Annotated in this window: 44 protein-coding genes, 4 tRNA genes and 1 pseudogene (1 of these 49 only partly in view); 19 read left to right on the forward strand and 30 right to left on the reverse strand. The window is 59.6% G+C overall.

Annotated features, from left to right (window positions below):
- On the reverse strand, positions 1 to 549 hold the 5' portion of the coding sequence (locus QP093_RS04475; protein WP_058237327.1) for an AAA family ATPase. Its footprint begins 450 nt before the window's first position; only the first 549 of its 999 coding nucleotides appear in the window; it begins with the start codon at positions 547 to 549; its stop codon lies off the left edge, out of view.
- A gap of 218 nt (positions 550 to 767) precedes the next feature.
- Positions 768 to 2,597 (reverse strand): phosphoenolpyruvate carboxykinase (GTP), encoded by a 1,830-nt coding sequence (locus QP093_RS04480; RefSeq protein WP_058237328.1) that lies wholly within the window; start codon positions 2,595 to 2,597, stop codon positions 768 to 770.
- 320 nt (positions 2,598 to 2,917) lie between these two features.
- Here QP093_RS04480 and QP093_RS04485 point away from each other — a divergent pair, with 320 nt between their 5' ends.
- The 3 genes from QP093_RS04485 (at position 2,918) to QP093_RS04495 (ending at position 5,342) form a co-directional block, all read left to right on the forward strand.
- The gene (locus QP093_RS04485; protein ID WP_058237329.1) at positions 2,918 to 3,547 is read left to right on the forward strand and encodes a DUF47 domain-containing protein; all 630 of its coding nucleotides are present in this window, start codon (positions 2,918 to 2,920) and stop codon (positions 3,545 to 3,547) included.
- Between the two features lie 4 nt (positions 3,548 to 3,551).
- Entirely contained in the window at positions 3,552 to 4,616 is a 1,065-nt protein-coding gene (locus QP093_RS04490) for an inorganic phosphate transporter (RefSeq protein ID WP_058237330.1), read from the forward strand.
- A gap of 237 nt (positions 4,617 to 4,853) precedes the next feature.
- Positions 4,854 to 5,342: a septum formation family protein gene (locus QP093_RS04495; RefSeq protein ID WP_058237331.1), complete on the forward strand. Its 489-nt coding sequence runs from the start codon at positions 4,854 to 4,856 to the stop codon at positions 5,340 to 5,342.
- Positions 5,343 to 5,530: 188 nt separating this feature from the next.
- Here the strand turns inward: QP093_RS04495 and pstB are convergent, their stop codons facing one another.
- The 7 genes from pstB to QP093_RS04530 all read right to left on the reverse strand — a co-directional run bounded on the left by pstB (position 5,531) and on the right by QP093_RS04530 (position 14,074).
- Positions 5,531 to 6,310 carry a phosphate ABC transporter ATP-binding protein PstB gene (gene pstB / locus QP093_RS04500; protein WP_058237898.1) on the reverse strand — a complete coding sequence of 260 codons (780 nt, stop codon included), beginning with the start codon at positions 6,308 to 6,310 and terminating at the stop codon, positions 5,531 to 5,533.
- A gap of 135 nt (positions 6,311 to 6,445) precedes the next feature.
- Entirely contained in the window at positions 6,446 to 7,432 is a 987-nt protein-coding gene (gene pstA, locus QP093_RS04505) for a phosphate ABC transporter permease PstA (RefSeq protein ID WP_083314548.1), read from the reverse strand.
- Positions 7,432 to 8,400, reverse strand: a complete 969-nt coding sequence (pstC, locus tag QP093_RS04510; protein WP_058237332.1) for a phosphate ABC transporter permease subunit PstC — start codon at positions 8,398 to 8,400, stop codon at positions 7,432 to 7,434. Before pstC ends, pstA begins: the two co-directional genes overlap by 1 nt.
- A 14-nt stretch (positions 8,401 to 8,414) precedes the next feature.
- Complete coding sequence (pstS, locus tag QP093_RS04515) at positions 8,415 to 9,557, reverse strand: phosphate ABC transporter substrate-binding protein PstS (RefSeq protein WP_285015004.1); 1,143 nt, start codon at positions 9,555 to 9,557, stop codon at positions 8,415 to 8,417.
- A 232-nt stretch (positions 9,558 to 9,789) separates the two neighbouring features.
- Complete coding sequence (locus QP093_RS04520; protein ID WP_285015007.1) at positions 9,790 to 10,833, reverse strand: NUDIX hydrolase; 1,044 nt, start codon at positions 10,831 to 10,833, stop codon at positions 9,790 to 9,792.
- A gap of 121 nt (positions 10,834 to 10,954) precedes the next feature.
- The gene (locus QP093_RS04525) at positions 10,955 to 13,417 is read right to left on the reverse strand and encodes an RNA degradosome polyphosphate kinase (protein ID WP_502929380.1); all 2,463 of its coding nucleotides are present in this window, start codon (positions 13,415 to 13,417) and stop codon (positions 10,955 to 10,957) included.
- A 21-nt stretch (positions 13,418 to 13,438) separates the two neighbouring features.
- The gene (locus QP093_RS04530; protein ID WP_285015013.1) at positions 13,439 to 14,074 is read right to left on the reverse strand and encodes a hypothetical protein; all 636 of its coding nucleotides are present in this window, start codon (positions 14,072 to 14,074) and stop codon (positions 13,439 to 13,441) included.
- Positions 14,075 to 14,247: 173 nt separating this feature from the next.
- On the opposite strand from QP093_RS04530, the gene QP093_RS04535 reads away from it, so the two are divergent.
- Positions 14,248 to 14,323 (forward strand) — tRNA-Lys (locus QP093_RS04535).
- Between the two features lie 867 nt (positions 14,324 to 15,190).
- On the opposite strand, the gene QP093_RS04540 is transcribed toward QP093_RS04535, so the two are convergent.
- The 4 genes from QP093_RS04540 to QP093_RS04555 all read right to left on the reverse strand — a co-directional run bounded on the left by QP093_RS04540 (position 15,191) and on the right by QP093_RS04555 (position 19,235).
- Positions 15,191 to 15,448 carry a GlsB/YeaQ/YmgE family stress response membrane protein gene (locus QP093_RS04540; RefSeq protein ID WP_285015015.1) on the reverse strand — a complete coding sequence of 86 codons (258 nt, stop codon included), beginning with the start codon at positions 15,446 to 15,448 and terminating at the stop codon, positions 15,191 to 15,193.
- A gap of 214 nt (positions 15,449 to 15,662) precedes the next feature.
- Positions 15,663 to 16,610 (reverse strand): EamA family transporter, encoded by a 948-nt coding sequence (locus tag QP093_RS04545; RefSeq protein ID WP_285015017.1) that lies wholly within the window; start codon positions 16,608 to 16,610, stop codon positions 15,663 to 15,665.
- Positions 16,610 to 17,002 (reverse strand): peptide-methionine (R)-S-oxide reductase MsrB, encoded by a 393-nt coding sequence (msrB, locus tag QP093_RS04550; protein WP_285015095.1) that lies wholly within the window; start codon positions 17,000 to 17,002, stop codon positions 16,610 to 16,612. The genes QP093_RS04545 and msrB overlap by 1 nt, the downstream gene beginning before the upstream one ends.
- Before the next feature lie 121 nt (positions 17,003 to 17,123).
- A complete protein-coding gene (locus QP093_RS04555; RefSeq protein ID WP_285015019.1) occupies positions 17,124 to 19,235 on the reverse strand; it encodes a mechanosensitive ion channel family protein in 2,112 nt (703 codons plus the stop codon).
- Positions 19,236 to 19,363: 128 nt separating this feature from the next.
- On the opposite strand from QP093_RS04555, the gene QP093_RS04560 reads away from it, so the two are divergent.
- The 3 genes from QP093_RS04560 (at position 19,364) to QP093_RS04570 (ending at position 19,684) form a co-directional block, all read left to right on the forward strand.
- A tRNA-Glu gene (locus tag QP093_RS04560) sits at positions 19,364 to 19,436 on the forward strand.
- 73 nt (positions 19,437 to 19,509) lie between these two features.
- A tRNA-Asp gene (locus QP093_RS04565) sits at positions 19,510 to 19,583 on the forward strand.
- A gap of 25 nt (positions 19,584 to 19,608) precedes the next feature.
- A tRNA-Phe gene (locus QP093_RS04570) sits at positions 19,609 to 19,684 on the forward strand.
- A gap of 63 nt (positions 19,685 to 19,747) precedes the next feature.
- Here the strand turns inward: QP093_RS04570 and QP093_RS04575 are convergent.
- The 3 genes from QP093_RS04575 to QP093_RS04585 all read right to left on the reverse strand — a co-directional run bounded on the left by QP093_RS04575 (position 19,748) and on the right by QP093_RS04585 (position 24,505).
- Positions 19,748 to 21,139 carry a DUF2254 domain-containing protein gene (locus QP093_RS04575; RefSeq protein ID WP_285015022.1) on the reverse strand — a complete coding sequence of 464 codons (1,392 nt, stop codon included), beginning with the start codon at positions 21,137 to 21,139 and terminating at the stop codon, positions 19,748 to 19,750.
- Positions 21,140 to 21,440: 301 nt separating this feature from the next.
- Entirely contained in the window at positions 21,441 to 23,201 is a 1,761-nt protein-coding gene (locus tag QP093_RS04580; RefSeq protein ID WP_285015024.1) for an ABC transporter permease/substrate binding protein, read from the reverse strand.
- Entirely contained in the window at positions 23,201 to 24,505 is a 1,305-nt protein-coding gene (locus QP093_RS04585) for a quaternary amine ABC transporter ATP-binding protein (RefSeq protein WP_285015026.1), read from the reverse strand. The genes QP093_RS04580 and QP093_RS04585 overlap by 1 nt, the downstream gene beginning before the upstream one ends.
- A gap of 524 nt (positions 24,506 to 25,029) precedes the next feature.
- On the opposite strand from QP093_RS04585, the gene QP093_RS04590 reads away from it, so the two are divergent.
- Positions 25,030 to 25,998, forward strand: a complete 969-nt coding sequence (locus QP093_RS04590; RefSeq protein WP_285015027.1) for a Sir2 family NAD-dependent protein deacetylase — start codon at positions 25,030 to 25,032, stop codon at positions 25,996 to 25,998.
- 44 nt (positions 25,999 to 26,042) lie between these two features.
- On the opposite strand, the pseudogene QP093_RS10015 reads toward QP093_RS04590, so the two are convergent.
- Positions 26,043 to 26,261 (reverse strand): annotated as a pseudogene (locus QP093_RS10015) (YdeI/OmpD-associated family protein); the annotation flags it as partial.
- Here QP093_RS10015 and QP093_RS04595 point away from each other — a divergent pair.
- The 4 genes from QP093_RS04595 to QP093_RS04610 all read left to right on the forward strand — a co-directional run bounded on the left by QP093_RS04595 (position 26,202) and on the right by QP093_RS04610 (position 28,111).
- The gene (locus QP093_RS04595) at positions 26,202 to 26,576 is read left to right on the forward strand and encodes a hypothetical protein (protein WP_285015028.1); all 375 of its coding nucleotides are present in this window, start codon (positions 26,202 to 26,204) and stop codon (positions 26,574 to 26,576) included. The pseudogene QP093_RS10015 and the gene QP093_RS04595 overlap by 60 nt on opposite strands.
- Before the next feature lie 289 nt (positions 26,577 to 26,865).
- A complete protein-coding gene (locus QP093_RS04600) occupies positions 26,866 to 27,354 on the forward strand; it encodes a phage holin family protein (protein ID WP_082628598.1) in 489 nt (162 codons plus the stop codon).
- Positions 27,351 to 27,659, forward strand: coding sequence for a DUF3618 domain-containing protein (locus QP093_RS04605; RefSeq protein ID WP_285015032.1), 309 nt, complete (start codon positions 27,351 to 27,353; stop codon positions 27,657 to 27,659). The genes QP093_RS04600 and QP093_RS04605 overlap by 4 nt, the downstream gene beginning before the upstream one ends.
- Positions 27,660 to 27,832: 173 nt before the next feature.
- Entirely contained in the window at positions 27,833 to 28,111 is a 279-nt protein-coding gene (locus QP093_RS04610) for a DUF3073 domain-containing protein (protein ID WP_285015096.1), read from the forward strand.
- Between the two features lie 536 nt (positions 28,112 to 28,647).
- Here QP093_RS04610 and purM read toward each other — a convergent pair.
- The 8 genes from purM to QP093_RS04650 form a co-directional block, all read right to left on the reverse strand.
- Positions 28,648 to 29,796, reverse strand: a complete 1,149-nt coding sequence (gene purM, locus QP093_RS04615; RefSeq protein WP_480289596.1) for a phosphoribosylformylglycinamidine cyclo-ligase — start codon at positions 29,794 to 29,796, stop codon at positions 28,648 to 28,650.
- Between the two features lie 96 nt (positions 29,797 to 29,892).
- Positions 29,893 to 31,638 carry an amidophosphoribosyltransferase gene (gene purF, locus QP093_RS04620; RefSeq protein WP_285015097.1) on the reverse strand — a complete coding sequence of 582 codons (1,746 nt, stop codon included), beginning with the start codon at positions 31,636 to 31,638 and terminating at the stop codon, positions 29,893 to 29,895.
- Between the two features lie 152 nt (positions 31,639 to 31,790).
- Positions 31,791 to 32,144 carry a monovalent cation/H(+) antiporter subunit G gene (mnhG, locus tag QP093_RS04625; RefSeq protein ID WP_285015037.1) on the reverse strand — a complete coding sequence of 118 codons (354 nt, stop codon included), beginning with the start codon at positions 32,142 to 32,144 and terminating at the stop codon, positions 31,791 to 31,793.
- Entirely contained in the window at positions 32,144 to 32,644 is a 501-nt protein-coding gene (locus tag QP093_RS04630) for an MrpF/PhaF family protein (protein WP_285015038.1), read from the reverse strand. The genes mnhG and QP093_RS04630 overlap by 1 nt, the downstream gene beginning before the upstream one ends.
- Complete coding sequence (locus tag QP093_RS04635; RefSeq protein WP_285015041.1) at positions 32,641 to 33,699, reverse strand: Na+/H+ antiporter subunit E; 1,059 nt, start codon at positions 33,697 to 33,699, stop codon at positions 32,641 to 32,643. Before QP093_RS04635 ends, QP093_RS04630 begins: the two co-directional genes overlap by 4 nt.
- Positions 33,696 to 35,609 carry a Na+/H+ antiporter subunit D gene (locus QP093_RS04640; protein ID WP_285015043.1) on the reverse strand — a complete coding sequence of 638 codons (1,914 nt, stop codon included), beginning with the start codon at positions 35,607 to 35,609 and terminating at the stop codon, positions 33,696 to 33,698. Before QP093_RS04640 ends, QP093_RS04635 begins: the two co-directional genes overlap by 4 nt.
- Positions 35,606 to 36,124, reverse strand: coding sequence for a Na(+)/H(+) antiporter subunit C (locus QP093_RS04645; RefSeq protein ID WP_285015044.1), 519 nt, complete (start codon positions 36,122 to 36,124; stop codon positions 35,606 to 35,608). The genes QP093_RS04640 and QP093_RS04645 overlap by 4 nt, the downstream gene beginning before the upstream one ends.
- Positions 36,124 to 39,087, reverse strand: coding sequence for a Na+/H+ antiporter subunit A (locus QP093_RS04650; protein ID WP_285015045.1), 2,964 nt, complete (start codon positions 39,085 to 39,087; stop codon positions 36,124 to 36,126). Before QP093_RS04650 ends, QP093_RS04645 begins: the two co-directional genes overlap by 1 nt.
- A gap of 254 nt (positions 39,088 to 39,341) precedes the next feature.
- Between QP093_RS04650 and QP093_RS04655 the strand changes: the two genes are divergently transcribed.
- A complete protein-coding gene (locus QP093_RS04655; protein WP_285015047.1) occupies positions 39,342 to 41,633 on the forward strand; it encodes a (Fe-S)-binding protein in 2,292 nt (763 codons plus the stop codon).
- Between the two features lie 27 nt (positions 41,634 to 41,660).
- On the opposite strand, the gene QP093_RS04660 is transcribed toward QP093_RS04655, so the two are convergent.
- Both QP093_RS04660 and dcd read right to left on the reverse strand, forming a co-directional pair.
- A complete protein-coding gene (locus QP093_RS04660) occupies positions 41,661 to 43,004 on the reverse strand; it encodes a PRTRC system protein E (protein ID WP_285015051.1) in 1,344 nt (447 codons plus the stop codon).
- Positions 42,997 to 43,590 (reverse strand): dCTP deaminase, encoded by a 594-nt coding sequence (gene dcd / locus QP093_RS04665; RefSeq protein WP_285015053.1) that lies wholly within the window; start codon positions 43,588 to 43,590, stop codon positions 42,997 to 42,999. Before dcd ends, QP093_RS04660 begins: the two co-directional genes overlap by 8 nt.
- Before the next feature lie 66 nt (positions 43,591 to 43,656).
- Between dcd and QP093_RS04670 the strand changes: the two genes are divergently transcribed.
- The gene (locus tag QP093_RS04670; protein WP_285015056.1) at positions 43,657 to 44,541 is read left to right on the forward strand and encodes an HhH-GPD family protein; all 885 of its coding nucleotides are present in this window, start codon (positions 43,657 to 43,659) and stop codon (positions 44,539 to 44,541) included.
- Between the two features lie 86 nt (positions 44,542 to 44,627).
- On the opposite strand, the gene QP093_RS04675 is transcribed toward QP093_RS04670, so the two are convergent.
- The 3 genes from QP093_RS04675 to QP093_RS04685 are packed head-to-tail and all read right to left on the reverse strand — an operon-like array spanning position 44,628 to position 47,993.
- Entirely contained in the window at positions 44,628 to 46,055 is a 1,428-nt protein-coding gene (locus QP093_RS04675; protein WP_285015058.1) for an ABC transporter permease, read from the reverse strand.
- Positions 46,052 to 46,960 carry an ABC transporter ATP-binding protein gene (locus tag QP093_RS04680; RefSeq protein ID WP_285015059.1) on the reverse strand — a complete coding sequence of 303 codons (909 nt, stop codon included), beginning with the start codon at positions 46,958 to 46,960 and terminating at the stop codon, positions 46,052 to 46,054. Before QP093_RS04680 ends, QP093_RS04675 begins: the two co-directional genes overlap by 4 nt.
- A gap of 1 nt (position 46,961) precedes the next feature.
- Complete coding sequence (locus tag QP093_RS04685) at positions 46,962 to 47,993, reverse strand: efflux RND transporter periplasmic adaptor subunit (RefSeq protein ID WP_070727836.1); 1,032 nt, start codon at positions 47,991 to 47,993, stop codon at positions 46,962 to 46,964.
- A gap of 454 nt (positions 47,994 to 48,447) precedes the next feature.
- Between QP093_RS04685 and QP093_RS04690 the strand changes: the two genes are divergently transcribed.
- The 5 genes from QP093_RS04690 (at position 48,448) to QP093_RS04710 (ending at position 53,324) form a co-directional block, all read left to right on the forward strand.
- Positions 48,448 to 49,209: a hypothetical protein gene (locus tag QP093_RS04690; RefSeq protein ID WP_141757418.1), complete on the forward strand. Its 762-nt coding sequence runs from the start codon at positions 48,448 to 48,450 to the stop codon at positions 49,207 to 49,209.
- Between the two features lie 12 nt (positions 49,210 to 49,221).
- Complete coding sequence (locus tag QP093_RS04695; protein WP_070727842.1) at positions 49,222 to 50,481, forward strand: aspartate aminotransferase family protein; 1,260 nt, start codon at positions 49,222 to 49,224, stop codon at positions 50,479 to 50,481.
- 176 nt (positions 50,482 to 50,657) lie between these two features.
- Positions 50,658 to 51,521 (forward strand): transketolase, encoded by an 864-nt coding sequence (locus tag QP093_RS04700; protein ID WP_058237357.1) that lies wholly within the window; start codon positions 50,658 to 50,660, stop codon positions 51,519 to 51,521.
- A gap of 1 nt (position 51,522) precedes the next feature.
- Positions 51,523 to 52,527: a transketolase family protein gene (locus QP093_RS04705; RefSeq protein ID WP_058237358.1), complete on the forward strand. Its 1,005-nt coding sequence runs from the start codon at positions 51,523 to 51,525 to the stop codon at positions 52,525 to 52,527.
- A gap of 11 nt (positions 52,528 to 52,538) precedes the next feature.
- Positions 52,539 to 53,324 (forward strand): hypothetical protein, encoded by a 786-nt coding sequence (locus QP093_RS04710; RefSeq protein ID WP_070727851.1) that lies wholly within the window; start codon positions 52,539 to 52,541, stop codon positions 53,322 to 53,324.
- Positions 53,325 to 53,647 lie beyond the last annotated feature (323 nt).

Below are 53,647 nucleotides of genomic sequence, written 5' to 3' on the forward strand. Positions count from 1 at the left end.
GATCTGCTTCATCAGGAAGCGGTCCATCTGAGCTTCGGGCAGAACGTAGGTGCCTTCCTCTTCGATGGGGTTTTGCGTAGCCATGACCATGAAGGGTTTGGGCAATGGGTAGTTCACGCCGCCGATCGTTGTCTGAGCTTCCTGCATGGCCTCGAGCATGGCTGACTGGGTTTTCGCTGAGGAACGGTTGATTTCGTCCAGGAGCACGAGGTTGGCGTGAACAGGTCCGAGCTGCGTGACCATTTCGCCTGTCGCCTGGTTATAGACCTGCGCGCCGATAATGTCATTGGGCATGAGGTCAGGTGTGCATTGGATACGCCTGAAGGAGCCGGATACTGCTGAAGCCAGGGTCTGGGCTGCTGTTGTCTTGGCCAGGCCAGGGACGGATTCAAGCAGGATGTGCCCGCGTGCCAGCAGTGACGCGATCAGTGCACGTCGCAGGTCATCCTGTCCCACCACACGGGAAGCGAAAATGCGTTCCACCCGAGACAGCAGGTCTCTGGCGTGGGAGAGTTCCTCGTCAGTCAGATAGTTCGGGCTCTGGCTCATGAACAGTATCTTTCTTCTTGAACTGTGCGATCGACGCACTCATTGTCTCACTTTGGTTGATGCGCCACTGAGGCTAGTCTACGTTCAGGAAGATCACGATGGCTAGATAAAGACGAAGGGGCCCGTCTGGTTTCCCAGACGAGCCCCTGAACGTTCAGGCTGCGAGCCTCACTGGGAGACTACGCACCACCGATCTGCGGGTTCTGCAGATCGCATCGTCACTTGGCAGCTGCAATGCGATCGCGGAACTTCTTGAGCTGCTCGGTAATTTCTGCCGGCAGATGATCACCGAACTGTTCGAAGTACTTCTCGGTATCATCCATTTCGGCTTCCCACGCCTCAGGATCGATGAAGAACAGCTTGTCCCAAGCCTCTTTGTCAAGATCGAGTCCTTCAAGGTTGAAGTCCTCGAACTTCGGGTACAGGCCGGTGACGCCTTCGATGGCTTCGACCTCGCCGGCTGCGCGGCGAACGATCCAGTCGAGAACGCGGGAGTTGTCGCCGTATCCCGGCCACATGAACTTGCCGTCCTCGTCCTTACGGAACCAGTTGACCTGGTAGACCTTCGGGAACCTGTCGCCCAGTTCCTTCTGCATCTCCAGCCAGTGGCCCCAGTAGTCAGCCATGTTGTATCCGCAGAAGGGCAGCATGGCGAATGGGTCGTGGCGCAGGGAGCCGACTGAACCTTCAGCAGCAGCGGTCTGCTCGGATGCAACGGATGCACCAATGAACACACCGTGTGCAGGCTCGTACTGCTCAGCAACCAACGGAACGTTGGAAGCGCGGCGGCCGCCGAACAGGATTGCGGTGACCGGCACGCCTTCTGGTGCTTCCCAGTCGGGGCAGATGATCGGGCACTGCGATGCTGGAACCGTGAAACGTGAGTTCGGGTGTGCTGCCGGTGCATCGGACTCCGGCGTCCAGTCCTTGCCGTGCCAGTCGATCAGGTGCTCAGGCACGTCGCCGTCGATGCCTTCCCACCACACGTCGCCATCGTCAGTCAGTGCAACGTTGGTGAAGATGGAGTTGGCCTTGGCGGTTTCCATTGCCATCGGGTTGGTCTTGTAGGACGTTCCGGGGGCAACACCGAAGAAGCCGGCTTCCGGGTTGATGGCGCGCAGGGTGCCATCGGGACCGGGGCGCATCCATGCGATATCGTCACCGACGGTCTCAACCTTGTAGCCGTCAATGGTCGGCTGCAGCATAGCGAGGTTGGTCTTGCCACATGCTGACGGGAAGGCAGCGGTGATGTGGTACTGCTCGCCGGTCTTCTCAGAGGTCAGGCGCAGGATGAGCATGTGCTCCGCCATCCAGCCGTCGCGGCGAGCCATCGTCGATGCAATACGCAGTGCGAAGCACTTCTTACCCAGCAGAGCGTTGCCGCCGTAACCGGAGCCGTAAGACCAGATCTCGTTGGTCTCGGGGAAGTGCGTGATGTACTTTTCGTCGTTGCACGGCCACTCGGTATCGGTCTCGCCCTCGGCAAGCGGCTTGCCGACGGAGTGAACTGCAGGAACCCACGGCTTGCCCTCGTTGATGAGGTCCATAGCCTTGGCACCCATGCGGGTCATGATGCGCATGTTGCACACAACGTACGGTGAGTCGGTGATCTCAATGCCGAGCTGAGAAATCGGGCCACCCAGCGGTCCCATGGAGAACGGCACCACGTACATGGTGCGTCCCTTCATCGCGCCGGTGAACTTCTCCTTCAGAGTTGCCTTCATCTCCTTGGGATCTGCCCAGTGATTCGTCGGGCCGGCGTCTTCTTCCTTCTCGCAGCAGATGAATGTGCGGGATTCGACACGGGCGACGTCAGACGGCAGAGAACGAGCCAGGAAGGAGTTGGGGCGCTTCTCTTCGTTCAGACGCGTGAACATGCCTGAGTCAACCATCTGCTCAGTCAGACGATCCCATTCTTCCTGGGAGCCATCAGAGAACTCGATGGCATCAGGTGTGGTCAGAGCAGCAATCTCGGCCACCCAACTCACGACGTCTTCGGGAGCATTTGATGGCGCTGCGGAGCGGACATCTTGTTCGGTCACGGACATACTTTTGCCTCCTGAGGCACTCGGTACTCCAGGGCGCGGTCACGCCCTCGATCTACGATCCCATCATCTCGCACCATAGGGGTTTTCGCTAGGGCGAATAGTCCCACCGCTGGTGTGTCCGACTCCACATTCACCGCCGGTTTGGCGCACGATTCCGCGCCAACCGTAGAATAAAAGCGTGCGAAAATCCTTATTTAGCTCGCCAGCACACCTGCACGTATGCGCGAGGATTGCGCGAAATTAACTGCTTGTGTGAAACTTGCAGCGATTTGCCCTAATGTTAACTATGTCTGACAGACATGTGAATACTGGGAGTCCGTATGCCTTTACGTAAGTCCGATGGGCCGTCGTTTTTCGATCTACTCACTAAGCAAGCAGCACTTTTAGTATCAGCTGTCGATCTTCTGGGATCCATGCTCGGCTCGCTGCCCCTGGAGCGAGTCGCCCTCCGCGACAAGCTTCACGAAATTGAACACGAGGCAGATGAGCTTAACCATGCGTTAACGAAAAAGCTCAATATGTCGTTCGTGACCCCGTTCGACCGTGAAGACCTCGGCTTCCTTGCCGGTCGGCTCGACGACTGCATGGACTACATGGACGAGGCTGGCGACCTGATCGTGCTGTACGGCCTCGACGACATTCCCGAGGACGTCGCCACGCTCCTCGCAGCACAGATCAACGTTCTGGTGCGCTGCGCAGATCAGACCGCGACCGCTCTGCCCGGCCTGAAGTCTCCACTTGACCTGCGTGACTACTGGGTGGAGATCAACCGCCTCGAAAACGAGGGTGACAAGGCCTACCGTCACACTCTGACAGCACTGTTCGACTCCTCTCTGGATCCAGTCACCATCATCAAACTCAAAGACGTCGTGCAGGTTCTTGAGCGAGGAACCGACGCATTTGAGGACCTCGCCAACGGTATTGAAGCCATTGCCGTGAAGGAGTCCTGAAGCGGTGGATCTCAATCTGATCCTTGTCGTAATGGTGATCGTCATCGCCCTGATTTTCGACTTCACCAACGGATTTCACGATGCTGCCAACGCAATCGCGACGTCCGTGTCGACCCGCGCGCTGACCCCCCGCGTCGCCTTGATCATGGCCGCCGTCATGAACATCTTCGGCGCGCTCATGGGCACGGAAGTAGCCAAGACTATCGGTGAAGGCATCATCGACATCTCTCACTACTCTCTGTCAACGGATACGGGTCTGCAGCGCGAGGGCCTCGTCATCGTTCTGGCGGCCTTGGTGGGAGCGTGCACCTGGAACCTGATTACGTGGTGGTTTGGGTTGCCGTCCTCGTCATCGCATGCGTTGATCGGCGGTCTGGTCGGTGCCGGGCTTGCGTCCGCGACTGCCGTGAAATGGACCGGCATCGTGCAGCACGTCATCGTCCCCATGTTTGCCTCCCCCGTCATTGGCTTCCTGCTGGGTTTCATCCTCATGAAGGTTGTGCTGTGGTTGTTCGCAAACTTCCCGTATCACCGCACGATGCGTAACTTCCGCCTGGCGCAGACACTGTCAGCTGCAGCAATGGCATTGGGCCACGGTCTGCAGGATGCTCAAAAGACGATGGGTGTCATCGTCATGGCCCTCATTGCAGGCGGCTACGGTGAAACCCACCAGGTGTTTGACCCTGCCACCGGCGACATGCAGATTCCTCTGTGGGTCAAGCTCGCCGCTGCAGGCGCGATCTCTCTTGGCACGTACTCGGGCGGCTGGCGCATCATGCGCACCCTGGGCCGCAAGATCATCGACCTGGATCCTGCCCGCGGTTTCGTCGCGGAGACCATTTCTGCCGCCGTGCTCTACCTGTCGGCGTTCGTCTTCCACGCACCGATTTCGACGACGCACACCATCACCTCGGCAATTCTGGGCGTGGGTTCAACCCGGCGATTCTCAGCGGTGCGCTGGGGCGTGGCTGGAAACATCGTGATCGCATGGTTCCTGACACTGCCCGCTGCGGCGGCAGTGGCGGCAGTGCTGTTCTTCGCCATCCACGGTCTGGTTGGCATCGTCTAGAAGCACGTACGATCCCCGTACAGGTCCGCCGAATCACACGTGCTCCCTCTGAGCGTCCGCACCGGACTTTTCGACGATTTCGCGCCGGTTTTCGTCGAAAATTCTCTATCTTTTTCATGCCCCGTTCGATACCATGAAAGTGTCCTGACAACTCAGCTGTCGCCTCCGTTGCAGGTGGCGTTTTCCTCTCATCCACTCATTTACGAGGGCGACTGCGCGACGCTAAGTGAGAACGATATGCTGAACTTTCAAGACCTTTCTTCTTCGCATCGCCCGACATCACGAACCGTGTGTGCAGCGTTGAGCGCATGCGGGTTCGCAGTGGCGGCATCCATGCTGGCCGGGTGTTCGTTCCTCGGATCGGGTAACGACACGTCAGCTTTTGACCTGAAGGTTGGCCAGTGTATCGAGGCCCCGCCTGAAGATGAGATCGTGGAATCCCTGCCCGTAGTTGAATGCTCGGAACCCCATGTCGGCGAAGTCATGTACGACTATGAGATTGACGCCCCGGAGTACTCTGAGTCGCTGTCGGATGAGGCCACCGTTGAGTGCGCGAAGCACTTCGAAGAATATGTCGGTGTCCCTTTGGAAGCCTCGCAGTTGGACGTGGCGCCGTTGAGCCCATCTGAAGATTCATGGAAAGAAGGCGACCGCGTGGTTTCCTGCCTCATTTTCCACGAGACTGGCCAGACACTGAATCAGTCAGTTAGGGATTCCAAGATGTAATGCTCCGCGTAAAGGTTGAAAACGCGATAATCGTGGGGCGCCCTCGCCAGTGATTGACGTGGGCGCCCCACGGCATACAAAACCCGGCGGGCAACCCCTCACCCTATGTCTGACAGTAGGCCGCGAGGCCTCATAAGTGGTGAGAAGCTGCCCGCCGGAAGCATTGCCGGGCCAGGAAGCCCGCGATCTTATCCGAAGCGTCCGGAGATGTAGTCCTCGGTCGCCTGCTTGGACGGATTCGAGAAGATCGTCTCGGTGTCGTCGAATTCGACGAGCTCGCCGGAGCCGCCCGTTTCCTTCAGGTTGAAGAAACCGGTCTTATCCGACACACGCGATGCCTGCTGCATGTTGTGCGTGACGATAACGATCGTGTACTCCGACTTCAGCTCGTTCATCAGGTCCTCAATGGCGAGCGTGGAGATTGGGTCGAGAGCCGAACACGGCTCATCCATCAGGAGCACCTCGGGGCGCACAGCGATGGCGCGTGCAATACACAGACGCTGCTGTTGACCGCCGGAAAGTGAGGATCCCGGAATGTCCAGCCTGTCCTTGACTTCGTTCCACAGGTTCGCACCGCGAAGTGACTTTTCAACGATCTCGTCCTGCATCGCCTTGTTCATACGTCGCGCGTTGAGTTTCATGCCAGCAAGCACGTTCTCACGAATCGACATCGTGGGGAACGGGTTGGCGCGCTGGAACACCATGCCGACATGGCGACGCACCTGGACGGGGTCGATCTTCTTGTCGTAGATGTCGACGCCTTCCAGCTCAACTTTGCCTTCCACATGCGCACCGGGGATCACCTCGTGCATGCGGTTCAGGGAACGCAGGAATGTCGACTTGCCACATCCTGACGGGCCAATCAACGCGGTGATCGCGTGGCGTGGAATTTCCACCGTCACATCTTTCACGGCAAGAAAATCGCCGTAGTAGATCTGTTCATCGGTGATATTGAAACACGTCGTCATCGTTTTAACTCCGTCTTTTTTCACTGTCAGATTTGAAGGCGACGCGTCACGTGGCTCATCGTAAGCGCGTTCCGTCTGCGTTGCCACGGCTGTCTGTGTGCCCTGCCCCGCGGGATTATCCATTGTGCTCATCGTTTAGCGTCCTCCCTTGGGAGCAAAAATCTTGGCGATCACTCGGGCAATCAGGTTCAGAACCATCACCAACAGGATGAGGACGAGGGCGGCCGCCCACGCCCGTTCATAGTTGATGGTGGGTACGCAGTTAGCCACACCTTCACGGCAGGTGGCCAGGCCCTGCGAGTACTGTCGGTAAATGTATACCGGCAGTGTCGCCATGCGGCCATCCATCACATTGGCGTTCATGCGTCCAATGAAGCCTGCGGTGATCAGCAGCGGGGCTGTTTCACCGATGACGCGGGCGATAGCCAGCATGACGGAGGTAGTCAGGCCTGCTGCAGCGGTACGCAGTACGACTTTCACCACGACACGCCACTTTGGCACGCCCAGAGCGTAGGCAGCTTCACGCAGTTCGTTAGGAACCAGGCGCAGCATTTCCTCACTGGAACGCACCACTGTCGGGATCATCAACACCGACAAGGCGATCGCGCCGATGATGCCTGCTCGATAGGAGGGGTCGTACAACATGAAGATCGAGGCGGCGAACAGACCAGCAACAATCGAGGGGATGCCGGTCATGACGTCGACGAAAAATGTCGTGGCCTTCGACAGGAGCCCGTTGTTACCGTATTCGACCAGGTAGATTGCCGTGAAGATACCGATCGGCGCAGAAATCAGTGTCGCCCACAGTGTCACGAGTGTGGTTCCGACCAGTGCGTGGGCGATACCGCCGCCCACTTTACCGCCGAACATGCCGACCATATCGCTGACGAGGAAGTCCCACGTGGTGCGCAGGTAGCCATTACTGATCACCGTGACCAACACCGTGACCAGCGGAATCATGGCAAGAGCGAATGCGACAGTCACCAGTACTGTCACGAAGCCATTGGTGAGTTTTCTTCCGATTGGCAGCGACTCATGGATCGGGCTCTGATGGCCGCGATTGTTGTCTGAATCGGAAACGTCCTTCGGCGAAGTGTTCGTACCAAGTGTTGCTGTGCTCATCAGTTCGCTCCTGAGAATGCGGCTCGACGCGAGACGATCCAGCGCGCAATCGAGTTGACGATGAGGGTGATCGCGAACAGAGCAAGACCCGTTGCGATCAGAGCCGACGAGTTGATGCCCGTTGATTCGGGGAACTGCAAGGCAATGTTGGCCGCAATCGTGGAGTGCTGACCTGCCTCGAGGATGTGCCATGAAATATTGCTGCCGACTGACAGCACCATGACGACAGCCATTGTTTCACCAAGAGCTCGGCCAAGGCCCAGCATGGACGCTGACACGATACCGGAGCGTCCGAACGGCAGAACGGCCATCTTGATCATTTCCCACTTCGTGGCACCAAGGGCCAAAGCAGCCTCTTCGTGCAGGCGCGGGGTCTGCAGGAAGACCTCTCGCGACACGGAAGTAATGATGGGCAAAATCATGACAGCAAGGATCACCACCGCGGAGGCGAGTACACGGCCCGTTGGGGACACTGTGCCGGCGAAGAGTGGGAACCAGTCGAAGTACTTACCCAGGAAGTCATAGAGCGGCATGAGGATCGGGATCAACCAGATCGCACCCCAGAGGCCGTAAATAACGGACGGAACTGCCGCAAGCAGGTCAACGAGGTATCCAAGAACCTGGCTGATACGCGGAGGTGCGTAATGGGAAATAAAGAGGGCGACACCGACTGCAACAGGAACGGACAGGAGCAGTGCCAGCACTGCTGCCAGGATCGTGCCGAATATCTGCGGCGCCGTGAACTTCCAAATCGTGACTTCCTCAGCCGACCCCATCATCTTGAAACGCAGGGAAGGGTCGGAAATCGCGGGCCACGCCCGCAGCAGTAGGAAGATCGCTACTGCTGCGAGCGTGCACAAGATTAACGAAGCAGCGGCGGTTGAGAGGCCAGCGAAAACCTTGTTACCGATTCTCCCTGGCGTTCTCTCCCAGCTCTTATTCTTCGTTGTTGTAGGTGTCGTAACCAACGCGAACCTGTACCTTACTTGATCTGGTCCAGAACGCCGTTGATTTCACTGCGCATTGCTTCGGAGATGGGAGCCGCACCAGCGTTGTCGGCTGCCATCTGCTGGCCTTCCTCGGAAGCCTGGTATCCGATGAATGCCTTGACCAGTTCGGCCTCGTTCGCATCCTCGTAGGTGGAGCACACGATTGAGTAGGAGATCAGAATCAGCGGGTAGGAGTCGTTCGTCTCGGGCACGCGGTTCACGGACAGTGCGATGTCGTTAGCATCGCGATCCGCAACGCGCTCAGCCGTTTCAGCGGCCTTGGCTGCTGTCTCAGCGGAGAAGGAGACGTAGGTTCCGTCGGCTGCTGCCAGTGCGACAGTTCCGAGGTTGCCGGCCTGAGAAGCATCGGCGTAGCCGATGGTGCCGTTACCGGCCTGGACGGCCTGGACAAGTCCAGAGGTCTTGTCACCGGATTCGCCACCGGAGACTGGCCATTCCTTGCCTGGATCCGTCGGCCATGCCTCGGGAGCAGCTGAGTGCAGGTAGTCGGTGAAGTTCTCGGTCGTACCTGACTTGTCGGAACGGTGAACAGGGGTGATGGCGAGATCTGGGAGCTGGGCATCCGGGTTTGCCTTGGCAATTGCCGGATCGTTCCAGTTGGTGATTTCGCCGGCGAAGATCTTGGCGATGGTTGCGGCATCCATGTTCAGGGAGTCGACACCCTCAAGGTTGAAGATAACGGCAACCGGGGAGATGTACACCGGAAGGTCCCATGCAGGTCCACCACAGCGTGCTTCGGCTGCTGCGATCTCGTCGCCTTCAAGCGGGGCGTCCGATCCGGCCCATGCGACCTGCTTGCTGGTGAACTGTGTGATACCGGTACCTGAGCCAACTGCCTCGTAGGAAACAGTCACATCAGGGTTAAGTTCGTTGAAGCCTGCCTTCCAAGCTTCCATCGCGGCTTCCTGGGAGGACGCACCCGAACCGGCAACCGAACCTGAGAGGTCAGTCGCAGGTGCAACTTCATCCTGAGCTGACTGAGAGTCGCCGGATGCTCCGTTGTCCGCGCCTGTGCTTTCCGCTTTGTCTCCGCCGCCGCAAGCAGCCAGAGCGAGCGTCATGGTGGTGGCACCTGCCAGAGTGGCGAGAAGCTTTGTACGAGCATGCACTGTCATTGATCATCTTCCGTTCTGCCGCCACTGTGGCGGCGCGTTGACGATAGACCCGGAATGTCCCGGATATTGCTCACGCTAAGAGGGGGAAGTGACAGCAAAGCCGGTTAAAGATGAACAAATGGTGAACTTGCACGTGAGGGTGCCCACACAGTTATAAAATTGTAACCTTTGCCCGGTTTTTAGGGCCTGAAATTCATTCAAACGTGACAATTCCGGACGCGATTTGCGCCCGTTAGAGCGTCGCCAGCTTGGTGAGAGGGCGATACGTTTCCACGGCAACAACGCACGGGCCGCCCTCGTGCATGACGATATGAGCCAGGAGCATCTGAGCAGTCTTGAGCCACGGCGACTCCGCTGGGAACGCGGCGTGCAACGATGAGAGCGAGTACGAGCGTATCGGCTCAAACAGGGCAGGCAGCGTGGGCCTGTGCGCGCAGATAATCGTCGGCGCGGACCCGGGGTTTTCAATTGCTTCATTGACGAGGGCGGCGCCTGCGGCCGGGTTGTCTGTCATCGCGCTTTCATCCAGCTCGTCGAACAGCTCCATGCCGATGCCGGTCAGTGACGCGTACGGTCCGACGGTGGACGCACAGCGTCGCCACGACGAGGACAGGACCTTCGTGATGCCAAATGCTGACATGAGATCGATCAAGTCGATGCTCTGGCGAACGCCGATACGCGCCAGGGGGCGATCCGCATCCGACCCTTCCCAACGCCCGCGCTTCACGGCCTTTGAGTGGCGCACAATGGCCAGCGTGGAGCTGACAAGTCCACCGCTTTCAGCCAGAGCTACGAGCTCATCCAGCAGACGACGATCGCCTCGGCGGGTCAACGTGCGGCGTGCAAGTGACGGGCTCACCCAGCGCGTATTGTCGATCTCGCGGCGGGAGGCCTGATGGACAGGCGGGCGGCTGAGCAGTGCCGGAGAATCGGGCTGGCAGGCCTGTCCGACCCAGTAGTGGACCTCCTTGATGTGGCCCGCGCCAAGTCGGTAGCGCTGAATGGTCAGTGGCGCTCCCAGCGTGACCGGCAGGCCGGTTTCTTCTTCCACTTCCCGCACGGCGGCCACCGGCAGCGGCTCGTTGAGTTCAGTCTTACCTTTGGGCCACGACCAATCGTTGTAGCGCGGCCGATGGACCAGCAGGACCTCTATGTCATCGGGATCAATGACGTCACCGAGGGTGGCGTCGCGGTCAGACTGCGTAAATCTCCACACCAATGCACCGGCGGCTCTGACTAGCCGGCTCGGTATCGGTGACGGATGGGAACGGGACACGTCATAAGCGTATCTGACCCAGTGCCATGATGCCGACGATGGGCAAAAATACGATCGACTCCACGCGGTGGGCGGGCCGCCGAGGCTTCCAGCTGTGGCGCAAACCCCGTCCGCGTGTCCCTTAGCTGCGGCCGACGACGCGGGCAGATGCCTCCGCCATCAGTGTTTCCTGCAGATCCTCCAGACGTTTGCCCTCGTCATCGCGGTTGTGCCGCTTCCACGTACCGTCATCTTGCAGATGCCATGAAGAGGTTGTCGGCGCCACGCCTCGACGCACCAGGTCAGCAAGATAACTAACCTGCGACGGATCCACGATACGCACCAGAGCCTCCACGCGGCGATCCAGATTGCGGTGCATCAGGTCAGCCGACCCGATCCATACTTCCTCTTCGCCTTCCGGGCCAAACGCGTAGATACGCGAATGCTCCAGGAAGCGACCCAGGATGGAGCGAACCCGAATATTCTCCGATAAGCCGGGCACTCCGGCCTGAATTGCGCAGATACCTCGAACCAGCACATCCACCTGAACACCGGCCTGGCTGGCGCGGTACAGAGCATCGATCACTGCCTCGTCAACAACCGAATTCACCTTGAAACCGATCCAGGCAGGTTGACCGTTCCGCGCGCGCTCAATCTGCTGGTAAATCCGCTCGATCAAACCGGGTCGGATTTCCAGCGGTGCGACCAGCAGGCGGTGGAACGTGGAGCGTGGCGCGTAGCCGGACAGTTGGTTGAACAGTCGCGTCAGATCCTGACCCACATCGCGGTTATAGGTCAGCAACCCCAGATCCTCGTAGCCGCGCGCCGTCTTCGGGTGGTAGTTACCGGTTCCCACGTGGCAATAGCGTCGCAGCTGATCGCCCTCCTGGCGCACCACCAGTGACAGTTTGCAGTGCGTCTTCAGACCCACCATGCCGTAGACGACGTGCACTCCGGCGCGTTCAAGCTTGCGCGCCCACTCGATGTTGGCTTCCTCGTCGAAACGGGCCTTGATCTCCACGATCGCGACCACCTGCTTGCCGTTCTCGGCCGCTTCGATCAGCGCAGACACAATCGGAGAATCGCCCGAGGTGCGGTACAGCGTCTGCTTCATGGCCAGCACATTGGGATCACGCGCAGCCTGCGTGATGAAGTTCTGGATGGAGGTGGCGAAAGAATCATACGGGTGGTGCAGCAGCACGTCGTGCGACCGGATCGCGCCGAAAATATCCGTCGGGCGCGCCGATTCAACCTCTGCCAGTCCGGCTGGAGTCACCGGCACATACGGTTCATACTTCAGGCGCGGAATATCGAGTGCCTGCAGCTCATTGCACAGCGTCAGGTCAAGCGGTGCCGGCACCATAATCACGTCAGCGGGCGTGATTTCCAGCTTGCTGATCAGAAAGTCCAGTACGAAGCGTGAGATCGTATCCTCAACTTCGAGGCGAACCACCGGCCCAAACTTTCGGCGCAGCAGTTCTTCTTCCATCGCGGTCAGCAGGTTTTCCGCATCATCCTCTTCTACTTCGAGGTCCTCGTTACGGGTCAGTCTGAACGAGTGTGCCTCGACAATCTCAACACCTGGGAACAGGTGGTCCAGGTGCGCGGCAATGACTGATTCGAGGGTGATGAACGTGGCGCCCTCATCAGTGTCGACATAACTTTCCGCGTTCCCCTCGCCCATTGCGGAGTCGATGTTGATCAGTCGCGGCATCGACGGCGGCACCTTGATGCGCGCGAAGTGCAGCTTCGAGGTAATCGGGTTGCGCACCACGACCGCGAGGTTCAGTGACAGCCCCGAAATGTATGGGAAGGGGTGCGACGGGTCCACGGCAAGTGGCGTGATGACGGGGAAAATCTGCCGACGGAAATAAGTCGTCATCCTGGAGCGCTGGTCATCTGTGAGCTGATCCCACCCGCGCAGATGAATCCCTTGCTCGTCCAGCCTGGGCAGGATGTCGTTCTGGAACTCACGGGCCTGACGCTCGCTGAGTTCGCGCGTGCGCATCTGGATACCGTCCAGGACCTGACGCGGCGACAGACCAGCGGCAGACGGTTTGGCAATGCCGGCGTTGATGCGGCGCTTCAGTCCGGCCACACGCACCATGTAAAACTCATCAAGGTTGGAGGAGAAAATCGCGGAGAACCATCCGCGTTCCAGCAGCGGCACATCCTCATCTTCACTTTGCTCCAGGACGCGCTCGTTGAACGCCATCCATGACAGTTCACGATCTGCGAAGCGTTTGTCCGGCAACTCGCCGAAATCTTCAACGGTCGAGGCTGGTGCGGCGCTGGCCTGGGCATCTTCAGCGCGCTCCTCATAGGAGTTCGCGTCGGCGCCCACCGTGATGTGCTCACCATCCTGGATGCCGCCGGTAGCTTCGTCTTCCTCGTCGTATTCGGAGTCTTCGTGTTCGACACCGACGAGCTGTTCATTGTCGGCAGGGATCACCAATTCGCTCGCCAGGGCAGCTTCAACCGCGCTGCCACTGGTGACGTGAGCGCTATGAGCGTCACCCTCGCCGTTGGTGTCGTCTGCTGGCCAGTGTTCATCTGGCGCCGAGAATGTTTGGTCCGAATTGCCTGCATGTTCCGGGTTCGTCATCATTCTTCCTCACACTGGCGACTAATTGAGCGCACCGATGTGCGCTTCTTCAGCTGATCGGTCAAGTTCATCTGCGGTCTGAATCAGCGCGCGGGCGCGCGTGGTGACGGGGTATGCCAACGGGTCCCGCGGGTCGACGATCCATTTGCCGCCCTCGGCGTCTCCAGCTGCAACGATCCGCATCGCCCGTGACGTTGCAGTAATGATGTCAGCCAGGTCGTCGTCGTGGCGGCGCCCTTCGAGCAATTGGTCAACCTCGTGTACCACGTGCTCCAGATCGGGAATGTCAACGGGATGTTCAAGGCCGGGGATGATGTCCGCATGGCTTCCGCGCACAAAACGGTCGCAAACCAACGCAGTGTCGCGGTGGTACCAGCGCGACCACAGGTAGACTCGCCACAAGGCTCCGGGCAATGTGAATTCCGGGCTGCGTGACCACATGTCGGCCAGCACGTCCACGCCTTCCGTGCGCACGGCGGTGCGCAGGCGTTCGATTTCGTCAGGTCCGAAGTCGTCGTCACTGACTCCCATCAAAGCCCATGCTGACGAGTGCGCAATCGCAGACATTTCCGCAGGGTCGGAGTCGCCGACGATTTGTTCGGCGTCGGCCGGGTCCAGCATTGCTGGCCGACGAGGGCGACGCTGTTGGCTGTTCATCTGTGACTCCTTCTCGGTGATATGACGAGCCTACCGCCTGAAGGTGAACGGCGTTGATCAAGTAGTTGAACGGAGTGGGCACCCTCGCCAATCCTGATCCGAGGGGGATCGTGGTTTTTCCCACGTCACGCCGATTAGTGCAACGTGGGACTGATGCATTACCATGCTCTCATGGGCCTATAGCTCAATTGGCAGAGCAACGGACTTTTAATCCGTGGGTTGGGGGTTCGATTCCCCCTGGGCCTACCATTGTGATGTGTCGGGGCATCGTTGACAATCAGTTAGCGGTGTCCCGGTCTTTCACTATATGGCCGACCTTGCCGCGTATGCCCTAACCGCAGATCACTCGGTGGAATGCGACTGCTGTCCGGCCACAACACACCAGAACGCGCACAATCCCCTAGATTTAAGCCCTCCGTGTGTATATACCCCTAGTTCTAACCTCGCCTCGTGCACATACCCCTAGTTCTAGCCCCGCCTCGTGCACATACCCGTAGATTTAAACCCTCCGCGTGCACATACCCCTAAAAAGTCTTGTAAAAATGCACAATCCCCTAGATTTAACGCGTGAGGCTCGAGGCCGCCGGAAGCTACTGACGGCTGACCTGCGGAAATAGGTTTTGTCCTTTTGGGGTGCCGACTTTAGCTAGGGGAATGTGCACCAAAGCAGGGAAGATCTAGGGGAATGTGCGCGGTCACGCCTAAGATCTAGGGGGATGTGCACAAATGCGCGTCTATTTGAGGGGATGTACACCGAGCCGTTTAAAGCGGAGAAAAGCGTACAACCTGCGCACAGTGCTCCAAGACGGAGACGGAATCAATCCGAGACAGAGCCAGGCATCAATCCGAGATGCGGCCGCACGGACGCAGACGCCAAGGCCACACGCAGGCGCAAAGCTTCGGAAGGTACGGCGGTGCAAACACTCATACAGAAGCTCGCCAAACGAGCTTAAACGTCAGGCGAGCTGAAGCGACATGCAGACGCCACGCGGGCTTAAGCATCGAACAGACGGCAAGCAGGCTTAACCGTCAAGCGACCTCAAGCGGCGAGCAGACATACAGAAAGGCCCGGCCATTTCTGACCGAGCCTTTCCACAGTCTGCGGATCCGCTGACGTTACTTCGTCAGGGAGTTCGACTTACCCTGAATTCCGAGGAATACGCCGATAAGCAGGAATGCCACGACTGCGCCGATGATCCAGCGAAGCACTGTGCCCACTCCAAGCGCACCAGCGATCCATCCCGCGATACCGTAACCGGCAGCACCCAGGATAATAGTCCAGATGATGCCCATACCCTCGTCGCCCTTCATGAAGACGCGAGCGATTGCGCCGATAACGGCGCCGGCAATAATCATCCACAAGATGTCCAACATGATCGTTCTCTCATTCTGTTGATCAGCAGAGACATCTTCATGATCTCATACGTTTTGCGTCAATGCGAGACCAAATACGGCCAGTTCTGGTCTAGCGGACATCTCGCCCGCATCTGCCCCGTCAAGTCGGCGTTGACGCAAGCTGCTCGCGCTGCAAGGTCACAGCAAGGCAGTCGACCTGGAACAGCTCAGGCAGGTAATAGCGGCGCTAGCGTCACCCTCGTCGATGATGCGGCTGAGGCGGGTAGGAGGCGAGTCCGACAGCAACTGAAATCAACACAAGACCCACCAGAGACCAGGCACTGGGCAGTTGCCGCAATGTCACCGCACCGATCAGCGCCGACGTTGCCGGCAACAGGGAGTTGAACAGGGCAAACATGGCGGCACTGAGGCGGCCCATGGCGAGCGCCTCCAACGAGTACGGGATCACCGTTGACAAGACTCCGACACCGACCGCCATGACGACCAGTTTCGGTGAATTCAACGCGCTAACCGCTCCGACCGAAAAGAACGGGGCGAACACAAGTGCGGCAGTGCCACAGCCCAGCGCCAGATTCGTGATGCCTGAGCGGCGCGACGCGATCGACTGCCCCATCACGATGTACCCCGCCCATAGGGCTGCAGCCCCGAGCACCCAGGCCGCACCAACGAGCTGCCTGGTGTCGCTCAGATCCAGTCCGAGGCCACCGATGCAGGCCACTCCGGCAAAAGCCAGCGCTCCTGCGATACGTCCGGACCAGCCCCCGGAGGTCACCACCGCAACCGTTACCGGGCCGAGGAACTCCAGGGAGACCGCCACGCCCAGCGGCAGAATGTGGATCGCCTCGTAAAAGCAGATATTCATGCCGCCCAGCACGATGCCGAACAGGGCCGACGCAGCCAGGTCACGCGGATTGAAGCGCCATATACGAGGGCGGCGCCACGCCAGCAGCACAACCGCACCCGTTGCGATGCGGACCCATGCTACTTCAGCGGGTGTCATAACGGCGAACAGGGTCACTGCCAGCGCTGCACCGAGGTACTGCGTGAGCCCCGATCCGACCAGAAAGAAAGGCGCAGGGATCGCGATTGACGCAGCTCGCAGAGCGGAGCCTTTACCTCGGGATGCAGGTCGGTGTACGGAAGCAGGTCGGTGTGCCGATAACGGTTCCGGTCCCGGCATCAGTGCTCTTCAAAGTCGAGGCTGACAGAATTCATGCAGTAACGCAGCCCTGTTGGCTGACGGGGAGCATCGTCAAAGACATGACCCAGGTGAGAATCGCAGCGAGCGCACCGCACCTCCGTGCGCACCATGCCGTGTGAACGGTCCTCACTGGTGGTCACAGCTGCATCTTCTGGCTGATAGAAGCTCGGCCAGCCGCACAGAGAATCGAACTTGGTGGTTGAGCGGAACAGTTCCGCGCCGCACGCTTTACAGCGGTAGATACCCTCGCGATCCTCGTGGAGCAGTGCACCGGTGTGCGCCATCTCAGTGCCGCCCTCGCGCAGGACGTGGTATTCCATGGGGTCGAGTATGCGGCGCCATTCTTCCTCGCTGCGCACTACCTTGCCGATAGTGTCGGTAACCGCTTTGCCGTTACTGTCAGCAACCGCTTCGTCGGCGTTGCCATTAACCGCCCCGCCGTCGTTGTCACCGCTCTCCCGCAGGTCGCGGGCTCCTTGATCATTCTGCGTTTCACTCACGGCTCGATCCTCCCAGTAGTCCTGAGCCCTTTTCCTGGCGGATCTGCGACTCACGTTTTCTTTCTTCCAGTACTTCCGGGTCAGGGCCCGAAAATGCGGCACTGCGCTCTTCCGCGTCGGGCGAGCCGGAAAAGACCCGCTCCCCCGTCGTGGTTGTCTCATCGTCCGAGTCTGCTCGACCAGTCGCGTCTGCCACTGCACCGTCGGGGTCGCTGCCGACCTGGTTCGCACTGGCCAGATCCACACTCGTATTGTCCGCACGTGCAGAGCTCGCATCGCCAGCCTGTGCACCGCTGGTGGGCGCACTACTGCCCGCTCCCGCGCCATCGTCATCGGCCTGCTTCTTGGGCTTGCCATCTGCTCCAATGGCCGGCATCACGGCAGTTTCCGCTACGCCTGACACAGAACGAGCTATCTGAGCCGCTCCCCCTGCAGACGCTGCTTCCGACGCCTGGTTAGCCTGACCAGGAGCCCCGCTGCCAGCATCGGACTTGACACGCAGATGCCCCTGCGCCTGCGCAATGATCGTGTCAACCTCTTCTGGCGTGAACACATGGGTCGTGCCCGTACCGTTCGCATGAGCAGCATCCCCAGCGGCGTCTGCTCCCCCGCGGCCAGTCCGTTTCGCCGCTGCGGCAGGACCGTCCTCCGCTCCAGATCCGGCGTTCTCTGCTCTTTCGAGGCGGTCGCGGTTGCGCTGCGACATGGCCCGTCGACGCGCCCTCTTCGCGCGTTGGCGCGCCGCCAGCATACGAGCAGCGTGCACAGGGTCGAACGGGTCTCGCTTGTCACCATCATGCGTCGCAGCATCGCCGTGGTCACCCTCGTCAGTCTTGTTGTCCGAGGGGGACCCACCGGATGTATCTGAACCTGCAATACCGGATAGTTCAGTGGCCAGGCGCGCGATCAGTTCCTGGGACTCATCCTTTGTCACCTCTTTGATCTCGCGCGGCTGAATGATGCGGGCGGGACGCGCCCACGGGTATTCCTTCGAGATCCACGCGATGAGCTGCTCGCGCATGAAACAGCGCAGATCCCACAAGTTACCCGAATTCGACGCTGACAGGGAGACCCTGACGGTGACTGTCTGATCAGTCGAATCAGTCACCTGCACGGCCCAGGAGCGGCGATCCCACAGATCCGTGCTGTTCAGGAGCTGCTCGACTTTTTGACGCACCACCGCCACCGGCACCGCCCAGTCGGTGTAGATCTCCACGGTGCCGAGGAGTTTGGTGGCCTTGCGGGTCCAGTTTTCAAAAGCAGACGACGTGAACTTCGAGGACGGCACGATCAGGCGGCGATCATCCCAGATATGCAGGACAACGTACGTCAACGTGATCTCCTCGACCACTCCCATCGTTTCCTTGTCCCCCACGACGACAACAATGTCGTCAACACGGATGGCGTCCGTGAAAGCCAGCTGCAGGCCGGCGAACACGTTGCCGAGCGTGGACTGGGCGGCAAGACCGGCGATCACGGAGACGATGCCGGCCGAAGCAAGCACCGTCGTCAACGCCTGCTGAGCCCCGGGGAATGTAAACAGGACTGCGGCAAAGCCGAGGATCCAGACCACGACCTGCAGGACGCGGCGCAGAACCTGAGCCTGAGTCTTGAATCTGCGCGAGCGTCCGTGATCGGAGCGGTTGCGCACGTGCGCGGCGTCTTCGATCACCCACACGGCGGCGGCGATGACCCATGTCGTTGCCAGGAGTGCGAGGATCAACAACCCGTGGTCGAGATATTTCACCCACGTGGGCTGATTGCTGACATCGGTGCTGCCCAGCGCAACAGCGCATCCGGCAAGCGCACCCCACGCCATAAGTGCCCAGTACGAAGGCGCGTGGATGCGGCGCTGCAAGGCTTTCAGCAATCGAAGTTTGCGGAGCGCAAATCGGCTGACGCGCGCAAGAATGAATGCGACCACAATTCCGACCAGGATGCCTACCACGATTCCGAGGAATACGCTAGCCACGTCGAATGCGGTTTCAACAGCTTCGGCAGGTGCAGAGGGGTCCCCGATCGGCATAATTGTGCCGAAAACGAGGCTTGACTGCGCGCGGCAGCCCGTGAGAACGGCGGAGAAATCAGGTCCGAAAACTGTCATACCCCTAGCCTAGAAGCTTCCAGGCTCATTTGCGTTCGGTGAGAGGCTTCACATGGATCCGTTTTGCACTCGGAGGTCATTCCTGCTTATTATTCTACTCGTCGCCGAACGACAAGTTCGTGGACAAGGCCCCCATCGTCTAGAGGCCTAGGACACCGCCCTTTCACGGCGGCGACACGGGTTCAAATCCCGTTGGGGGTACGATCCGTGTCAGCCCTGCTGGGACGGGTTCAACAAGTGAATAAGGTAGACTTTTCAGGTCTCACTTTTTCGAGGCCCCGTAGCGCAGTTGGTTAGCGCGCCGCCCTGTCACGGCGGAGGTCGCGGGTTCAAGTCCCGTCGGGGTCGCTGACCCACCTTTTGGTGGGGTTTTGGCTCTGTAGCTCAGTTGGTAGAGCGTTCGACTGAAAATCGAAAGGTCACCGGATCGACGCCGGTCGGAGCCACCACTGCTTCAGCTCGCAAAATTCACGCGAGTTTCTTTCGAAATCATTGTCGAGCGCCATTTCGCGTTAGTCTTCATCGTCTTGCGCTTCCTCGTCGTCAATGATTTCTTCACGAGGTCCCTCAACTCTGAGCATGGAACGCAAACTTTCGACGGAAGTCAGTTGCTGTGCGAGCTCCACATCGTGTTGATGAACGAATCCCTGCTCCGCCCCTTCGATCAGTCGCTGGCGTTCATCTTCGACAAATTCCTGCACCTCTGCAATATCAACACCTGAATCTTTCTCCAGCGCTTCTTCAATGATGATCAGCAGTCTCAGCAGTTCGAATGTGACATCCGGGCTGTGGGAACAGAACCTTCGGATGGGAACGACAAAATCTTTCAAGAAATCTCGCACAGTCGGGGTCGGCACAGATGCAACGGGCTGCCCCTTATCGTTCAGAATCACCTCATGATTCGGAGGTGAGACAACCAGGCCTCGCAGCACCGGTGTTGCTCTGGTGATCACGTGTCGCCCAGTTGACGGGTCGTTGGTTCCAGTGGACAACGCTCGCACGACGATGTCTGCCAACTGGTGAAAAGACAAGCGCAAATCCTGGTCGGACACGCGTTCAGCTTCAACAGACACCGCTGAGTCGGCCAGTTTGCGAAGCTCGTCGCCACTGAGCTCACTGTCTGAGGTGTCAGCAGCAGATGTCCCACGTCGTTCGGCCCACGCCCACGCGTAGGTATGTCCGGCACTTACTGCATCGCCGGGCGCGACGGTGAACACGACGCGCTGTCCGTGTTTGCGAGCCCACCTTGCCGCCGCTTCCACATCAATGGAACGCACATATCCCGAGAAGTGCCCACGAACGTCATGCGCGTGCGGTGGGATCTCGGGGATCTGGCAGGCGACGTCCCATTTCTCTCGGTGCGCATCCAGGAGACGTTCTGCACGCGTGGCTACCTGCTCAATAATTGCGTCCACTCGCACCATTCGCACCACCGCGCTGACATACCAGACGAAAGTCGCGATAGCCAGAAATACCAGCAGCATTGCGATCGCCATAGCGAGCTGCGGAGGGGTCTCGCGTGACTCGGCTGATACCGAGCGTTGCAACACAACAACGTAGACGAATACGCCGATGAATACGCCAAAGATTCCTTTCACAGCCCGGGACTGGATGTAGTCGCGCAGCAACTGGTGGGAAAACTGACCAGAAGCCACCTGCAACACGATCAGTGTCATGGAAACCGTGGTCGTCAGCACCGTCAGCATGGAGGAGGCGATGAAGCCCAACAGAGAGGATGCTGCCGAGATATCTCCGGGCCAGAAGATTCGAGAAATGAGCCATTGAGTGGGCCATGAGATCGGTGCCAGGACTCCCGCCGCTATCGTGGCAAGGAGGGCGGCTACGAGCGGTGGCACCCACAGCTGATTCGATACCAGATACTTGATGCGGCGAAAGAAGGTCATAGCGCAATAGTAGTTAGAGACCGGATTGCGCCGACTTACATTGACCGAGCTTCGCTCAGACCACTCTGGAGGACGGCACATGAGCGAATAACTGCATGCTCGATATCCTGATGACGTCGAGTAACAGCTGCAACGTCAACACACAGCGTAGGCGATCACGTTGCCACAGATAGTACTGCGGCGGCACAGCCCCGGCACAACGCCGTGAGCCATACCGCCGCAGCAAACAATTCCCACGTCCACAGTTCAGTGAGCCAGACTTCCACTGCCAAGTGGACCTAGACTGCTCATGGACAAATCGTTACTGCTCCACGCGGAACAGATCCATCACGTCCGGATTATCCTCAAGCCACGCCTGAGTATCCCCGACCAGGTTCTTGCCTTCTTTCTCGTTCAGGACATAGTTTTCCAGCGAGTACAGCTGTTCGTCCGTCAACGTCAGGTCACGGATCATATCCGCGATTTCGGGGAACTCGTCGGAGAATCCGTCACGGGAGAAGGAGTGAACCTCCTCTGCACCGCCCAGCGCCTCATTCGGGTCCTCAAGATCACGGATGTCGAACGCGTCGTATGCCCAGTGAGGCGACCACAAGGTGACGACAATATCGTCTCCGGAATCCATTGCCCCCTTAAGGGCACCGAGCATGGTGGCGGTCGAAGAAATCTTGAAGTCCATTCCCTCTAGGCCGTACTGTGGGATGACCTCATCCTCAGTGACCTGAGTCAGGCCGGCACCGGCATCAATTCCGATGATCTCATTGTTGAAGACATCAGCATTGTCAGCCAGCTCCTCAAGTGACTGGATCGGAGCATCTGAGTTGACCGCGATGGTGAGCTTGGCGTTGTCGTACCACACGCCCAGGTCTTCAATTCGGTCACCATACTTTTCGACATAGTCGGCGTGTGTGATTGGCAGCCAGCCATCCATCAGCAGATCGAAATCGCCCTCGGCCAGCCCCGTGAAGATGACGCCGACTTCCGCGTCCTGCAGCTCGACGTTATAGCCCTGTTCTTCGAGGGCGACCTTAGCGAGGTTCGACATGACGATTCCTTCATCCCAGCCGGACGGAACGCCGATGCGGATGGTGTCACGTGCCGTCGCCGATGAGCCACCGGCAACGGTACCAACGATTGTCCACCCGAATGCGAGGACGAGGGAGGCGATCAGCGCTATCGGCTTCACCAGACGATCAGTCAGGCTTCTGGGCGCCGCATCTGACTGTGCGTGCCGCCCGCTACGCGACCCCGTGACCCTGTCAAGGAACATGGCTAGAATGACGACCGACAGGCCTGCTTCAGCGCCGAGAGACATGTTCACTCGGTTCAGCGCGGTCACCACGTCAGCACCGAGGCCGCCCGCACCGACCATGCCGGCGATGACCACCATGGACAGTGACAACATGATGACCTGGTTGATGCCACCCATGATCGTTTGCTTAGCCAGGGGCAGTTGTACCTGGAACAGCACACGTCGTGGAGTCGCGCCAAAGGCGTAGGCCGACTCGACAACTTCCTTGTCGACCTGTTTGATGCCTAGTTCTGTGAAGCGGACTGCCGGCGCGATTGCAAACAGGATCGTCGCCACGATCGCTGGCACGACGCCCACCGAGAAGAGAACCACGAAAGGAATCAGGTACACGAACGCAGGCATTGTCTGCAGGAAGTCCAAGATGGGTCGCAGCGTATAGGAGGCCCGTTTCGATCGAGCCGCCCAAATACCCAGTGGAATGCCGATCAGAACGGCGATCGCTGATGCCAACAGCACCAGTGACAGCGATTGCATGGCATTGGTCCATTGATCAATACCCCACACAATGCTGAAGCCAATGAAAGTGCCAAGGGCCAGCTTCCAGCCTTTGGCCCACCATCCGAGCAGCGTGAAGACCAGGAGCCAGACCCAGAACGGCGGGGTGAGCAGAATCGTCTGGAGAAGTTCGTTAATCGACTGGAAGATCCACGAAACAACGCTGAAGAATGCACTCCAGTTCGCGATCATCCATTCAACGGCGTCAGCAACCCAGCGTCCAAGCGGGATGCGGATCGATTCGAAAAATTCCACCATCAGTGTTTACCTCCCTGCTCGCTTGCAGGTACAGCATGGGCCGCATCAGCCATTTCAGTTGCCTGAGTGGCTTGTCCCGTCCGGTTTGCATCACTGGTGATGGGCACGCTCGTGTCTTCTTTTCCAGCGCCCTGTCCTAGTGCGCGCAGCAGCGCGACACGTGAAATGACGCCAAGCAGCTGGCCGTCATCTGCCACCACGGGTACGGGTATGGGTCGCGTGGCGGACGGCATGATGATGTCCGACAGAGACGTGTCCGGCGAGATTCCAGGGTGCGTGGGGTGCACGAGGTCGCTGATAGTTCGCAGCTGCGGATCATGGGCGAGGGCCGCTGCAATTTCATCGGCTTCCACGTATCCATGCAGATGGCGGTCCCCTGAGGAAATCACCCAGCCGCCCTGCAGATCCACTTCTTCGAGCTTGTGCAGCACGACGCGTGGACCGTCGTCAAGGTAGATGCGTGCAACCGGTTTGTTCATAATGGCCGACGCGGTGATCACGCGCGAACGGTCCACGTCGCGCACGAAGCGCGCCACGTATTCGTTGGCTGGTTGCGTCAGAATCTCTTCAGCTGTGCCGACTTGGACGATTTCACCGTCACGCATCACGGCGATGCGGCTGCCCAGCAGCATGGCTTCGTTCAGGTCGTGAGTAATAAAGACGATGGTGCGCTGAGAACGTGCCTGAATTTCAAGAAGAAGTTCTTGCATATCACGGCGAATCAGCGGATCGAGGGCGGAGAAGGCCTCGTCCATGAGCAGGATGTCGCCGGGAGCGCACAGCGCGCGAGCCAGGCCCACTCGCTGCTGCATGCCGCCTGACAGTTCAGACGGATAGAAGTGTTCGCGGCCCTCCAGACCAGCGATCTTCAGCTCTTCCATAGCTTTTTCTTCGCGTTCCTGCTTGCCTACTCCGGCGATTTCAAGCGGGTAGGCAGCATTCTCCAGCACTGTGCGGTGCGGCAGCAGTGCGAAGTGCTGGAAGACCATGGACATGGATTCGCGGCGCACATCTCGAAGTCCTGCCGGTTTCAGTTTCGTGATGTCAGTGCCTTTGACTTTGACACTTCCCGCAGTGGCGGGTCCAAGGCCGTTTAGGGTTCTTAACAGTGTTGATTTTCCAGAACCGGATAGTCCCATGACGACGAAGATTTCGCCTTCTTCAATGTTCAGGGACACATTATTCACTGCGACAGTTGCATGTGTGATGGATGACGGATCTGCACCATTTCGTAGTTTGTCAACTACCTGCTGCTTATCTCGTCCGAATATCTTATAAACATGATCACATTCGAGGATACTCATAGTTCCCTTCGAGTAAGAGCCAGCTGCTCGAATACTGCTCGCACAGACGTGTCGGGGCTTCAGCCAGCTGATGGGCATTCAGTTTCCAGGCGCTAATGACCACCACCTTCCATTTCGTCAGGTACACAGATCCTTTCGAATATTTCAAAGAAATGTGCCTGCTTCAAACGCAAAACTGTCGCCACATACGCAGACGAATCGGACGGGTTCTCACGATCCAGGCGGCATGAAAGAGAACAAATTCGCTGCTCCTGGCCGGTAAACTCCTAGGAGCGCAGTCCTGCCACACGGCGCTTCAGTGACTGATATTCACCTCCTCAAATGTGACAGATGCAACAGATTCCGATTCGAAAAGACACGATATACTTTATCCTCATTGTGCTGATCAAACACGGTCCGTGTCCTTCGTGGGCAAACCGCCTCACACGCTAGGACCAGTCGTTGAACGGCTCCTGACGCATCCTGTTACGCCACGTAAACACTTCGAAATCACGCCTTCTGCTCACTCACGATAGTCTGACAGCGTGGCTCACCATTCGATTGAGGATTACTTCCCCGACGGCAACATCCCTAACCTGCGGATCAAGAACACGCCCGTGCCTCCGGCTGAAGATGCGCGACCCGATCCCACGGATGTGCCGGCCGCCCTCGAACCTGTTGTCGAACTGCTCGACGGTAAGCTCATCGCGGTGATCACCGGTGCGGGAATTTCCACGGACTCCGGCCTGCCGGATTACCGATCCCCCGGCGCAGTTGACCGACACCCCATGACACTGCAGCAGTTCATGTCTGACGAGTCGTACCGCCGTCATTACTGGGCGCGCAACCATTCCGGCTGGCTCGCGCCTCTGCGCGCACAACCCAACGCCGGCCACCTCGCCCTGGCGCAGATGGAACGTGACGGGATCATCGACGGCGTCATTACGCAAAACGTCGACATGCTGCACGCCCGAGCCGGCACCCACTCACTGGTCAACCTGCATGGCCGCTTTGACCGCGTCATGTGCACCAGTTGCCACAGAATTTTTCCGAGGGCGGCCCTGCACAAGCGCCTCGTTGAGCTCAACCCCACGTGGCAGATCAGCATTGACGAGGGGGACGTCGCGCCCGATGCCGATCTGGATGTGGGCGACACAAGTGGTTTCGTCATCGCCAACTGCCCGGCGTGCGGAGGCATTTTGCGAACTGACGTTGTTTTCTTCGGCGGCACCGTCCGTCCACATATTGTCCGCGCGGCGCGCACCCTGGTTGAGAAAGCTGATGCGCTGCTGGTGGCAGGCTCATCCCTTGCCGTAGGCTCAGCGATGCGTTTCGTGCGCCAGGCTCATCACGAGGACAAGCCCATCGCGATTATCAATCGCGGCGCGACGCGGGGGGATCGTTTCGCACAGGTGAGGGTCAACATAGGGACGTCCACGGCGCTGCCGTATCTGGCTGAACGGCTCCACGCTTCTGCCGCCCCGCGCCAGGCGCGGCCTGTTTTTTCGCGATGAGGGCACCCCGGCCAACAAGACAGGCGGCGTTTGCCTTCATCAAGCTCTTCAAGAGTGCGTCGGATGCGTCGCTGGCGCGTAGCTTCCTGCTTCGCACTGGTGACCCAGCAGATAAATTCGTTGCGCGCAAGGGTGGTGATGTCACGCCACGCGGTTTCAGCCGTAGCGAGAATTTTGCGACCCTTTCGGGGCACAATAGGTCTATGTCTGATTCGCGCGGCTTTCGGAAGCGGTGGTGGCGGCCCTGTTCGTGGTTCCGCCATTCATCAGTGGATCAGTCCGCAACCGACGATTCCGCGTCCGAGTCGTCGACGCTGGAGCTCGAGCCGGACGGGTCATCGAACACTGAAATGGACGAGTCAGTTACCCCTTCGGGCAAAGATGGCGACTCGCCCAGCCACCCTCGTCAATCTGACGATGCGGATAATGAAGCGGGCGGCGACGGTGGTGAGCTGTCTGCGGCCGATCGCAGCACCCACAATCATATGAGTGAGTTGCCTGAGGAAAGCCTGCGCGTCCTTGAGAAAGCGCAGGAAGTCTTCTCGCAGCTGCCAGGGCCTATCGCACCTGAACGCTGACGCAGCAACCGCTCTGGCTGCCGGCGCCTGGCCTGGCTCTCGGTCGCGGATCGCCGCCTGCGCACGAGCTGTCTCCCGGCCGCAGAGGACTCCCGCACAAGGCTTAGATCTCGCCTAAAACCCGCCGCCCGCGCACGACCTACCTCCCGTTGCGCGCATGGAGGAAATCCGGTCGGATTTTACTGTCCACTGCACCAAAAAGCTCCAAATCTGCAACACTTGGGTTTATACACTTCTAACAGGCGAGTTAGAAGGCCGAAATCACTGACGGCGCGAAGGAGAATCATCCATGTCGACGAACCGCTTCCGCTCGAACTCGAGCGCGCAGCCGGTCACTTCGACGTCCGATACGACTCGGACGTCCTATACAGCAACCGACGCGAATGCATCACGAAAATCAGGGCCGACCATCGGTGAGCTCTTTGCCACCCTGTCCGCTCAGCTCACTACGTTGGTGCGTGGTGAGATTGAACTGACGAAGACGAAGGCAACCGCATTCCTGGGAAAGATCGGCATGGGTGGCGGCCTGCTCGCTGGAGCAGCCGTTTTCGCACTGTTCATGCTGGGCTGGATTTTCCACACGATCGAGCTCGGCATTGCACAAGCTCTGCCTCGTTGGGCGGCATCGCTGATCGTTGTCGGAATTCTCCTCATCATCGTGTTGATTCTGGCGCTGGTTGGTGTCTCCGCCCTGAAGAAGGCAAAGGAAGACACGCCTGCTCCTCAGGAAGGCCTGAAAGATGACGTCGATGCGCTGAAGAAGGGATTGGGTAAATGAGCCAGTCAGAACCCCGCAAAGCTGAAGGTCGTTCCCCCGAGGAGATTGAGCGCGAACTGGAGCGCACCCGCGCACAGATGAGCGTCACCGTTGACGAACTGGTGAAAACCATCAGCCCGTCCAACCAGGCTCGCCTCGCGAAGGAAGCTGCACAGGAGAAGGCCAAGGATTACCAGGCCAAAGCACAGTTACTGGTCGACGATGCCCGTGCGGGTGATTCAGACGCCATCATGAAAGTTGCGGCGGCAGCGATGGGCGTGAGCGCCCTCGTGGGCCTCGTGATCTTCAGGATCGTCAAACGCTGAATCGCCACGTCATCCTCGTGTAGAGGTTCTCGGCCCGCAGGCGACACGATGTCTCATGTCACACGAATAGGTGACATGGCTTTGAACACGCTATGATGTGGACACGACAGAATTTTGACCAACATAGGACACCGCTTTACGCGGATCCGCACACCGTGGAGGGGGTCGACGCCATGGGGCGCGGCCGTCAGAAGGCCAAGCAGACGAAAGTCGCACGTAAGCTGAAGTATTTCAGTCCCGATACTGATCTGGAAGCCCTCCAGAGAGAGCTGGCTGCCGAGCGTAAGGGAGCCGATCCAGATGACCCATACGCAAAATACATCGACGATGACGATCAGCAGGATGATTCCTATGAGGATCTGTACGAAGACCGTTACGCCGACATGTTCGCGGATGAGGAAGACGAGGACGATGACTACGGCGCATACGAAAGCGACCAGAGTTCACGCTGAGTGACGTCCACTGTGACGTACGTTGTTTCACACGATTGACGAGGGCGGCGCGCTACGCACCGTCCTCGTTTTATGTTTGCGCGCGACGCGGCGCCCGGAGTCCGCGGATTGACGGCACATTTCCCTTGGATCTAACTGAGCTGTGTGCACAACCCCCTGGATCTAAGCCACCGGTGTGCACGAACCCCTGGTTCTAACCCGTTCGCGCGCACAATCCCCTAGATCTTCCGATTTGCGTGCACAACCCCCTAGATTTAACCGGAGTTCATTTCTCGCGTTTTACATATGCGCAGGTCAGGAGCCAGATGTACTGCCGCGCGCATCCGCAGGTGGGGTTTATCTAGGGGATCGTGCACAAATCACTTTAGATCTAGGGGATTGTGCGAGAAAACTGTTTAGATCTAGGGGGTTGTGCATAGGGTGCAGCGAACGCGGGGCCTGGTGTGCGACAACCGGTGGACGACAGCCTGCACGCGGCGCAGCGAACGCGGTGCACTCCACCATAGCCGCTGGCATCAGCCTGCTACCGAAGCCGCTCAGCTCACGCGATAACTGCCGGATAGCGCCACGGCCCCGGCATCGACTCCCTTGGCACCGCAGATCAGTCGCGGCTGGGACGTGCTCAAGGCGGCTCCCGTTGTGGCATGGCCCGCTGCAGCAGTGCGTTCTACGGAAGAGCCTTCAGCAGCAGTGCGTTCTGCAGCAGGACGTTCTGCAGCGGAACCCTCTGAGGCGATGACCTCGCCCAGCACCCACGCCTCTATCCCAGCGTCGGCAGCGAGCGACATGCACTGGTCAGCAGTGGACTGCCCGACTACAGCGACCATGCCAACACCCAGGTTCAGTGAATCCTCCAGAGCTTCCCATGTCACGTCACCGTTGCGGCGCACCCACTCGAACACGGCAGGCACAGTCCATGAACCACGATCCACAGTCGCGCACAAACCGCTGGGAATGACTCGGGACAAGTTGGCTCCCAATCCCCCGCCGGTGACGTGGCTCAGGGCGTGCAGGCCACCCTCGTCAACACCAAGAGAATCCAGCATGTCGAGGCACACACGGGTGTACAGACGTGTGGGTTCAAGCAGTTCCTCCCCCACTGTTCGACCGAAGTCGGCGCACTGCGATTCCAGAGAGGTTCCGGAGATGTCCAGAACGCGTCGCACCAGCGAATAACCGTTGGAATGCAGGCCAGATGATGCCAGAGCGATCACGGCGTCACCTTCGCGCACGCGGTCAGGGCCGATCATCTTGTCCGCGTCCACTACGCCGGTTGCAGCACCGGCGATGTCGTAATCGTCCGGATCCATCACTCCGGGATGCTCAGCAGTTTCGCCGCCCACCAGCGGGCAGTCGACTTGTTCGCACGCCTGGGCGATGCCGCGCACGATCGCCGCGATCTTTTCCGGCACAACCTTGCCGCACGCGATGTAATCAGTCATGAGCAACGGCCGCGCACCCACAACAACGATGTCATCAACGACCATGCCTACCAGGTCTTGGCCGATGGTGTCGTGAATATTCAGCGCCTGCGCCAACGCAATCTTCGTGCCCACACCGTCAGTAGAGGTGGCCAGCAGCGGGCGCGTCATTCCGAGCAGAGCGCTCGCATCGACCATGCCGGCGAACCCGCCGGTTGCTCCTACAACGGTGGAGTTATGCGTGCGGCTGATGGCGTTCTTCATCAGTTCCACCGCGCGGTCACCGGCCGCAGTGTCCACGCCTGCTGCCGCGTAATCAAGATGCTCGCTCACAAGATCCTCCGAGTTGTAGCTGTGTGACTAGACCGTTGCGCCCGGCGTGCCGGGGATGGGTGTGCCGCGTGTGACAGGTTCGGGGTACGCGCCGGTGAAACACCCTACGCACAGGTTATCGCCTTGCCCGGTTGCGCGGACCATGCCGGGAAGTGAGAGGTAGGCCAGCGAATCAGCACCAATGGAGCGACAGATTTCGTCCACATCCATCGACGAGGCAATCAGTTCCGCCCTCGTCGGAAAATCAATGCCGAAGAAGCAGGGCCACAGCACCGGCGGCGAGGAGATACGCACATGAACTTCCAGCGCGCCTGCTTCGCGCAGCATACGCACCAACGCGCGCTGAGTGTTCCCGCGCACGATCGAATCGTCGATGACGATGAGTCGTTTGCCGGCGATAACTTCCTTGAGCGGGTTGAGCTTGAGTCGGATACCCAGCTGACGCAGCGACTGCGTGGGCTGGATAAACGTGCGGCCCACATAGGAGTTCTTCACAAGTCCCTGCGCAAAAGGGATGCCTGATTCTTCGGCGTACCCGATCGCAGCGGGTGTTCCCGATTCGGGTGTCGGCATGACCAAGTCGGCCTCGGCCGGATTCTCCTTAGCCAGGATTGCTCCCATTTGCCGACGAGCCGCCACGATCTGACGATCCCCGATCACCGTGTCGGGGCGCGCAAGGTAGACGTATTCAAAGACACATGTTGCGCTGGCGGCCTGCGCAAACGTGTAGGAACGCACTCCAGAAGAGTCAATGACCACCAGTTCGCCCGGCTTGATTTCTCGCACGAACGAGGCGCCCACCAGATCCAGTGCAGACGTTTCCGAGGCGAGCACCCATCCGCGCGGCAGGCGTCCCAGCACGAGTGGACGGTATCCGTGCGGATCACGCGCACCATACATGGCGTGCTCGTCCATGAACACCAGTGAGAATGCGCCGCGCAGCAGTGGCAGAACCTTGAGCGCGGAGGGCACCAGTGAGCCATGATCCTCATCGTCGTCGGCTTCCCTGGCCTGGCGTATCGCCTCTGACAGGGCACCCTGATCGATTTCTCCGGATGCGCGGCGTGCGGCCTGGAATGCGGCTTTAGAAGGGCGGTCGGGCTGCGCATTGTCTGCTCCTGCGGGCGCGGTATCGGCTTGTGCGGTGGGCGTGGTGGGCTCGGAGTCGAGCACGGTCCGCGCGGCGGGCTTGGCAGATGCTGGTGCGGTAGTGGGTGCAGCGGACGTGGCTGCGTCGCCCTCGTCCACATCTTCGGCAGCCCCTTCTTCGCCGCGCCACGGGGCGGGCAACCGGTCAGCTTTACCCAGCAGGTCAGTAATGATCGAGGTGTCAGTGGTCGAATTTCGGTCTGCCCGGCGTTCGCCATGACTGATTTCATCGACGAGGGTGCTCAGCGCAGCCGTGTTGATCAGATTGCCGTTATGTCCTAGCGCGACTGTGCCCCACGGTGTCGGGCCGAGCGTGGGCTGGGCGTTGTGCCAGTTGTCTGCACCGGTGGTGGCGTAGCGGACATGTCCGAGGGCGATGTGTCCACGCAGACCTGTCAGGGTTTGCTCGTTGAACACTTGGTTGACCAGGCCCTGATCCTTGTACACGAGGATGTTGTTACCGTCAGAGGCGGCAATACCCGCCGACTGCTGGCCACGATGCTGCAGCGCGTACAGGCCAAAATATGTCAGGCGTGAAACATCTTCGCCTGGCGCCCACACGCCGAAAACGCCGCAATGGTCGTGTGGATGATCGTCAGTGTCGTCAGGAAGCGACATGCTCATAGTCACGCCTCTACTGTGTCATATCCACTGGTCGCAGAGCCAATCTTCAGACCATGAGATTGCACCCTTTTTAGGACTGTCGGGGCGTGGCTGAAGTTGGCGGGGCGTCATCCCATTCTGAGAGCAGGCCGAGGAAGCGCGACAGGAAACGATCAGGGCGCGTCAATCATCGACGAGGAGGACATGTCATCGGTCAGATCATCGACCAGAAGATTCTCTGAATCCCAATTCCCCGTGAGATAGGTCGCTCGACCCACGAGGTGCGACGACACGGGCGCGGTAATGACCTGCAGGACGAGGACTGCGACGGCGAGCACTGCCCAGCGCCAGTTATGTAATTCGAACGCCATGCCAACGCAGATGAACATCAGTCCGAGCAGCTGAGGTTTTGATGCCGCATGCATGCGCGTGAACAGATCCGGCATATTGATCAGGCCGATCGCTGCAATCAATGTAAAGGCCACGCCGATAAAGACCAGGATGGCGCCGATCCATTCCATCACCATCAGTGTTCCTCCTGCGTACCGTGTTCGGGGTCGTGCACCAGTTCCAGGTCGTGCGCTGCGTCAACGGCTCCCGTCTGGCGGGCATCGTGCACGCTGCGCTGAGCATCCTGGACGCTGCGCTGAGCGTCCTCAGTTTCTTCACGCTGAGCTTCTTCAGCCTGCCGCTCACGTTCAGCTACCTGCTCCTGGGCCTCTTCCTCACTCAGGATGCGCTGCTGGCTGCGGTCGATACGTGTGGCGAAGCGTGAGACCACGACGCCGGACATGAATGCGGTCAGCGCCAGAATGATGAGCAGGACGCTCAGGTCGTAGCGATGCCACCACACGATCATCACGGCGATCATCCCGATTCCCGCGGCCGTCAACACGTCGAATGCGACGGTTCGGTCCAGCAGACCGGGGCCTTTGGCAATGCGGATCGTGGCGAGTACTGCCGCGAGCACGGTCATAAGTCCTGTCAGGGCATGCAGGAGGTCAAGCGCTGAAAAGTCGCCGATCATTGATCCTCCTCACCACGCGCGCCAGGTTCACCGGCAGTGTCCGAGGGATGAGCATCACCGGGCTCTTCGGCATTGCCCGAGGCATGGGCATCGCCAGGTTCACCGGCAGTGTTCGAGGCAAAAGCATCACCCAAGCCTTGACCCTCCCCAGACTTCGTCGTCTCTGTTACGTCCAGCCCACGCTCTTCTTCCGGCACGACCTTTGTCAGATCCACCATTCCGGAAATGTCTCCCTGCGTGGCATCGCGCAAAGCCTTCGCGTGATCAACAGTGTCTCGAACATCGTCGCCGTGATTCCTCTGCGTCCCTTCGCCGGATGCGGGTTCCTCATGATGGTCCTCGCCGGTGGGCGTCACCTCACGCAGCGGCGGCTGAGCCTGAGTCGTCTCAACTGTGTCTTCGACGGGAACGCACCTCTCCGAGGCAGTCGGAGATTTCTTGTCCCACGACCAAATCGGCTTCACCGGCAGGTCAATCCCCCACTGCTCCAGGTGCTCGCTGGCTGCAATGGCACGCAGCATGCGTGCTTCCTGAGCGCGAATCGACTCTTTGACCCCGTCGATACCGCCTTGAGCCGGAACGTCAAGCACATGCAGGTACAGCCCGGCTGAAAGCCTGTCCACGCGCAGCACGACGGTCCCTGGCACCAGTGACGTCATTGCCGACTGAATCGTCAGGTGTACCGGGTTCGATGATCGCAGATCGACTCGCACGATCGCATTGTCCACGCGCTTATTGAGCAGCACGACTTTTGACACCTGCAGCCCGGCCACGATGACATCGCGCGTGAAGGTCAGCAGCACCCACAGCACGTACAGCGGACGGATATGCCACAGGCGAGTGATGTGCGGCAGTGGGAACGCCACCTGGACGGCGAGGGCGACCAGCACACCTGAAATAATCGTCAACCAGTCAAAATGTCCAAAGATCAGGCACCACATGATCGTCAGCCACAGCGTCATCGCGATGGAGAGGCGCTTACCCAGGGGGGTGTGGCGTCGTGACACGTGCGGTTCCGGCCCGGCCGGGTTCGACGAGGTTACTGAGGCTGTCATGATCGCCTCCCATCCTGCGATGTACCAACCTGCCCACGCGTTTCGCCACTTTGGTTACCGGCATCTGACTGGCCGCTTTGACCCGATTGTGCATCGCGCCCGGACTGGGCCGAATCCGACTGAGAATCGTGATCCGACTGAGGCGCGTCGCCCTCGCCCTCACTTTGCTGATCTTCAATGGGTGAAGCCGTGGGGTCAGGTGAGGGAACGACCGGCGTGGTGCCGCCCGATTCCGTATCTGACGTGCCGCTACCGCGCCCGTCGCCTCCCAGAACGGCGTTGATGTAGGGCGTGCGTGCCAGCTGGTCGCGCGCGCCTTCTTCCACATAATTCCAGATCGGTCCGGATAGTGCGGCCATCGCGATCTGCACGCCGACAAGGACGGCCACGGTTGCCGACATCAGTCGTGAGGTTCCTCCAGACTTCGCTTCCGCTTCAGTCAGCGCGGATCGAGCCACTTCCTGAGAGTGCTGGAGGGAGCTGCGCATAGTGCGCTGGGCTCGGTCAAACTGGCGTGACAGGCGCGACGAGCTATTCGATGACATACCCGGAATGGGCAGAGAGGAAGCCAATGCGAGCGGCGCATCATCTTCTGTTTGCCAAAACGCCTGATGCCACCATTTGATGACGACGTACAGCGTGAGGAACGAGGTGATGATGCCGCCTGCCAGCAGTGCCCATGCGCTGAACGTGCCCGCTTCGACAGATGCCTGCGCCAGGGCGAACTTCCCGATGAAACCGGTCAGGGGCGGAACACCCACCAGGTTGACACCGGCGATGAAGAACATGATCGACACGATGGGGGCGCTCCTGGCAAAACCGGACAGTTTGGCCAGCGATGTCGTTCCCGCTCGCCGTTCGATAAGACCAGCAATCAGGAACAGTGCCGTTTGCACCAGAATGTGGTGGGCCGCGTAATAAATGACTGCCGCGACACCCACACGCGAGGAGATCGCCAGGCCCCACACCATGAAACCGATGTGCGAGACCAGCGTGAAGGACAGCAGACGTTTAATGTCATCCTGGGCAACAGCCCCCAGGATGCCGCCGATCATGGTCGCAATGCCGACGACTGTCAGTATCGGGGCGAAGCGATCACCGGGGAAAAGCAGGACTTCAAGCCTGATCAGCGCGTACACGCCTACCTTCGTCATCAAGCCGGCGAACACTGCCGTCACGGGCGCCGGTGCCGTCGGGTAGGAGTCAGGAAGCCAGGCCTGCAGTGGGAACAACGCTGCCTTGATGCCGAAGGCCACCAGCAGCAGCATGTGGATCATCGTGGCCACGTTCTGGTCAATCTCCGGTAGGCGCAGCGCCAGTTGCGCCATGTTGACCGTGCCGGTGGCAGCGTAGGTCAATGCGATGCCGGCCAGGAAAATCGACGATGACAGCAGGGAGACGACCACGTACACAGCGCCCGCACGCACTCGCCCTCGCGTGCCGCCCAACATGGTCAGGACGAACGAGGCGGCCAGCAGGATCTCAAAACCCACGAACAGGTTGAACAGGTCACCGGTCAAAAATGCGTTAGCCACGCCTGCTGACAGAACCAGGAACGTCGGGAAGTAGATGGCGATCGGCATGTTCGGCTCGTCATCAGCCAGATTCTGAGCCAGGGAATAGACCAGAACGGCCAGCGTCACGATCTGAGAGACCACCAGGAACGCGCCGGAAACCCGGTCAACGACCAGCGTGATGCCGATGGGAGCGGCCCACGATCCCACGTCGAGGACGACGCGACCGGTGTGCGCCGCACCTGCCAGGACGACCGATGAAACGGTGGTCAGTGACAATGCGACCAGGGCGATGAGCTGTTGGATCTTCGGGTGCCGTGACAGCGCCAGCGCCAGTCCTGCGCTCAGCAATGGCAGTGCCACGGGAATGGGAACGAGCCAGTCCAGGGAGGTCATGGTCGGGCCTCCTTAGCGTCGTCAGCGTCATCAACGCCGTCAGCGTCGTCAGTGCCGTCCGCGTCATCTCCGTCAGATTGGGAATCCTCATCGTAGTTAATGTCTTCGTCCTCATCACCGGAGGAGGCCACATCCTGAGCCTCGGTAATTTCAGCTTCGGTGCGGCGCGCCAGCAGGCGGTCTTCCACGTCATCGACCACTTCATCGTGTCCGAGCAGTCGCCAGGAGCGGTACGCCAGTGCCAGGCCGAAAGCAGTGGTGCCCAACGAGAGCACGATGGAGGTGAGGATCATAGCCTGCGGCAGTGGATCAGCCATTGCCGTCGGGTCTTCACTGCCCAGCAGGGGTGGGCGTCCGGCTGCTCCACCGCCGGACAAAATCAAGACATTCACGCCGTGTGTGATCAGGCTCAGGCCGATGAAGATACGTGACAGGGTGCGCTCAAGCAGCAAGTACACGCCCGTGGCCACCAGAACTCCGGCGATCACCAGCATCGTCAGGGAAGCAACGCTCATCAGTGTTTCCTCCCTGTCTTTTGCTGTGAAATCGGGGTCGGAGCCTGCTGATCGATTTCAGCACCGGCCGAGGCCACCAGGTCCAGCACCAGGCCGACCACCAGGATGTACACGCCGACATCCAGGATCATGGCGGTGGTGAAATGAATGTCGCCCAGCACGCCGACGTCAATGGTCAGCGGCGTGGATTGGAGCACCGAGTTGCCATACAGCAATGGCATCAGCGCACCGCCGGCAGCCACGAACAGGCCCGTGCCCAGGACGCGACCCGCTGGAATCGGGATCGCTTCAGCCAACTCATAGCGCCCACCTGCCAGGTAGCGCAGGACAAAAGCCAGGCCTGCGACCACACCGCCAGAGAAGCCACCACCCGGATTGTTGTGACCGATCAGCAGCAGCCACAACGACACGACAATCATGGTCGGGAACAGCAGGCGGGTCACTACTTCCAGAACAGTTGAGCGGTCCTGGGAACGCAGGGCGGTTGCTGCAGGCAGGAAAGAGGTGGATTCCCTCGTCAAGTCACGCGGGGCACGCTCCACCCGTCCGACACGTGAGGACACGTAGATCAGCGAGGCGACACCTGTTGCCGTGACCAGCAGGACTGACAGCTCACCAACCGTGTCCCAGGCGCGGATATCCACCAGGATCACGTTGACGATGTTCTCGCCGTAGCCGAATTCGGAGGCCTCGTTAGGCATCAGCTCCGACACTGCGGAGTGGATACGCGCAGACGAGGCATACAGCCCGACAAACACAGTGCCGATCCCCATGAGCAGGGCGACGATGAAACGCCACCAGCGTGAACGTGCCAGCGGCCTGTCGGAGAAGAAGCGTGGGAGGCGGCGCAGCACGAGCACGAAAATCACCATCGACACCGATTCAACAACGATCTGCGTCAATGCCAGGTCAGGTGCGCCCTGCGATGCATACAGCACCGCCACACCTAGGCCCACACCACCGAGCGCGAAGACGGCGCGCATGCGTCGCCTGGAGCGGGCGGTGAGCAGAGCACAGATAATGATGACAATACCGATGCCGACCTGCAGTATGGAGTCCCACGGACGAATGACGTAGGTGCTGGGTCGGAAGATCAACACCGCAGAGCCCACACCGATCAGCATTGTCACGACGATTGTCGACAGGTCCCAGGGCAGCGAACCGCGCTGGATAAGTCGGGTGACGCGTGTTGCGATGATTTCCAGTTCACGCACCGACCAGGAGTAGATGTAAATGGCGGACAGCGGGGAGCGTGGCTTGGGTGAGATCAGCCCACTCGAATATCCAAACGCTGCCAGCAGCGCGCCACCTGCGAAAATGGCGAGTGTGATCAGTGCCGGTTCCCAGCCCGACCACCAGGCCACGTGTGCCGAGCCGTCCAGGTCGTACGCCCCGTGTAGTCTGAGCACGTCTTCCAGCCCGGTCGGCGCCAGCCCGATCAGTGCGCCGAGGGAAAGCAGGCAAATCGGGATCAGCATCAACAATGGGACGGGTTTGACGCGCACCAGCTGACCGTTTGCATCAACCTCAGGGGCTGATTTCTGGGTCACAGCAGCTGATCCTTCGGTGTTTTTCTTCTGCTCGGTCGGGGTCAGTGTGCGCGTCCCGAATGCGCCCCACCATGCGCGCCATGAGTATGCGACAGTCAGCATCGATCCGATTGCGATCACGGCAAGAACAATGAGGTCAAATAGGGTTGGCCCCGAGTATGCGGCCTGCGCCCCCGTCCACGGCGCTCCTGAACCTCCCAAAAGGGTGGAGATCATGGATTCTTTGCCGACATATCCCACTGTGATGGGAACACCCGCCATTGACAGGCATGCCAGCGCGGCAGCTACGGCAAGCACGGGAAGGCGTCGCGCCAGACCGGTCAGACGGCGAAGATCGCGCGTGCCGGTCGAGGATTCAACCGCACCGACTGTCAGGAACAGCGTGGATTTGAAGCACGAGTGTGCGATCAGCATGATCAGTCCTGCCACCATTGCGCCGTGACTGCCGAACCCGACTGTCGCTGTGATCAGCCCCAGTTGCGAGACGGTGCCGAATGCCAATACGAGTTTGAGGTCTGTTTGACGCAGTGCGCGCCACCCGCCCAGAACCATCGTGATCAGTCCAATAGTCACGATCAGCGGGGACCATAAAGCGATGTGGGTTGCACCGGGTGTCAGGCGGGCAACCAGGTACACACCTGCTTTGACCATTGCCGCCGCGTGCAGGTATGCGGACACAGGTGTGGGTGCAGCCATCGCGCCGGGCAGCCAGAAGTGAGCAGGGAAGAGCGCGCTCTTTGTGAATGCGCCGAGCAGGACGAGGACAGCCGCGGTCGCCACAAGCGGCGATCCGGCATCCATCGTGCCGTCGGCCAGGTTCGCGGCCAGCTCGGACAGGCGGAAGGAGCCGCCGGGAGCCAGGCCCCACATGACGAAGCCTGCGAACATGGCCAGTGAGCCTGATGTGGTGATCAGCAGTGCCTGCCGGGCTGCAGCTCGTGCGGGCCGGCGGTCAAAGTGGTGTCCGATCAGCAGGAATGACAAAAGCGATGTGGCTTCCCAGAAGGTGTACAGGCCCATCGTGTGGTCGACGGTGACCACGCCGAGCATGGCTCCGGCAAAGCCGACAAAGACTGCTGCGAATCGCCTGCTTCCAACCGCTGAGTGCCCAAAATACCGTGACGAGTACAGCAGGACGAGGGCACCCACGCCTCCCACGATCATCGTCATCAGCCACGACAGCATGTCCATGCGGAACCAGATGTCCAGATCCAGTCCCGGAACCCACATCACGTGTTCAGCTGGAATCGTGTCAGCATTGCCCGACAACACCTGGGAGGTATGGACCAGTGCCCACACGAACGCTGATCCTGGCACCAGGGCCAACAACATGAACGCAATGCGATGCAATCGCCCGACAAGCCACGGCGCTACAATTGCCGCGCATATATGCGCGGCAAGCAGCGTAATCATTCAGAACCTCCGCAGCGGTCGTCGTTCTCAGCGGGAAGATGGGCGCCGTGCGCGGGGCAAGCACACAGGTACGTCCCGCATTTACGAACGGTCACTTCTAGGATAATGCACCTGCTGATAATCTGCGTGCCCTGCCCAAAAGGCCTCAGCCACGGGCAGAGCTGATCGGTCGCATGCGCGAGGGGCTCTGCGTGAGAGGATAATGAGACACATCAGGATCAACAGACCGATCATTCCAGGAGGAAAAAACTCACATGGCCTCTCCCGTCATCGTCACGGTTTCATGGGTTTTCGCCTGGCTGGTCACTCTGATTGCCCTGGTGTCACTAGGCCGAGGCATCGCCCATCTGGTTCGCCAGTTCTCACAGGGCCAGCCCGATCATACGAGGATGCGCCCTGTCGGGAAACGCCTGTGGACGATGTTCTCCGCGATCATCACGCACCGCGAGTTCACACACAAACCAGTCGTGAAAGTCGCGCACTGGTTTGTCATGGTCTCCTTCCCCCTGCTTTTCCTGACTTTGCTCAGTGGCTATGCGCATCTGCGCAACCCTCGCTGGTCGCTGCCGCTGATCGGCACGTGGGCGCCGTGGCAATGGCTCGTCGATATTTTTGCATGGGCCGGGTTGCTGGCCATCATCGTGTTGATGGTGATCCGTTACCGGAGCGGACACCGCCCCAAGCCGCTTCCGGCCGACACACCATTGCGTAAGCGCACGTCCCGTTTCTTCGGTTCGACCCGCTGGCAGGCCCTCTTCGTTGAATGGGTCATTGTCATCGTGTGCGGGTGCGTGGTGGTGTTGCGCGGATTGGAGGCCGCCCACGTCGTTGCTGATGGAGGCGATGCGTCGTGGTGGCACTATCCGCTGACCGGTTGGATTGGATCGCTGGCATCCTCGGCGGCTCCTTCCACGCTCGCCACGGCAATTGTGCTGGTCAGTCTGCTGAAGATTCTTGTGTCGATGCTGTGGATGGTCGTAATCGGCGTGCAGACGTCAATGGGTGTGGCATGGCACCGCTTCCTCGCCATCGTCAACCTGTATGCGCGGCGCAACGCCGACGGCGCGAAGTCACTGGGGCCGGCAGCGCCGATGCTCGTTGATGGCGAGCCGCTGACTGACCTGGACCGCCTCGACGACCTGCCTGATGACGTGCCGCTCGGCGTGGGAACCGCGCAGGACCTGACGTGGAAGCAGCGCCTGGACCTGTATTCCTGTACCGAATGCGGCCGCTGTCAGGAATTGTGCCCGGCGTGGAACACGGAAAAACCGCTGTCTCCTAAACTGCTCGTCCTGGCGTTGCGCGACCATGTGGAATCTGTTTCGCGCGTGGAACTGACCGACATGGACGTACCTGAGGAGATTGACCCGGGTGAGGACAAGACCCTGATCGAAAAGGGCGTCCTTCCCTCCCCGCACACCAGCGACGTCCTGCACGCCTTGTCATCCTCTGGTGCGACCGGTCCGCTTGGGGTGCGCGACACCGACGGGCCACTCGTTCCCGACGTCATTGACGAGGGTGTCCTGTGGGACTGCACGATGTGTGGTGCGTGTGTGGATCAATGCCCGGTCGATATTGAACACGTTGACGACATCTTGAATCTGCGACGCCACCAGGTGTTGATGGAGTCTGCATTCCCGCGCGACCTGGCGCGCCCGTTCCGCGGGATGGAAAAGAAGGGAAATCCGTATAACCAGTCGGCTCGCAAGCGTCTGGAGTGGGCGAAGAACCTGGACTTCGAGGTACCGGTGATCGGAGAGGATATTGAGTCTGCCGATGACGTGGAGTACGTGCTGTGGGTCGGATGCGCAGGCGCGTACGATGATCGCGCGAAAAAGACCACTGCCGCGCTGGCCGAACTGCTGCACACCGCTGGCGTGACGTTCGGGGTGCTTGGATCCGCCGAGTCGTGTACTGGGGATCCGGCGCGTCGTGCCGGCAATGAGATCTTGTTCCAGATGCTGGCAAGCGCCGCCATTGACACGTTGAACGAGGCTCACGCGAGGAAGATCGTTGTGACGTGTGCTCACTGCTTCAACACGATTGCCGGAGAGTTCCCGCAGCTGGGCGGCACTTTCGAAGTAATCCACCATACGCAGTTGCTGAACCGTCTGGTGCGCGAGAACAGGCTTACTCCCCTGCCGCCCGCACCCGGTGAGCGCCACCAGACGATTACGTATCACGATCCCTGCTTCCTGGGCAGGCACAACCGTCTCTTTGAGGCACCGCGGGAGCTGCTGGGATCACTGCCGAGTGTGGACATGGTGGAGATGCCGCGCAACCGCGAGCGTGCAATGTGCTGTGGTGCAGGTGGCGCGCGGGCGTGGATGGAGGAAACACGTGGCACGCGCATTGCGGATAACCGCATGGATGAGGCGCGTGAATCCGGAGCACACGTCGTGGCAACTGCGTGCCCCTACTGCTCGCAGATGCTGGGATCGGCGCACGGTGAGAATATGCCTGAAGTCAAGGACGTTGCCGTGTTGCTGCTCGAGGGCGTCCACCGTCACCGCGATGCAGCCGGAGACGACGGCGCCATCACCTAGCACCAGTGGAACAGGTCTGCAGGTGTGTTAGTCGCCCTGGTCGCTCATTGCGACCAGGAAGTCATCCTCGTCAACCACGAAGCCACCCACTGCGGAGACGATCAATCCGGCGGCGCGCTCAATGTCGCGTGCGGAACGTGCCCGCTCAAGCCTGGCTGTCCGGGTGAGCATATTCGTCGGCGCATGCACTTTCAGATCCGCATGGTTCAACCAGTGCAGCCTGTAGCAGATCACCGACTGTGATTCCCATATTTCCCAGCGCAGGACTCGAGGAATGTCGCGCGTGACGGTGACTTCGCAGGAAAACTCAGACCGGTTACCAGCCGGCGCGACCAGGCAGTAACCGTCAAGCACCTGGTCGCGGGTTGCCGCCTCGGCTCGGTCGCGTTTGAGTCTCTGAGCGATGTCTTCTCTCAATGCCGGCGTTGAGCTCTGGATCGCGCGCGCAGCTTCAACTTCACGCTGTGTCAGGCGGCGCTGCTGCCTGACACCCAATTCCCGCGAGTCAACCACCGTTGGGAAATCCCTGTGCAGCAGCGCCATCAGTTCATCGGGGTCCAGCCAGCGCCTCGAATACAGGGTCAGCCCCACTGCCGAATCCGGGTCAGGCTGAATGACATCACCGGACGTGTCGGTCGCGATGCGCAGCGCACCACCCAGGCGTCGAGCCATGCGATACAGGACCAGCAAGACTTTGTACTCCAGTCCTATCGGCATGCCGTCTGGGAATGCGCGCGCCCACCTGTCACGCTCTTTCATGTCCTCATCTGGAGCTTTCCCACGTGACGCGGGACAATTCAGGATCCACGCACGCGTCAGGTCCGCGCCCGATCCAAGCTCGGCGCGAGTCGCCGCATCCACACTCCACGGGCCATTGAGCCGCGCGGACTGGCACAGCGTCAGGTTTCCTGCCCCGGCCCATCCGGCGTCATCCCACACAGAAATTGCCAGAGCTTCGAGTTCTTCGGGGTCGACCTCCGGGCTGAGCAACAGCACATGGTGCTCACGCGCACTGTCCACGTCGAGTGGGTGCGGGTCCTCCAGGCGTGTCAGCGGCGCACTGATCGGTGCTCCCGAGTCATCGCGGGCCGCGCGGCCCCCCTCGTCAATGCGGAACGAATCCGTCAAAACGTTCAGGCCGCTCAGCGCCGTCAATGACGTGTCAGCCAGAAGGCTGGGTGCCTCGCGCTGCGCGGCCCGTTCACTTTCGGTCGCGTCGGCAGCCTCCCCCTGCTGCTCTGCACGCTTTTCAACACGGCGGTCCGCCTGGGCGAAGCGGTCATGAATTGAAATGCGCGTGGGTCGGCCAGGCGCAGTGTTGTGCGACGAGGGTGCCTCTGCGCCACTGCCAGGTGATGACGTGTCAGTCATCAGCCCCACGCTCGATTCTGGTGCGGGTAAAGCGCACATGCGTGCGGGACGGAGTCGGCCCGCGTTGGCCCTGATAGTGGGAGCCGGCCGCAGCTGATCCGTACGGGTTCTTCGCGGGCGAGGACAGATCAAAGAAACACAGCTGTCCGACCTTCATGCCGGGGTGCAGCAGAATCGGCATCGTCGCCGTGTTCGACAGCTCCAGGGTCACATGGCCAGAAAATCCGGGGTCAATGAACCCTGCAGTCGAGTGCGTCAGCAATCCGAGCCGGCCCAGCGACGACTTGCCTTCCAGGCGCGCGGCGATGTCATCAGCCAGGGTGACCTGCTCGTAGGTGGCTCCCAACACAAACTCGCCGGGATGCAGCACGAACGGGTCATCCGGTCCCACATCAATCAGATGTGTCAGGTCTGACTGGTCGGCCGCCGGATCGATCACCGAATAGCGGTGGTTGTTGAACAGGCGGAAGAGCCGGTCGAGGCGTACGTCGATACTGGCGGGCTGAATCATCGAGCGGTCGAGCGGGTCGAGATTGATCCGCCCCGAATCCAGGCTGGCAGCAATGTCACGGTCACTCAGGAGCATGTGTTGATTGTCCCACGTCGGCGCCCCAGCTCCAACTGAACGACAACTTGCCCGTAGGCTGTAGTCATGTTTGACGCGGTAACGACCTGGTACAGGCACAATCGGCGTGACCTTCCGATGCGTTCTGACCATGTCAGCCCGTGGGCCACCCTGGTTTTTGAAGTGATGAGCCAGCAGACCCCGATCCCGCGTGTTCAGCCGATCTGGGAGCGGTGGATGGAACGCTGGCCCACGCCTGTTGATCTGGCCCGTGCCAGGCGCTCCGATGTTCTGGTGGCGTGGGACCACCTGGGCTACCCGTCGCGAGCCCTGCGTTTGCATGCATGCGCTCAGGTGATCGCCAACCGCCCCGGTTCGCGTGTACCGGCCGATATGGATGCTTTGCTGGAACTGCCGGGAATCGGTCCCTACACCGCTTCAGCTGTCGCATCCTTCTCGTTCCACCAACGTGTCCCTGTACTGGACACCAACATTCGTCGGGTCCTCACTCGCGTTTTTGACGGCCGCCAGTTCGCCCGAAAATCGGCCCCTTCACGAGCCGAACAGGATCGCGCATGGTCATTACTTCCTGACGAGGGCGACGCTTGCGCCTTGTGGAACGTGGCCATCATGGAGCTTGGCGCACTGGTGTGTACGCAGCGCGCACCGCTGTGCGATCAATGCCCGATCAGTGAGCGGTGCCGATGGCTTGCTGACGGTCAGCCTGCCGATGCGGTCAAACCGCGCGGCCAGGCGTGGGCGGGAACCGACCGTCAGGCTCGTGGCCGCGTCATGGCGCTGCTGCGTGATGCTCATGTTTCTTCAGCGGAGCGCGTCGGCCGCGATGCAGTCATTCAAGCGGCCACCTTGCCCGGCGCTCCAGCCGGCCAGGCAGTGCAAGTGGTGGATTCCCTCGTTAATGACGGGTTGATCGAAGTGGATCGACGCGGAACGTATGGCCTGCCTGACTAGAGCGCTGACCGCCCATTAGAGGGCCGCATAAAGCCCGCTCTTGCGGTCAGGACGGCCTGCACAGAAGGCAGTCCCTTGGTAGCTGATTAGTAGCGAATCGCGTCGATCGGGCGCACCCGGATGGCTGCCACTGCCGGAATAATGCCGCACAGAGCGCCAACTGCAGATGCGATCCCGACGCCGGCGGCGGCCGCGGAAGTGGGGAACGCCGGTCGGTCCTGCAATATGATGTCCATTGACTCGAGCGGAATGAACTGCAGGATCACGATCGCAATGCCTACCCCGATTATGCCTGCAACAAAGGTCGCGACCACTGATTCCATGAACACGGCGAAGAAGACTCTGCCGGCCGAGGCACCCATTGCGCGTCGGATGCCGATTTCCCGGATACGTTGACGCACCGTCACGATCGCCACGTTCAGCAAGCCCAATGCGCCCAGGGAGATGACGATCGCGCCGATGATCATGACTATCAGGCGCAGCGTCTGAGTCTGGTCCTGCACACTTTCGAACTGCTCGCCGCCACTCACATCCACGCGCCAGCCCTGACCCAGAATCGCACTCAGAGCCGCGGGCAGCTCGGTGCGTGCCTGGTCGACCTGGTCTTCACCGCTCCACACCAGCATCGTCGGAAAACCTCCGATGCCTCGTGCCATTGTCGGGTCGGCCGTGTCCTGTGGTTTGGTCAGCTGCCAGGCGTCGTAGTGCATGTAGATGATGGGCTGATCCCAGGCGGATTTCGCCCTGACCACTCCGACTACACGCAGCTGCTGTGTCTGCTTGCCGGTCACGTTCAGCACAATCGGGTCAGCAATGTTGGGCTTGCCCAGGTATTCCCACAAAATACTGTTGATAACAACAGGGCTGACCCGCTGGTTGATGTCACTGTCCTGCAGCCAGCGTCCCTGCACAGGCTTCAGGCGGAACAGCACCTGATAATTCGGATCCACCGCCTGCAGTGCCAATCCTCCAAATCCGTATTTAGGCTCCACAACCGGAACCCCGCGGAACGACCCGGTTTGCTGGGCTCGATCGACTTCTTCGATCTGAATGGGGGAATCTTCCAGTCGTGACCAGTACGGAATTGAGAAGCGGTCCGCCAGCGTTTTCATGGCGGTAGACACCGGGTCGGCCACGATACCGGTCGCCTGATCGGACCAGCCCATCTGGTCCTGGTCTTCCGGCTCAGTTGAATCCGGTATCGCGTCTTCGGCATACGCCACGGCGCCACCGCTTCCCACGACCATGCCGCCACCAGGTGGCGCGCCCGCAGTGTCGCCACCGCCGTCTCCGGTTTTTTGCGGCATGAGCCGCAGCGTAATATCCCGGCCGTTGAACGCTTCATTCATTTCCTTGTCCGCCTGCCCGACCATGTCACCCAACGCAATTACCGTTGACATGGCGGCAACAGCTGCCACGACACCCACCAGGGAGAGGATCACGCGCGCTTTCTGCACGCGCACCTCACCCCACGCTTCGACGAGTGCGCCTACAATCTGGCTCAGGATCCTCATGGCGTCACCTCATTTTCATGCGGTTCCCCGTCCTCCGTGACGGTCACTTCCTCAATGGTGGCTGTGTCTGTTTCTTCGTCGCACAGTTCAGGCGCGGCCGAAGCCTCACCCTCGTTGCTCATTGGCATGTTCGAGGGCGACTGGGGTATTTGACTGCGCTCAGCATCCTGCGACATGACGGGCACCCCGTCTGAAACGGCGGCAACGGTGTGCTCAGACAAATCGTCAACATTGTGCAGGATGCCGTCGTAGAGGGAATACGCGCGGCTCGCTCGCGCCGCCACATTCATGTCGTGCGTAATGACGATCAGGGCGGCATTGTTTTCCGCAGCCACGTCTTCGAGCAGTTCCATAATGATGCGGCCGGTGTGCGGGTCCAGTGCGCCCGTCGGCTCGTCGGCCAGAATGACGCGCGGCGTGCGCACCAAAGCGCGCGCAATGGCGATACGTTGCTGCTCACCGCCCGACATCTGCGTGGGATAGGAGTCAAGGCGGTCGCCCAAGCCAACCCGCTCGAGCATGTCAGCCGCCAGGTTGCGACGGTTCCAGAACTGGCGGCCTGCCGCATACAGCAACGGGACTTCCACGTTCTGCAGCGCTGTTCGAGCACTGAAAATGTTGAACTGCTGAAAGACAAAGCCGAAGGACGATCCTCGAAGTGCTGATCGTTTCCCCTCGCCCAGGCCCGATGTATCAACACCGTCAATGCTGTAGGTCCCACTGGTCGGCTTGTCCAACAGTCCAATAATGTTGAGCAGCGTGGATTTGCCGGTTCCTGATCGCCCCACGATGGAGACGTGGTCGCCAGGCTCCACAGTCAGATTGACACCCCTGAGGATGTGGAGATCATCCCCATCGGGCAGCGTAACTGTCCGTGTGACGTCACGAATGTCGAGCAGTGCCACGTCAGCACCCTTCACCTGTCATCGGGTCACACATGTCCTGTTCCTGCTGCTGGCCTGGGATGAATTCGAGAACTTCCTGATCCTCGGTCAGGCCCTCGACGATCTGCACGCGTTTGCCGTCAGTGATTCCCAGCTTGACTTCCACCTTCGTCGGGTTCGCCGGATCATCTGTCGGCATGTAGACGTAGCCGTTCTGGAAGCGTCCCTCAACTGCGGTTGCCGGCAGCGTCATCACGTCAGCTGCTTCACCGGCAACCACATCCATCGTCACCTGCAGGCCGGCAAACACCTTCTGGTCACCGGGAATGGTGCACGTGGCGCGAATGCCTGACTGAGTTGAACCTGAATTGCCATCCATCTTGGGGACAGACCCGGAATCCTGTCCCGACGCCTTGGGCGTATCGATACGAAGCCCCGTGCATTCGAACGGTGCCGGACCGTTCTTGATCGTGATCGTCGCCTTTTCAGGTGTTTGCTGCATCCGGTACATCTGGTCGGGTGTGAGGCTCGCGCTGGCAACAAAGGTAGGCGGCTGAATGGAGCCGATCGGATCCCCCACGTTGAACTGCTGTTCAACCAGCGCATTCAAGGCGAGCGCACCGTCTGCCGGCGCATAGACCACTTCGCTCTTCCAATACTTTTCACCCGGGATGACGGTCGGATTGCCTTCTTCATCGACGCCCTGCTGGTCTTCACCCGTTTCTTCGCGTTGAATCAGCAGAATCGGATCGCCTTTGGCAACGTTTTGGCCATCTTGCACGTACACCTCAGTCACTTCGCCCATCATGGTGGCTTTCACCGACGTGGCGGCGACCGGTTCGATCGTGCCTTCCAGCGACAGCGTGTTCGTGATCGTGCCCTTTTCGGGCAGAACTGTCATCTGTCCGTATTGCGCGCCAGGATCCAGCGCGTCACCCTCGGGCTTGTTGGCCGAGGGGAAGAATGCGAACTTCACGAATGCGACGGCGATTACCACCCACGCCAGGACTTTGATGATTGAAAGCACCAACGCGCCTTTGGACCGGCCTGCCATATATCCTCCTTGAGACTTGGCACGTCAGCCTCGGCTCAAGATCCCCGTGGCGTTGGTGCGCATCATGACGAAACTGAGTGTAGAACGCGCGGAGGATCACCCTCGAACATTCTGCGACCCCCCGCCCAAAATCAGGGTTTTTTCAGGGACGGCTCAGGGATAAGGTGACGCCACGGTCACACACAGCGTCCGTGAGCGGTCGCGCCCGGCGACCTCGTACCCACCAGCACCCGCGCGCACCCGTCGCGGAAAACTCGTCAACTTTTTATTTTCAACTTGCCGTGCCGAGGGCGCCCGGCAGTGTAATCTGAAACGAAGCGGCATTGAGTTCCCACTCATTCCACGGTGGGGGCTTGCCGGAGACGCCCTCGAACATGCGACAACTGGATACAAGACCTCCTGTGCTAGGAAGTCGTCAGGAATGGGCCTGAGTGATTTCAACGATGAGGTGACTATGACTAATCAGCAGAAAGTGAAGGCGGCGGTTTATCTTCACGCTGTCTTGCGAAATATTGAGCAGCTGTGCGAGCTCGACTCGCGCGCACGCTCCATCGTGGCGAACTCTGATACGAGTGTCGATTTCCACATCCCCGGTATTCAACCACTGACTTTGATCTTCGACCACGGATCCTGCACCGCAACGACCGAGCCAAAAACAAAGCCGACGATTTCACTGGTGTTTGCATCATCCAAGCACTTCAACGGCATGATTGACGGGAAAGCGAACCCGATCCCAATCAAGGGCTTCACTCATATCAAGTTCCTGACGGACGAGTTCACGCAGATCACCGATCGGCTCACGGAGTTCTTGCGCCCCACACCCGAAGCTCTCAAGGACCCGGAATTCTCACGAATTTCAACGATCCTGACGGCCAACGTCGCCTTTTCCGCGCTCGGCCCGATCGCCCGCTATGACGATCACGGTAAGAAGAACGCGGGGCGCATCCCCGATGGCAACATTCTGGTCCACGTTGAGGACGGCCCCGAACTGACGATCCATGCCGAGGGCGGCGCGCTGAGCTTGAGCCAGGGCCGGATCCGCCCCATCAGCGCACTGATGTCGTTCGATTCGATTGAGACAGCTCAGGGCATTTTGAGCGGTGAGCTCGACTCATTTGCGTGCCTGGGGAAGAGTCGCCTGAAGATTCGAGGGCGAATCGCCATGATCGACAATCTCAACAAGCTGCTGGGCCAAGTCCAGACATATCTGGCGTAGGAGGAGCACCCGATGAACACATATGAATACCCCAAGAGCCACGAGCTGTTCGACCGCGCCACGAAGGTGATTCCCGCCGGCATCTACGGACACCTCGGCCCCTCCGAAGGTTGCTTCATTCCGATCGAGGACTACCCGTTCTACGCTGATCACGCCCAGGATTCCTACATCTGGGACGTGGACGGGAACCGCTTCATTGACTACATGTGTGCGTACGGCCCCAACGTACTGGGCTACAACCATCCAAAAGTCAACGAAGCCTTCATCAAGCAGCTTGAGCAGGGCAACTGCACAACGCTTCCGACCACCCGCATGATCGAACTTGCTGAACTGCTGGTCGATGAGGTCGCCAGCGCCGACTGGGCGTTCTTCGCCAAGAACGGTGGCGACGTGACGAATATGGCGGTCCTGACCGCGCGCGCCGCAACCGGGCGTGACAAGATCATCCGCTTCTTCGGTGGCTACCACGGCGTGGCGCAGTGGATGCAGTACGTTGGGTACGCCGGCATCACCGACGCTGACCTCGCCAACGTCATTGACCTGCCGTTCAACGATATCGACGCCCTCGAAAAGACGATCGCGAAGTATCCGAACCAGATCGCCGGCATCATTTCCACGCCGTACTACCACCCCACGTTCGTGGACAATGAGCTTCCGGCACCGGGATACTGGCAGAAAGTTCGCGAGCTGTGCGACAAGCACGGCATCGTGCTGATTATCGACGACGTGCGATGCGGTTTCCGCCTGGACGAACGAGGCAGCGACTACCACTACGGTTTCAAGGCTGATCTGATTTGCTTCTGCAAGGCTCTGGCCAATGGGTTCAACATTTCCGCGCTGTGCGGATCTGACGAGCTTAAAGCCGCAGCTTCCTCCGTGTTCTACACAGGCAGCTACTGGTTGTCGGCAGCACCGATGGCTGCCGCGATCGAATGCCTGACAATCATGAAGGAAATCGACGGTGCCACGGTCATGAAAGATAAAGGTCGCAAGTTGACCGAAGGCTTAAAGAAGGTCGCTGAGGAAGAAGGCTACAAACTGGTCGTGACCGGTGAGCCGTCCATGTGGTTCATGCGCCTGGATAATGACCCATCGTCAATGCTGCACCAGGCGTTCGTCGGCAACTGCGTCAAACGCGGAGTCTTCTTCACCAACCACCACAACCACTTCATCAACTGCTCACTGACCGATGAGGACATTGAGTTCACGTGGGACGTTGCAAGAGAAGCATTCAAGGAACTGCATACCCAGGAAGATGAGTTGATCCTGTAGGCAAGCCCATCGGCGCGGACAGGCGCGGCCCGCCTGGCCATGCAGCCAGCACCCGCCCACCTGTCCGCACCGGCGGCCTGTCTTCAGAAACACCTGATCTTCACCCGTTTACCTGCACGTCTGAGGCAGGCGTGCAGACTGACAGCACATATGAGAAAAGTAGTAAAGGAGCTACGATGCCCGTATCACTAGACGAGCTCAAGCGACTCGAGGATAAAGCAAATTTCCTGCGTCACGATATCGTCGATACCGTTTACCACGCGCACTCCGGCCACCTCGGCGGCGCACTCTCCATGATCGATGCAGTCACAGTGTTGTATTACCACGTGATGAACATTGATCCGAAGAATGCCAAGTGGGAGGATCGTGACCGTTTCGTCATGTCGAAGGGGCACGCAGGAATCGGATTCGTCACGGTTCTGGCCGACCTGGGATTCGTTGACCACGACGAGCTGAAGACCTTCAACCTGACAGGATCAAAACTCGGCATCCACCTGGACTGCAACAAGGTCAACGGCCTGGATGCCTCCACCGGATCGCTCGGCCACGGCCTGTCGATCGCGCTGGGTATGGGTCTGGCGGCAACGCAGCTCAAGAAAGATTTCATGACCTACTGCATGCTCGGTGACGGCGAATGCAACGAGGGGTCGATCTGGGAAGCCGCAATGGCGATCGCCAACTACAACGCGCACAACGTTGTCGTGATGGTGGACCGCAACAAGGCCATGATTGACGGCCCGACCGAGGACGTCATGAAGCTCGAGCCCTTTGCCGACAAGTGGACAGCCTTCGGTTTCAACACACTGAGCATTGATGGTCACGATCACGCAGCCATCATCGACGCCCTCGAAACGGCGAAGAACACAACAGACAAGCCCACCTGCATCGTGCTGAACACGGTGAAAGGCCAGGGTGTTGATTTCGCTGCCGGTGACTACAAGTGGCACTACGGCGCAATCAACGACGAGCTGCGCGATCAGGCGTTCGCCAGCCTCGACAAGTATCACGCCGAACGTCTAGCCAAGTTGGAGGAGAAGTAAGATGGCAGGCCTTGTTTACACCAGTATTGACACCACGAAACTGTCAACCGCTGAAGTTTACGGCGCGATGCTGTCCAAACTTGGCGAAGACGATCCCAGGATTGTTGTTCTGACCGCTGATCTGGCCAAATCCACCAAGATCGGCACGTTCATGGAATCATTCCCAGATCGCTTCTACAACCTGGGCATCGCTGAGCAGAACATGTACGGCGTGGCGGCCGGCATGGCGAGCTGCGGACTGATTCCGTTCACATCCTCGTTCGCGATCTTCAACTCGTGCCGCGCCCTTGACCAGGTGCACACCGATATCTGCTATCAGAACCTCAACGTCAAGATGATTGGCTCCCACGCGGGCACCTCGTTCGGCCAGGCCGGTTCCACGCACCACTCGATCGAGGACATCGCGATCATGAGGTCGCTGGCGAACCTGACCGTGCTGGTACCTGCTGACGGTATGGAGACTGCGAACGCAGTCAAGGCCGCTTACGAGATGGAAGGCCCGGTCTACATCCGCATCAACCGCGGATTCGACCAGATCGTGTACCGCGAGGCAGACTACGGCTACGAGATCGGCAAGGCTGTTCAGCTTGCCGACGGCTCCGACGCGACGATCATTGCGTGTGGCTGCACAGTCTTCTCTGCGGTTCAAGCAGCCCGCGAACTGGCCGCTGACGGCGTGAAGGTGCGCGTGTTGGACATGCACACGATCAAGCCGCTGGACGAGGAAGCGGTACGCAAGGCCGTTCACGACACTCGACGCATCATCACCGTGGAAGATCACTCGATCATCGGCGGTCTGGGCGGCGCGGTCTCGGAAGTCATCGCATCTGCCGGTATGGGCTGCGCGTTCAAGCGTCTGGGAATTCCAGACCAGTTCTCCCCCATTGGCCTGCAGGAAGACCTGATGGCCTACCACGGTATCGATACTGCCGGCGTCGTCACGGCGGTCCATGAACTGCTCAAGATGGACTTCGAAGAAGACGACGACTGGGCGGATGAGATTTAGGGCGACACTCCATGGATAAAGAAGCTATTTACACTGCGAAGATCTTCCTGAACAGTGCGATCCCCTTGCTGAAAGTCATCATCGAGGAGACCTCGCTGCACAAGATGTTCGCCAAAAAGACCGGTATCGTCCAGTTTTCCTTCCCGCACGAGGGCGACAAGTGGGCCACTCACCTCGTTTTCGACGAGGGTGACATCTCGGTGAAGCTTGGACCCAGTGAAGACGAACCGACTGTGGAGTTGGCGTTCAACGATATCGATCACTTCAACGCCTTCTTCAAAGGCACGTCGATGAAGTTACCGCAGTTCCGTCACGTGCATCACCTGAACTGGGTTGTTCCCGTAGTCATGGGGTTGCTCAAGATGCAGAAACTGCTCAGCGCTTCGGAGCCGCCGGCTGATGAGGAAACCAAGGCACTGATGGTCAAGCTCATGTTCTACCTGCTGCCGTCGGGTATCAGCCAGCTCAATAAGGCTGGACACCCGGAGGTGGCGAAATGGGCGAAGATGTCACCTGACCGTGTCTACGCCCTGGTGGTAGATGGCCGCGATGATCTGGCTGGCTACATCCGTGTCAAGGCGGGCAAGACCCGTTCTGCGCGCGGCGCATACAAGCGGTCGCAGCCCTTCTTCACGATGCGCTTCACCGACCTGGATGCGGCGCTCGGCGTGTTGTTGCAGACAGCGGACATGTTGGCGTTGACTGCACAGAAGCGTCTGATCATGGAAGGTGCGCCGGAGTTCGGTGCTCAGATCGGTGATTTCATGATGCTGGTCGGGCAGTACGCCCAAAAGTAGCCGCACGCTCAGGCTCGGCTGAGCAGCTGCTCTGTCCAGTCGAGACGGGCCCGTCAATAAGCTGTAGCCCGGCCGGGCTGCTCCCAACGCCTGAGTTGCACGAGGTGCCGGTGTTCGGATCATTCCGAACGCCGGCACCACTGCGTTGAGACCGCTTATCTGTTCATGTGACGCGCACGAGGCTCGAGATCGAAGCCGTTTTATGCACGAAGCCTTAGATTTAAGCCCTCGTAGTGCACATTCCCCTAGATTTAAGCCCTCGTAGTGCACATTCCCCTAGATTTAAGCCCTCGTAGTGCACATTCCCCTAGATTTAAGCCCTC

This window comes from Pauljensenia sp. UMB10120, from assembly GCF_030212035.1.
Taxonomy (GTDB): domain Bacteria; phylum Actinomycetota; class Actinomycetes; order Actinomycetales; family Actinomycetaceae; genus Pauljensenia; species Pauljensenia radingae_A.

Excerpts from the sequence above, each read along its gene's own strand:
- purM (WP_480289596.1), bottom strand. The coding sequence starts at position 29,796 with ATGAAGAACGCCATCAGCCGCACGCATAACTCCACCGTTGTAGGAGCA.
- QP093_RS04700 (WP_058237357.1), top strand. The coding sequence starts at position 50,658 with ATGCCCGTATCACTAGACGAGCTCAAGCGACTCGAGGATAAAGCAAAT.
- QP093_RS04675 (WP_285015058.1), bottom strand. The coding sequence starts at position 46,055 with ATGAGGATCCTGAGCCAGATTGTAGGCGCACTCGTCGAAGCGTGGGGT.
- QP093_RS04595 (WP_285015028.1), top strand. The coding sequence starts at position 26,202 with ATGTCTGATTCGCGCGGCTTTCGGAAGCGGTGGTGGCGGCCCTGTTCG.
- QP093_RS04525 (WP_502929380.1), bottom strand. The coding sequence starts at position 13,417 with ATGACGAACCCGGAACATGCAGGCAATTCGGACCAAACATTCTCGGCG.
- purF (WP_285015097.1), bottom strand. The coding sequence starts at position 31,638 with ATGAGCATGTCGCTTCCTGACGACACTGACGATCATCCACACGACCAT.
- QP093_RS04655 (WP_285015047.1), top strand. The coding sequence starts at position 39,342 with ATGGCCTCTCCCGTCATCGTCACGGTTTCATGGGTTTTCGCCTGGCTG.
- QP093_RS04670 (WP_285015056.1), top strand. The coding sequence starts at position 43,657 with ATGTTTGACGCGGTAACGACCTGGTACAGGCACAATCGGCGTGACCTT.
- QP093_RS04555 (WP_285015019.1), bottom strand. The coding sequence starts at position 19,235 with ATGACAGTTTTCGGACCTGATTTCTCCGCCGTTCTCACGGGCTGCCGC.
- QP093_RS04690 (WP_141757418.1), top strand. The coding sequence starts at position 48,448 with ATGACTAATCAGCAGAAAGTGAAGGCGGCGGTTTATCTTCACGCTGTC.
- QP093_RS04630 (WP_285015038.1), bottom strand. The coding sequence starts at position 32,644 with ATGATCGGCGACTTTTCAGCGCTTGACCTCCTGCATGCCCTGACAGGA.
- QP093_RS04480 (WP_058237328.1), bottom strand. The coding sequence starts at position 2,597 with ATGTCCGTGACCGAACAAGATGTCCGCTCCGCAGCGCCATCAAATGCT.
- QP093_RS04685 (WP_070727836.1), bottom strand. The coding sequence starts at position 47,993 with ATGGCAGGCCGGTCCAAAGGCGCGTTGGTGCTTTCAATCATCAAAGTC.
- QP093_RS04605 (WP_285015032.1), top strand. The coding sequence starts at position 27,351 with ATGAGCCAGTCAGAACCCCGCAAAGCTGAAGGTCGTTCCCCCGAGGAG.
- QP093_RS04650 (WP_285015045.1), bottom strand. The coding sequence starts at position 39,087 with ATGATTACGCTGCTTGCCGCGCATATATGCGCGGCAATTGTAGCGCCG.
- QP093_RS04660 (WP_285015051.1), bottom strand. The coding sequence starts at position 43,004 with ATGACTGACACGTCATCACCTGGCAGTGGCGCAGAGGCACCCTCGTCG.
- QP093_RS04600 (WP_082628598.1), top strand. The coding sequence starts at position 26,866 with ATGTCGACGAACCGCTTCCGCTCGAACTCGAGCGCGCAGCCGGTCACT.
- QP093_RS04695 (WP_070727842.1), top strand. The coding sequence starts at position 49,222 with ATGAACACATATGAATACCCCAAGAGCCACGAGCTGTTCGACCGCGCC.
- QP093_RS04540 (WP_285015015.1), bottom strand. The coding sequence starts at position 15,448 with ATGTTGGACATCTTGTGGATGATTATTGCCGGCGCCGTTATCGGCGCA.
- QP093_RS04485 (WP_058237329.1), top strand. The coding sequence starts at position 2,918 with ATGCCTTTACGTAAGTCCGATGGGCCGTCGTTTTTCGATCTACTCACT.
- QP093_RS04580 (WP_285015024.1), bottom strand. The coding sequence starts at position 23,201 with ATGGTGGAATTTTTCGAATCGATCCGCATCCCGCTTGGACGCTGGGTT.
- pstB (WP_058237898.1), bottom strand. The coding sequence starts at position 6,310 with ATGACGACGTGTTTCAATATCACCGATGAACAGATCTACTACGGCGAT.
- QP093_RS04705 (WP_058237358.1), top strand. The coding sequence starts at position 51,523 with ATGGCAGGCCTTGTTTACACCAGTATTGACACCACGAAACTGTCAACC.
- QP093_RS04710 (WP_070727851.1), top strand. The coding sequence starts at position 52,539 with ATGGATAAAGAAGCTATTTACACTGCGAAGATCTTCCTGAACAGTGCG.
- QP093_RS04575 (WP_285015022.1), bottom strand. The coding sequence starts at position 21,139 with ATGACCTTCTTTCGCCGCATCAAGTATCTGGTATCGAATCAGCTGTGG.
- dcd (WP_285015053.1), bottom strand. The coding sequence starts at position 43,590 with ATGCTCCTGAGTGACCGTGACATTGCTGCCAGCCTGGATTCGGGGCGG.
- QP093_RS04635 (WP_285015041.1), bottom strand. The coding sequence starts at position 33,699 with ATGACAGCCTCAGTAACCTCGTCGAACCCGGCCGGGCCGGAACCGCAC.
- QP093_RS04640 (WP_285015043.1), bottom strand. The coding sequence starts at position 35,609 with ATGACCTCCCTGGACTGGCTCGTTCCCATTCCCGTGGCACTGCCATTG.
- QP093_RS04495 (WP_058237331.1), top strand. The coding sequence starts at position 4,854 with ATGCTGAACTTTCAAGACCTTTCTTCTTCGCATCGCCCGACATCACGA.
- pstA (WP_083314548.1), bottom strand. The coding sequence starts at position 7,432 with ATGAGCACAGCAACACTTGGTACGAACACTTCGCCGAAGGACGTTTCC.
- QP093_RS04545 (WP_285015017.1), bottom strand. The coding sequence starts at position 16,610 with ATGCCGGGACCGGAACCGTTATCGGCACACCGACCTGCTTCCGTACAC.
- QP093_RS04530 (WP_285015013.1), bottom strand. The coding sequence starts at position 14,074 with ATGAACAGCCAACAGCGTCGCCCTCGTCGGCCAGCAATGCTGGACCCG.
- pstS (WP_285015004.1), bottom strand. The coding sequence starts at position 9,557 with ATGACAGTGCATGCTCGTACAAAGCTTCTCGCCACTCTGGCAGGTGCC.
- QP093_RS04610 (WP_285015096.1), top strand. The coding sequence starts at position 27,833 with ATGGGGCGCGGCCGTCAGAAGGCCAAGCAGACGAAAGTCGCACGTAAG.
- QP093_RS04645 (WP_285015044.1), bottom strand. The coding sequence starts at position 36,124 with ATGAGCGTTGCTTCCCTGACGATGCTGGTGATCGCCGGAGTTCTGGTG.
- QP093_RS04585 (WP_285015026.1), bottom strand. The coding sequence starts at position 24,505 with ATGAGTATCCTCGAATGTGATCATGTTTATAAGATATTCGGACGAGAT.
- mnhG (WP_285015037.1), bottom strand. The coding sequence starts at position 32,144 with ATGGTGATGGAATGGATCGGCGCCATCCTGGTCTTTATCGGCGTGGCC.